Source organism: Candidatus Methylomirabilis limnetica (assembly GCF_003044035.1).
In the GTDB taxonomy this organism is placed as follows: Bacteria; Methylomirabilota; Methylomirabilia; order Methylomirabilales; family Methylomirabilaceae; genus Methylomirabilis; species Methylomirabilis limnetica.
Genome location: NZ_NVQC01000022.1, coordinates 281,484 through 339,154, shown reverse-complemented (window position 1 = coordinate 339,154; position 57,671 = coordinate 281,484). Strand labels below are relative to the sequence as shown.

Sequence of the window (57,671 nt, the reverse complement as noted above, 5' to 3'; positions counted from 1 at the left end):
ATCTTGTCCTGACGATCCTGCTATGCCCTCTGGCCTTCTTCACCAAAGAGAGCGGAATCATCCTGCCGCTGCTGTGCCTCGGCTATGATGTCGTAAGCCGCATCAAGCGGTCGGGGCCGGATGGCGAGGTCTCAGGAATTCGAGCCATCTGGTCGGCGGCGTCTACTGCGGTCCGGGAGGGACGATGGTTTTACCTTCCGGCCGGCGTCCTGACCGGCGCCCTGGCCTTCTACGTCCTGTTCCTTGTGCGGGGGACCTCGCAGCGGGCGTGGCATGGCGGCAGTCTCGAGATGACACTGTTGACGATGGCGCGCGTCTTCCTGCGCTACCTCGCCCTTCTGCTGTTCCCCATGACGCTGAATGCCGACTACTCGTATAACGCCTTTTCCATAACCACCTCCTGGGCCGACCCGACCGCCTGGTTGGCGGTGGCGATCTGGGGAGGGCTGGGGGTAGCCTGGTACCGCTTGCTGCTCCAACGGCCGCCGGTGGCATTCGGCGGCCTCTGGTTTCTGATCGCCTTACTACCCGTCTCCCAGATTATCCCCCACCATGACCTGATGGCCGAGCACTTCCTGTATGTCCCTTCCGTAGGCTTCGCGTTGCTGGTCGCGGGGTTGCTCGAGCCGGTACTAAGCCGGCCCAGGCCATCCGCGGCTATTGCGACCGCCTGCATCCTGGTGCTCAGCCTCCTTGCTGTCCGTACGGTGGTTCGCAACGCCGACTGGAAAGACGAACTGACCCTGTGGAGCAAGACGGTGCAGACGGCCCCTGAGTCGGCCAGGGCGCGGAACAACCTGGGGGCGGCCTACCTACGCCGAGGTCAGTTCAATCAAGCGGAGGAGCAGCTTGCGGCGGCCGTGGCGATCCAGCCGGACCTTACGGTGGCTCGTGGTAACCTGGGCAAACTGCTCATGGATCGGGGCGATCTGGTCCGAGCCGAGGAGGAGCTGGAGAAAGCGCTTGCGGGGCGATCGCGGGAGACTATTCCGCGTCTGTGGCTGGGAGCCGTCTACCTGAAGCAGGGCAAGGCAACTGAGGCCGAGGCGCAGTTTCAGCAGGCGCTGACCCATCCGCGGTCGGCCGCCTACGCCCACAACAATCTCGGCGTCCTGTTGGCCAACCGCGACCAACCGGCCGAGGCCGAGGCGGCGTTTCGAGAGGCGTTGCGCCTCATGCCGGACCTTCTGGAGGCGAAAGACAACCTCCGCCGCCTGTCGACCCGTCAGGAGATCTCCGTGCTCAAAAACAGAGATAGAAAATGACTACCCGCTATCATACTGATCCAAAATAAGATGTAACTACAAGGCGTTTAGACTGAAGGCTGAAGACTGAAGGTTCTAAATTATCTCGCAAGGCACGAATCGAGCCATTCAAGATCTTTTCGGAGTTTTGTATAATCACGCATGACTTACCCCTAAAAGCCTTCAGCCTTCAGCCTAGCTACCTGAGTAGTTACAATAATATTTGTGAAAGACTGGATGTGGACAGCATGTTTAAAATCTCCCCCCGGCTTAATACATGCCGGGGCAGGCTCTCGCCCCTCTTTTCCAAAGAGGGGTATTCACTATAGTTCCCCCTTTGAAAAAGGGGGATTGAGGGGGATTTCACCATGGGCTGAGCCATGTTGAGGTATCATCCGCACCTCAAAGACAAAGCCCGTCAATTACGGAAGAATCTGACAGACAGTGAGTTGGCGCTTTGGTCACGCTTGCGGAACAAACAGCTTCTCGACATCCAGTTCTATCGGCAGAAACCTATTGGTGAGCACATTGTGGATTTCTTCGCGCCACGGATAAAACTGGTCGTGGAAGTGGACGGCTCACAGCACATGGAAGCCGATCACGCGCTGAAAGACAGACATCGTGATGGGTACCTGCGCTCCCTTGGTCTGCGGGTACTTCGCTTGAACAGTAGAGAGGTGCTGGAAGAAAGCGATGCGGTGATGGAGGTGATCTATCGGACCATTGTTGAACAGTTGAGTGGAAAAATCCCCCCTGGCCCCCCTTTTCCCAAAGGGGGAGGAGAGATAGCAGACCTGTAAGTGAGCGCTTACGCCCATCAAGAGGAGAGGGAACTACGGGAGGCTTCTATCGCTGTGCTTGGGCCGTGAGTAATCCTTGACAAGTTGCGCATGATCCAGTACAAAGAGCCGAGCAGTGCAATGGCCGAGGCTGGCGAGAGGAGAGGGCACCGATGTGTATGTGCATGACGAGGCGCGAGTTCCTGCAGGCCGCATCGATCGTGGCCGGAGGGCTTGCGCTGACCGGGGCCCTGCCGAGGGCGGCGGCCGGTGCACAGCCGTTGGTGTCTGTTCCGAAGGTTCTGGATGGGACACAGGCGATCCTCGCCCCACTTATCACCCGGCACGCGCGGCTTCTGGATGATCCCTGGGTGCTGATGCACGGGGTCCGGGCCATGGGACCGGATTTTACCGTCAATAGCGAGCGCGCCGTCGATCTACTCTGCTCGCGCTTTCTCAAGACACAGCGGGTGGCCGGCAAGGACTATCTGTACATGCCGGTGGAGCATGAGGGACATCCCAACGCCTGTCTCAAGACGCTCCTGGAGGTCGGCGTCCCGCTGAGTCACCCCTTTACGCTGGACGGCCGCCGTTACACGGTCGGCGACCTGGCGAACAGCGCCAAGGCGTTGTTCGTGTTTGACCCCAAGACCGCCGACCGTGACAATCTGGCCTGGACGCTGATCGCCTTCTCGCTGCAAACCGTTCCATCCCGGGATACCTGGACGAACGCCTGGGGGCAGCAGATCCGGTTCACTGATGTGGTTCGGTTCGGCCTGGACACGCTGGACGAGACGACGCGACAGTTCCGGCAGGCGAAGGCGCAGGGGGTCATGCCGACCGAGAAAGATACCATCATGGGATTGACCTGCGGTGGCACGCACCTGGCCTACGCCCTGGCCTCGTGTGTGGCGAATGGGCATGGCGGCGACCAGGCGCGGGCGCGCCTGCGGGACTACCTGGATCTGCACATCTGGCGGTTACAGGCCGATGGGTACCTGATGGACCGGTTTTATCGCCAGGCGGCACCCCCCAAGGATGCCGATCCGGCTTTGCAGAGGCTCGCCGCGATTTACTATCACGACGCCAGACTCAAGTTCTACGGCCACAGTTTCGAGATCATCAGCTATGCCAGGGGGCATGGTCTCCTGACTCCTACCCCGGCACAGACGGGTACCATCGAACAGGGGGCGAGGACGCTGCACGAGTCGGTCAAGGCGATCGAGGGGACCGATTTCTTCGAGTTCAGGAAGACCAATCCGCGGCTGTTCCACCACCTGGTCGGCGACTCGTGCCACGCCTATCATGGCATTCGCATGACGCCAGGCGTGAACCAGGCGTAGGGGCGCGATACGCCGTGCATGGGGCGTAGGGGCGCTGCTTGCTGCGCCCAGCCTGCAGTGTGTGAAATCCCCCCTCCCCCCCTTTGTAAAAGGGGGGTCCAGGGGTTTTTGTGCGCGTGGCGCGAAGCGCGAGGTCATTCATGTCCCCTCTCCCCTGGCGGGAGAGGGTGAGGGTGAGGGGTGCAAGAACAACTATGAGACGACGAACGATGACCGTTGGGCTGCCGGGCCTGCTCCTGGCGCTGCTGCTGGTTGGATGCGCCGGGCCGCAGCGGCTGGCCGCTCCCGCGCCTGGTGGCGATCCTGGGCATCCGGCCGCTCCCGCGCTTAATGAGCCGTTGCGAGAGCGGGTGATCCAATACTGGGAAGCAAGGATGCGGGGTGACCTCCTGGCGACCTATCAGTTGCACGAGCCGGCCTTCCGGCGGGCTGTAACGTTTGCGGCCTTCAGTCAGGGCCGGGGCGCGACGCCGACCCTGGCCTACGAGATTCTGGATGAACGGGTCGAGGGCGACATGGCGTTTGTGTTGGTGACGAAACAGAGCACCGTCAAGCACCAACAGTTGATCAAACCCGTGCAGCCTCGATGGACCGAGTCCGAGGAGCAGTGGATTCGAGTTGAAGGGGCCTGGTATCGGAGGTTCCGCTTCCCGATGGGCAATCCGTATCCACCGATCGACTGGGATGCCATGACGGCCGAGCGCCAACGCGCCACCGATGGTGAGGCCCGCCCATAGGGGACTGCATTGTATGCACCCAAAAATAGACATGGACTGTCCAACCCATCCATTTGTCTGTCATTGCGAGCGCCCGTTGGGTGCGCGGCAATCCGACACGCAGTGTCGTTGCGAGCTGTAGGCGAAGCAATCCCGTGGTGACACAGGCAAGAACTGCGAGATTGCTTCGCTGCGCTACTCAGAAACTGGCTAAGTTTCTGCCACCTGCGGGTCCGCCCCCGCTGGATGGGGTACTCGCAATGACGCATCCCAATGTCAATTTGGTGGGTATGCATTTTATGCTTGACACGATAGCAGTGGCGGAGTATATACAGTCAACGTTTTTTCAACCGCTGCTCGAGAGATGGATGGCGAGGACGCGAAGAATAGGTGATAACTTGGGGGGGAAGATAAGAAGGAGGTGAAACGACGCGCATTGGTATTCTGGAAGCGGCGAGTGTTTTTAAATCTGTAGTGGATCACTCACAGATCACGATCAACCAGAACAGGAGGCAGAAGAGTATGACGTCATTTCGAAAGACAGTGATCGCGACAATGTTGACGGTCGCCCCAGTGCTGGCGGTGGGCACGGCGTGGGCGAACACCGAGTTGATCCCGGGCTCCCGCCTGGTCGCCCCGTACTGGGACATCTCTGGCGACCGGAGCACGTTGTTGTTTCTCACGAATGTGTCGCGGAGGGCCAATCTTCAGAAGACGGCCGACATCGGCCAGCTAAGCGGGACGTGTAACCTTGGTCCAACAGGCACGCTGCCAGGGATACCTGGGACGAGCTGCGCCGTCCATCTTGAGTTTTATGACAAGACCTGCGATAACATTAACCTCACGATCGATCTGAGCAAGCAGGACATCGATCAGATTGACATCCTGACTGATTCTGATATGGGAGGCGTCAGGGGGCTGGCGTCCAAGCTGGGATGGGTGGATATTGATGTTCGACGGGCTATCACCGGATCAGGTCACACGAACACGAGTGTGCGGGCGAACGTCCTGGTGGGGACGGTGCTCATCTCCGACAGTGGGTCGGACTTTGCCGTTGCTTACCCGATGGCAGCCAGCCAAGGGAGCAGCGATGCCGGGTCGGGCGCGTCCGCATTTGACATTGTTAGCCGCGATGGGCAAGGCGACGCGAATGTGTGGACCGGTGCCTTTGAGTCGTTCCCGGCCCGCGTCTACGTACCGATGTTCTTCGCTGAGGGCAGCAATAATGGCCTAACCTTCACCAGCACCTTGGCGGTTGCCGGTCCTGCCCAATCATTCCGGAATGGGGAGGCCCCCGGACAGGATCTCGAGGACGACGCCAGCACGGGCAATGTGAACGAGGGTATCCTTATTGACGCTGAAGTAGATGTTGTTGACGCTTGCGAAAACGCACAGTCTGACGACTTGGTCAGCCACTACATCTTCGGGACGTTGGACGAGCTCTTCACCAACCAGGTGACAGCTCCGTACAACGGCACTGGTACCATCGGCTCCTGCGTCTACCCATCCGGTGACGTCGATCGGAAGGCGTCGGGCTTCTTCCAGGGTGGTTTCATCGACATCGCGAACAATGCGATTGCCCACTCATGGATCGGTGGTGTCGACGTTGGTTCCGTTGGTGGGAATGAGATTGAGCGCGGGCTGGTAGGCGTCCTGGTGCAAAACACTGCAACCAGGGGTGACGCAGTACGGCTGTGGGGCGACTGCGCCTATGGCACCGACGGAGCTGGTGGCAACGCCGGGACCGGTTGTCGCCGATCCTTTAGCTTGGTGGAAGACGTGTCACACGGTGACATTCTGCCGTAGCCACACCTAATTAGTAGTGGCGTTTACCAACGGGCCAGGGGCATCCCCCCTGGCCCGTTTTTTTCTCTTCCCCTTCTGTCATTGTTCCGAAAGGCCTCCTTCCGCGTCATTGCGAGGGACCCAGAGCGAAGCGAAGGGGACCGAAGCAATCTCGCCCCGCTCTTGACGGTGCTACTACGAGATTGCTTCGCCTACGGCTCGCAACGACACTGCGTGTCGGATTGCCACCGCTCCCGTTGGTCCGCTCGCAATGACCTCTCGCTTGTCATTGCGAGTATCCCATCCGGCTGGGCCTGACCCGCAGGTGGGAGAAACTTAGAGGCGCAAGTGGTGTAAAATGATGGTGCGCCCGACAAGCTAAGACCGTGTGTGCACTGGTGCGAATGAGCCCGCTTGCGAGTGTGGTTCTGGTCACAAATGGCTCAAGGTATGGCGGCTGGCGAGTAAATTGGTCAGACCCCGATGAGTAGCTTATCGTGAGAAAAGGTGACCGGGTCTGGGCGCAGACAGGAGAACGATCATGATCCAGAAAAAGAAATCGATTGAAGGCCGCCCCTTGCCCGTCATTCAGCCCGATGCGGCTGGACTGGATATTGGGGCGGAGAAAATTTGGGCGAGTGTGCCTACTGACCGAGCCACCCCCGCCGTACGAAGTTTTGGTACCTTCACCCCCGACCTGCACAGGCTGGTGGCGTGGTTGAAGACCTGTGGCATCAAGACCGTTGCCATGGAGAGTACCGGCGTGTATTGGATTCCGATCTTTGAAATCCTGGAAGCCGCTGGTCTTGAAGTGTATCTGGTCAATGCCCGACATATTAAGAATGTGCCGGGGCGTAAGAGCGATGTGCAAGACTGTCAATGGATTCAACGCTTGCACAGCTATGGCTTGCTCTCGGCGTCGTTTCGACCCGAAGCCGACATGCGCGCCTTGCGCGCCTACCTGCGTCATCGAGGCATGCTGTTGGAGTATCGCGCCGCGCATATTCAACATATGCAGAAAGCCTTGCAACAGATGAATGTGCAATTGACCCAGGTGTTGAGCGACATTACGGGCGTGACCGGATTGGACATCATTCGCGCGGTGGTAGCCGGTGACCGTGACCCGGTGCGCTTGGCGCGCCTTCGCAACCCGCGTTGCAAAAGTAGTTCGGACGAGATTGCCAAAGCCTTGACCGGCAACTACCGCGCCGAGCACGTCTTTGCGCTTCAGCAAGCCTTGGCTCTGTATGACTTCTACACTCAACAATTGCACATCTGTGACCACCAACTCGAACAACAATACAGCGCCCTCACACCCCGGTTTGATGACGACTTGCCGCCCTTGCCACCTGACCCCAAAGTGAACTCGCACAGCAAGAACGCGCCGACCTTTGATGTGCGAGGCCACCTGTATCGGTTGACGGGCGTTGACCTGACGGTGGTGGATGGACTGGATGACAGCACGGTTCAAGGTGTGCTGTCCGAAATCGGGACAGACATGAGCAAGTGGCGAACGGAAAAGCATTTCTGTTCCTGGCTGGGCCTGGCACCGCACAATGATATTACCGGCGGCAAGGTGATTCGCAGTCGCACCCTGAAGGTTCACAATCGGGCGGGCCAGGCTTTGCGCCTGGCGGCTCAATCGCTCAGTCGCAGTCAGAGCGCCCTGGGCGCATTCTATCGGCGGATGCGGGCACGTTTGGGCGGCGCACAAGCTATTGTCGCTACCGCTCATAAATTGGCGCGCATTATTTATCATCTCTTGACGCATCGTCAGCCTTATCGACATGCCTCTGCCAAGGCGTATGACCAACAACAACATGACCGACATACCAAATCACTACAACGTCAAGCCGCTCAGTTGGGCTATTGCTTAACACCACTCCCAATACCGGCTTAAGTTTCTGAGTAGGCACAGGCGAAGCAATCTCACCGTATTTGATAGGTAAATGAGCGGAGATGCAAAGGCCCGGTTACATCTACATTATGACAATTAAGGCGCACACCACGCTGTATGTCGGCGTCACAAGTGACGTGATCAAACGCGTCTACGAGCATCGCGCTAAACTGGTGGAGGGCTTTACCAAGCGGTATAATCTCACCGAGCTGGTGTACTACGAGGTGTATGACGATATCGAGGCTGCGATAGTTCGGGAGAAGCAGCTCAAAGCGGGTTCACGAGCGAGGAAGCTTCAGTTGATCAATGGAATGAATCCGACGCGGGATGATTTATTTGAAGGGCTGTGAGATTGCCGCGCTCGCGTTGGTCGCTCGCAATGACCCCCCTTCTGTCATTGTGCGAGGCAAAGCCGAAGCAATCTGACTGTTCTTGGCGGTGTCGCCACGGGATTGCTTCGCCTACGGCTCGCAATGACGACCGCGTTGCCCCCCTATTGAATCAGGCCTTCGATAACTGTCTGGTCGTTCAGCGATTGCTTGGTGGCAGCCCCGGCGGTGACGGTGACCGGGACGATCCAGACCGCCAGCGACGGTGGAGAGGGCAGCTCGGCCAGTAGTAGCCACCGCCCTTCCGGGACCGCGCTGAATTCAAACTTGGGATCGTCTGCAGTGTCGGTACGCGTTTGCCGGATCAGGTCACCGCGCCCCGCGTCCTTCAGTTGCGTGCGGTAGCTGTCCAGCGCCTGCTTGAGCTGGTCAAGCGTCTGAAACGGCAGGATGGCATAACCGCCGTCCCGGTAGGTCTGTCGCACCCGGTGAATCGTGGTCTCCAACCCCGGAGTCAGCGGTAGCAGCGTGACCGCCCGATCTTTCAGCGGTGTCGGCACTCCTGGCTCACGCAGGTACAAGAAGCCCCAGACCGAGCCGGTCCGGCCCTGCTCACGGTGTGCCTGCAGCCGCGCGAGTGTGGCCTGCAGATCCGATTCCGTCCGGCCGGTCTGTGACACGGTTGCGCAGGCCGACAGCAACATGGCCACCCCGATGGCGCTCCAGATATGTTTTCTCATGTTCGCTCCTTTCATGTCTGTATGGTAAACGGTTGTCGCAGTCTCATCCTCCGCGTGAGTATAGCGAGTCCGCGAAACCTGTCAACCCGGAACTCATCCGGTGGCGCGTCGCCGATGGCCGCCCCAAGCACAGCGATAGAAAGTTGTCATTGCGAACGAAGTGAAGCAATCACGCATTATTGCACTGAGATTGCCACGCTCCCGTGAGTCGCTCGCAATGACGGGAAGAATCGAATGATTGCGCAGTCTATCGCTATTCTAGGGGCCGCCGGAACACTTGACGCGCCAGGTCATACCCGCTACAATTTAAGTTCTTACGGAAATTGTGTGGGTAACACCCATGGTTCAAAGGCCTAAAAGCCCCCTCTCCCCCCAGTGGGTGCGAAGAGCAGCAAAAAAGTCCCCTCTCCCCACACGGGGGAGAGGGCCAGGGTGAGGGGGTCATGAACCGTGGGCTCGCCAGAGGACTCCGAAGGAGGCAGACCGACTGTGAACGGGTGCTGTGGTGGCAGTTGCGCGACCGACAGATTCATCGCGCCAAGTTTCGTCGTGAGCATCCCATCGGTTCGTACATTGTAGATTTCTGTTGTCCGGCACACTGGCTCGTGGTGGAGGTCGATGGTGGCCACCATGGCACTCAAATCCCAGCCGATGAGCGACGTACGGAATTCCTCATTCACCGAGGCTATCGGGTACTCCGGTTCTGGGATCACGAAGTGTTAGGTAATCTTGAGCCGGTGTTGCAGGCGATTGAGAACGCCCTGTCCCACCCTCACCCCAACCCTCCCCCTCCAAGAGGGAGAGGGAAGGACAAGGCAACCGCAAGCGTGTAAAATGTCAGATACGGGTGTATCTCTCCTTCCAAGAGGGAGAGGGAAGGACAAGCAATCCACGCGAGTTCCGGAAGAGTCATAATTTATCCGAATTGTGTAAGCGTCGGCGTCACGAGGCAGCGGCGAGGAGGTGTGAGTGAGTCGGTCGGAGGCGGTCGATCTGACCGTGATCATTGTTAACTACAACGTGGCCCCCTTGGCGCTACAGACTGTGGCGTCCCTGGAATCGCAGCGCTTCGCGGCGGCGGATGGGCGCGACGGGCGCCTGGAAATCCTGGTGGTGGACAACGCTTCTTCGCCGGCCGACCGCGCCGCCTTACAGCAACTGCCTGCCCACGTCGTGCAGATATTGAACGCACAGAATCTTGGGTTCGGCCAGGCCAATAACCTGGCGATTCAGCGGGCCACAGGTCGGTACCTTTGCTTCCTCAATCCGGACACCGTGGTGCTGGACGGCGCCCTTGATGCGCTGCTTCAGCATCTGTATCAGCATCCGGAGGTGGGCGCGGTGGGACCACGAATCTGGATCGATGCGGACAGGCAGTGGCAGTTACCGCCAGGGGATCCACCGACCCTATCTTTTTTTATCCAGCGGATTCTTGCCGAATGCTCTTACCGCGTAGGAGCGCGGATGAGTCGGGCCTGGCACCGGCGAGCGCTACAGTGCTGGTCGAGCGGGACGCCGATACCGGTGTCGATGCTCTCCGGCGCCTGCCTGATGACATCCCGACGGATTCTGGACACAGTCGGCGGGTTCGATCCGGGGTACTTTCTGTACTATGAAGATACGGACTGGTGCCGGAGGGTGAGCCAGGCCGGGTATCAGCTCCATCATGTACCGGGTGCGGAGATCGTGCATTACTACAATCAGAGCGCCAAGTCCTCATCGGGCGTAGCGCAGGGGTACGCGCGACAGTCGCAGGCGCGCTTTGTCAGGTCATACTATGGCCGCGTCGGAACGGCGATCTACGCGCTGGCGCAGGCTGCAGCGGGGCGGCTCGCCCCACGCGGGCGACGAGCAACAAGCGAAACGGATGTGATAGACCTGGGGCGATGCCAGACGCCGCCGTGCTTTTCGGTGCCGGACGGACGAGCGTCTTCTCTGCTCCTCACCCAGATCGGGTACGACCCGCTCTTTGTTCCCTCCGCCGCCGGCTTTCTTCATGGCCGCGAGTTTCACCTGTCGTCCGGCTTTTGGGATCGGTTGCAGGCGGGACGCTACTACACCAGAGTGATCGAGCCCGACACCTTCACGCCGCTGGGCATCTGGACGTGGGAGAAGGCGTAAGCATCGCCGCCGGGCAAGCGCTCGGGGACTTCTGGCGAGCCGTCCTGGATCATCCGGGACCGAGGCTGGTGTTTGGCGCCGGCGCGCTGGTCGGGTATCCCGGTCAGGCGGGGAAAGTCTGGCCAACGCTCGTAGTGGACCTCAGTGCTACCGCTCTTGCGACTGTACTTAGCCGCGCACCCGCGATCCAGGGTGATCTGGATGCCGGTTGCCTGCGGCTGGCGTCGCCCCATAGCGAATGCGACCTGATCGAGGAGGTCAAGCCGCTTCTCGCCTGCGGCCAGGGCGCAAGCCTGCATGTGGCGCTCGCGCCCGGCCTGCCGCCGGAGGACGCTCGAACGTATCGAGGGTGGGACGAGGCCATCCAGCGGTTCGTCGAGCTCAGTCGCGATCTTACCGTCATGAACCTGGAGATGTATGCCAGATTCAAGTTGGTGGCCGATCGCATCGCCGCTTTGGGGGACGATCCGTTTCGCATTCTGGACGTAGGCGGGCGCGAGTGGTTCTTTTCCGCCTTCCTGCCGAGGAATCGGGTGACCGTGGCCGATCTGGAAACTACGGGGCTGGACGGTCGGGCCTTACCGTTTCCGCCTCGCTCGTTTGATATCGTGACCTGCCATCACGTGCTGGAGCATGTCCCCGAAAGTGACCGGCCGGCGCTGCTGGCGGAACTGGTCCGCGTGGCAAGGCGGCGAGTCTATCTGACCGGCCCATTTCGCGAAACCCCGTTCGCTGCCGAGATCGACCATTTTCTGAGCCAACTGGCGCCGGATAATCCGTACCTGCAAGAGCACCTCCAGATGGGTCTTCCCAGTTTGGTCGAGGTTGAAACCTGGCTGCGCGATCGGGGCCTGTCGTACACGGTGGAGCCGATCACCCGGTGCAACACCTGGCTGCTGGCGCTTGTGCTCAGCGCCCTGCAACAGACCAGACCGGACGACTGCCGCGAGGTGAACCGGTACTACAACCGCCGGTTACAGGAGCTCGATCGCGGGGAGCCGGCCTATCAGAGCCTGATCGAGATCCGGGTGAACTGATGGGACTATTGCAACAGATCGCTGGCGTGCTTACGCGAGCCAAAGGCCTGCGTGCGCCGCAGTTCCCTCAGGGCATGGTTATGGAGCCGACGAATGCCTGTAACCTTCGGTGCCGGATGTGTTCGGTCTGGGGCGAGGGCGTCCAGCGGGATCGGGCGATCGGATATATCAGTAAAGAGGTCTGGGGCAGCGCGATAGAGGAGTTGGGCTCATGGCCCGTGTGCATCGATCTCCACATCTATGGCGCAGGGGAACCCCTCCTACATCCCCAGTTCTTTGATATCGTCAGTGATGCCAAGCGCAAGGCCAATATCTCAGTTGGCTTCCTGTGCAATGCCACTCTCTTCGATCGAGACCGGGCACGGGCGGCAGTCGAACTTGGGGTAGATTCACTCTCCTTTTCCGTGGATGGCGCGCAAAAGGACGTGTTCGAGCATTACAGAAAGGGCGCGGTGCTTGAACGTGTGGAAGAGAACATCAGGTTTCTGCTGGACATACGAACTGGCGGGAAACCGTCTGTATCCTTGCGCATGGTCAATCATGAAGAGGCGGACGTGCAGATGTTTCTTGAGAAATGGGCGGGTCATGTCGAATCGATTACCGTTTCCAGGAAAAGACCGGTGCGAAGAGAGGAAAGCCTTCCCGTCAAGTTGCGTCAACCATGCCCGTTGATCTATCGGCAGATGATTATGGGGTGGGATGGTACGGCAGTCCTCTGCTGCGAGGACAACTGGGGCGATGCCGTGATCGGCCGGTTCCCCGATGAAAGCCTGTACGAGATCTGGAACGGGCGACTGCTGCAACGCGCACGACGGCTTCACGAAATGGGGAGATACGAGGAGATCGCGTTGTGCAGAACGTGCGATGCCAGCCACTTTCACCTCTTTGACGAGCGCACGGTCGAGAGGGATGGAAAGACCACGCTGGTGCAACAAGAGCTGCCCGACATCAACCCTGACTTCGGCTGTAGATAGGGAGCTGGCGTGGGACGTATCTTTGGGTTGTACCGGCATCGAACCCTCATCTGGAGCTTCGTCAAACGAGACCTGCTGGCTCGTTATAAGGGGTCTACAGTCGGGCTGTTATGGTCGGTCATCCACCCGCTCATTATGCTGGGGCTCTACACCTTTGTCTTTTCAACCATCATGAAGGTCCGGGTGGGCGCCAGCGAAGGGACGGAGGAGTTCGCGCTGTATCTGTTCTGCGGTCTGTTGCCGTGGAACGCATTTGCTGAGGGGTTGAATCGTTCTACTGGTGTGATTTTTGAAAATGCGAATCTGATTAAGCGGAACGTGTTTCCCTCAGAGATCCTGCCGGTCTATCCGGTGATCGCCGGGGTCGTGACTGAGCTGATCGGATTCGCAATTCTGGTGGTCGCACTGCTCCTGACGGGCCATCCAATGAGGCCTGTCATGCTTCTGTTGCCGGTGATCCTTCTGTTGCAGGTCGTGCTGACCGTTGGGCTGGCCTGGATCATTGCGGGTACGACGGTGTTCATTCGAGACCTGGGTCAGATATTGGGGGTGATGTTGACCCTCGGCATCTTTCTGACGCCGATCTTTTATCCGCCATCGGTCGTTCCCCAGGGCATGCGAATCTTCTTGGCCATGAACCCCATGTACGCCCTGGTGGAGGCCTACCGGAGCCTGATCCTCAAGGGGCAGTTCCCGGAATGGGGGGGCGTCGCCCTCCTGGCATCGATCGGTGTGATCGTCTTTCTCGTGGGCTATCGTGTCTTTACCCGGATGCAACCTGCCTTTGCCGACGTGCTCTGATGTTCGCCATTGAGGCCCAGCAGCTATCCAAGGTCTACCGGATCTACGCTAACCCCAAAGACCGTCTCAAAGAGTTTCTCAGCCGCGGTCGCCGCAGGTATCACCAGGAGTTCTGGGCTCTTCACGATGCGAGCTTTCATGTTGGTGGTGGGTCGACGCTCGGTCTCATTGGCGATAACGGAGCCGGCAAGAGCACGCTGTTGCAGCTTGTCGCCGGCGTTCTGCGACCCAGCTCCGGACAGATCAGGACACAAGGGCGGATCTCAACCATCCTTGAGCTGGGCACCGGTTTCAACCCTGAGTTTACGGGTCGCGAAAACGCCCTGATGAGCGGGACCATCATGGGGATCCCGCCGAAGGAAATGGCGCGGCGGCTTCCGGAGATTGCGGCGTTCGCCGAGATCGGGGACTTTATCGATCGGCCGGTGAAGCTCTACTCCAGCGGCATGTACGTCCGCCTGGCGTTCGCGGTCGTCACCAGCGTTGACCCAGACGTGCTCATCATCGACGAGGCGCTCTCGGTTGGGGACCAGTACTTCCAGAAGCGCTGCATCGACCGCATCGAGGCGTTTAGAAAGGCCGGGAAGACGATCCTCTTCTGCTCCCATAACCTTTATCAGATTCGATTAATTGCTGATGAAGCCCTGTGGCTGAAAGACGGTCGAATTGCCGAGGCCGGCGAGGCGTCGCGAGTGGTCGGCTGCTATGAGAGCTATCTGCGTGAACGGGAGATTCCGAGGGAGTCGACTCCCGCCCAGGATCGAGGACCAACGGCATTCCCCTGGATCTGCCGCGTGCAGCTCAGTCGAGACGGAGATGACGCGCCGCGGGATCAATTCGTGACGGGAGAGGATCTGACCGTCACCGTTGAGTACGAGGTGCCGCAGTCGCCAACCGTCGTCCACGTGGCGGTGCTCATCCATCGAAACGACGATGTGATGGTTTTTGCGACGGGCACCCATGTTGCCGATGTGGCCCCCTCTACCTGCTCGGGCAGCGTCCAGCTACGGTTTCCCCGTCTTGCGCTGCTGGCGGGGAGCTATGACGTCTCGGTCTCCCTCCTGGACGAGCATGGCCTTCACATCTACGATCGCCGGCCGCGGGAGTTCAAGTTTGAGGTAATTCACAACATCAAGGCCCTGGGGCTCTGCTATCTGGAACATCACTGGGAGGTAGAGGCTGTGGCCGTCAATGGGGCGCCAGCAGTCGTGCGTCCAGGACAGTTACGTGCGTGAGCAACCGATTGCAGCCCTCGACGGCGATATCTGTCAGGATCCGGCCGGCCGGTGGACGATCCGCCCCTACCAGTCAGGAGATGAAGTCCGGATCTTTGATCTTTTTCAGCGCGTCTTCGGCGTGGCTCGATCCCTCGATCATTGGCGCTGGAAATTTCAGGCTAACCCGGTCGGCCGCTACTTTATGCGGCTGGCGGAAACGCCGGCCGGGGAGGTCGTGGGGCAGTACGTGGGCTTGCCGGCAAGGGCGACCTACGGAGGGCAGACCCGGATCTTTACCCAGATCATCGACGTCGCGGTAGACCCCCGCTTTCGACGTGGTCTCAAGCGGCCCGGTCTATTCGGGACGCTGGCCGATGCCTATATCAACGAGTATCTGGTATCGGGACAGGTGCCGATCGGCTATGGGTTTCCGACGCCGGAGGCGCTTCGGATCGGCCAGCGGGTGGCAGGGTATGTTCCGCTGCACCCGGTCATGTGCCTAGTCCTGGATCTCAATGGTCAGGATGGCACACGACCCTCCTGGCGTACTCGACGCTTGAGGGTTGACGCGATCGATCGCTTCGGGGATGAGGCCGATCGATTATGGGCTCAGATCGGTCCAGGATTGGGCGTGGCGACGGTTCGGGATTCCCGATATCTCAATTGGCGATATGCCGATTGCCCTGACGTTCGGTACACGTTGCTCGCGGCGCGCCGATGGTTCGACGCTGATCTCGCCGGCGTGGCAATTTTGCGCCTCGGTGTGAGGGATCAGCCGATCGCCTGTCTGGTAGATTGGCTCGTGCCGCCTGGGGATGCGACGACGGCGGATCTGCTGCTCCACCACTGTGAGCGACGCAGTCGTGAGGCGGGGATGACCCAGTTGCAGGCGTGGTTTCCGGCCACTGCCTGGCCCCATCGTCTACTGTCAGAGCGAGGCTACCGGCTTGAGCCCACCCTGTATCATCTCGTCGCTTTGACCAAGGTCCCCGATGTCTCGCTTGAGTGGGTCAATCGGCACTGGTACTACACAATGGGCGATTCGGATATCTATTGAAGACCGTGCGAGTCGCAGAGCGCGAGGTGCGAAATCCCCCCACCCCCCCTTTTGTAAAGGGGGGCACGGGGGGATTTGACGTGTGGGGTGCGGAGGGGTTTGATGGGACCGCCTGCGCGTCCTAGCATTATGGCGGCGCCGCCTCCAGGGTCGGTGCTAGTCCTGGTCCCCCACGCCGATGACGAGAGCCTTGGGTGCGGCGGGGCGATTGCGCTTCACCGCCAGCAAGGCGACCGGGTTAAGGTCGTCATCGTGACCGATGGGGCCGCTGGAGACCCGAAGGGGTACTATGTGGGGTGCGACTACCCTGCCTTGCGGCGCGAGGAGAGCAGGCGAGCGAGCGCCATCCTCGGGGTGAGCGATCTGGAACATTGGGACTACCCGGACGGCACACTCACCCCCACCCCTGAGCTGGTGGAGCGAATCGGGGTGCTGCTTGCGATCGAACGACCGGATATCCTCTATCGGCCATCGATCAACGAAATCCACCCGGATCATTGGGCGCTCGGGGTGGCCGTTGAAGAGGCGCTTCGCCGATACATCATCCCCGTAAGAGACTGGTGTTATGAGATTTGGGCCACAGTCCACCCGTCGCATATCCTCGACATCACGCCGGTCTGGGACCTGAAATGCAAGGCGATCACCCAATACCAGAGCCAGCTTCGGTATAACGATTACCTCTACATGGTGGCGGGCCTGAATGCCTACAGGACGATCCATCTGCCATCAGCCCGTTACGTAGAGGCATTTGAGGCGCGGTAGCCAATCATGAGAATCCTCCAGATCGTTCACGGCTTTCCACCAGAGTCGATCGCAGGCACGGAGCGCTACTGCGAGGCTGTCTGTGCGCAGTTGCGATCTCGCGGTCATACGGTGGCGGTGTTCGCCGGGACGGGACAGTCGACCGCGAAGGCGACGACCGTCACGACAGAGCAGGACGGTCTCGATGTGACGCGGTATTACCGTGCGGAAGGACGAGATTATGGATGGATGGACGGATACGATCCGGAGGTGGAGCAAGCGTTGCGAAGTGCCCTGGCTTCGTGTCGGCCGGATATCGTTCATGTGCATCACTGGCACCAATTAACCAATAACCTGGTGGCGATCTGCGCGGACCTAAGTATTCCGGTGGTGGTGACGCTGCACGATGTGTGGACCTCCTGCCCACGAATCCATCGGATCCACCGAGAGGGGTCGTTTTGCAAAGAACCCCTCTTGACCGCACCATGTCTGCACTGTGTCGAGCGAACTCAATGGCAGACGGATCTGGAGGTCGCTGCTGCGCTGACATTACGTCAACAGATGATAGGGGAGGAACTTGCGCTGGCCTCGGCCCTCATCGTACCGTCAGAGGCTCACCGTTCATTGCTGCTTAAGCTGCTTGAGCTTCCGGAGAACCGTTTGACTGTTCTCCCGCATGGAAGTCTCCAGACCCTCATGGCGCAGGAGAGGCGAACGGGGCTGTCGGCGTTCCCAAATCGGCCGCTGCAGATCGGGCATTGGGGTTATTTCCTGTACCATAAAGGTACGCACCTGCTCCTGGAGGCGCTGCATCGTCTGGACGATCCATCTGCCGTTCAGGTCCATCTGATCGGAACAGCCCTGGAACAGGCATACGGGGAACGACTTCGCGATCTCGCGCGCGGCCTCTCAGTTCAATTCCATGGCGCCTATCAGTCGGCCGACCTGCAGGCGTTCGACCTTGACCTCGCTGTCTTCCCTTCCATTACCAGTGAATCCTATTCGTTTACCATTGACGAGGCGTTACAGTTGGGGCTGCCGACCCTCGTCTCGGACCGTGGCGCCCTCTCGGAGCGAATCGGGAAGGCCGGCCTGACCTTTCGGGCTGGGGATGCAGAGAATCTGGCCCAACGGCTCCAGGAAATCTTGGATAAGCCGGAGCTGTTGGACATGATGCGCAGGAACATCCGGCCAGATACGCTCTATTCAATGGAGGCCCATGTTGCCACGCTTGAGAAGATCTACGAAGATGCCACCCACACTCATAAGCCGAAGAGAGAGTCTGCTACGCCCTATCTGAAGCTGATCGCGCACGCCCAACAGCAGGCGCGGGAGCGCGAGAAGACTCTGGTGCTCCCCCAATCGCCTCTTGCGCAGGCCGAGCAACAAGAGTCTCGCGCCGTCTCGGCCGAAACCGCGGCGGCCCTCGCCCAGGAGCGGGAGGCCAAGGTGCAGGCGCGTCTGCTTGTCCAACATCGGCAGATTCAAGAGCTAGAGCAGGCGATTGGCGCACTGATGGCCGATCGTGACGGGCAGATCACCGACCTCACCCAGGCGGTGGCCGATCGTGACGGGCAGATCACCGACCTCACCCAGGCGGTGGCCGATCGTGACGGGCAGATCACCGACCTCACCCAGGCGGTGGCCGATCGCGACGGGCAGATCCTGTTCCTGAAACAGGAACTGGCTCAAGTGTACGGGTCTAGATCATGGACTTTCACGAGGCCTCTTCGAGCCTTCCGCTATTATTGGAACCTGGCTGCTCGAAAGGTTGTGGGCGCTGTCGCATTTCTCTCAAGAGTTTTGCAACGCCGTGAGCAACCACTCTTTAAGGTTGAGAATGAAATAGTCGAGGTTTTCGCTGAGGCAGAGAGTTCGTCGTCTTTAAAATATCCTGAAACGACCTCAACGAGGGGACGAAGCTGCTTTCCGGATAACTTTAATCCGAGCGAGCGCTTCGAAAATTCCCACGCCTCGTTCCGCCCCAAGGTAACGGTGATCGTGCCTAATTATAACCATGCCGGATTTCTTAAACAGCGGCTCGAGTCCATCTATAATCAAACCTACAGGAATTTCGATGTCATATTACTCGATGACAGCTCCTCGGACTGGAGCCGCGAGATACTAAGGGATTACGCGATTACCTACGGTGACAACACCACATTGTGCTTTAACGATAAAAATAGCGGCCGCGTATTTGACCAATGGGAAAAAGGCTTCGAAATGGCCGACGGGGATCTCGTTTGGATCGCCGAAAGTGACGATTTTTGCGAGACGACGTTCTTGGAAAAACTTGTACCGTTGTTCGCAGACGAGACTGTTCAACTCGCTTATGCTCGGTCGGTATTTGTGGATGGTTACGGAAATGCCACTGCTTTTACTTTTCATAATTATGTGTGCGATGTCGACAAAGATAAATGGCAATCCGACTATATTGTGACTTCCCACAGCGAAGTGGCAACCGCTCTTGGGCTCAAGAACACCATTCCAAATGTTAGTAGCGCCGTATTTCGCCGCCCGGTCAGTTGCGCCTTACTGGACGACGAGAACTGGCGAAACCTGAAGATTTGCGGCGACTGGATATTTTATCTTCATATCATACGAGGCGGGAAAATCGCATTTACCAATTCTACTGTGAATTACTATAGATTTCATAACGCTAACTCCTCAGCCGGCACCTATCGGAACGAAACTTACTATAAAGAGCATGAAGCCGTAGCGAGAACAATTGTTGAACTTTACAATGTCTCTAATGATGTCATTCGACGTCACCACGCATTTGTAGAGAGATTTTGGCAAGACACCTTTAGCCGGCCGGGACAACCGTTACCGATCGAGCTTTATGACAAGGAACGTGTACTCGCGTGCAAGTCAGCGCGCCGGCCCAATATCTTGATGGCTTGTTATTCGTTCTCTACCGGCGGGGGTGAAATTGTCCCAATTAGGCTGGCGAACGGACTAAAAAAGAGAGGATATGCGGTTACGTTCTTCAACTATAATCGTGAGTCTCTTAACCTCAAGATCCGACAATTGCTATATTCGGATATTCCTGTTTTCGAGTGTAATTCGAGGATCGGATCGATCGATCAATTGATCAGAGCTTTTGGCATCGAACTGATACATTCTCATCACGCATCGGCGGAGCACTTTTTCGCGACAAATATCGTACACATGAAATACCGGACAGGACATATAGCGACTATGCATGGAATGTATGAGATTCTCAGCGATAGTGAGATCGAGCACACTTTGGGGGCGATCGTCAACAGCGTGGATCTGTGGTGCTACATCGCTGACAAGAACCTTACAGTATTTAAGAAAAAAGGATATTACCGCCCCGAAAGATTCGTCAAAATTGGCAACGGCCTGGAGCCGACGGCCATCCGCGTCATCGATCGATCGACATTGGGCATTTCCAGCGACGCTTTTGTGCTCTGCTTGGCGAGTCGCGCAATTTCTGAAAAAGGATGGTATGAGGCGATAAAGATCGTTTGTGCTGCTCGGGAACTCTCTGGAAAGGCAATACATTTGTTGTTGCTTGGCGACGGACCCGTAGCTTCCGCCTTGCGATCAGAGGGGGTACCTGATTTTGTTCATCTTCTAGGCTTTGCGGACAACCCTGTGGACTACTTTGCGATGTCGGACTTAGGCTTTCTTCCGTCTCAGTTTCGTGGCGAGTGCGTCCCACTATCCATTATCGAGTGCTTGTGTGCCGGTAAGCCTGTCGTTGCCAGTGATATCGGTGAGATTCGCGCCATGCTTACCACCCGCAATGGCGTCGCCGGCGCGTTGATTACCTTGCAGGACTGGAAAGTACCTATTTCCGAAAGCGCTTCAATCATTGCTGACTTCGCGTCTGACCATTTGCGATATCAATATGCGAGGAGTGCCGTAAAAGAGGCAGCGGAACGTTTTCGCATGGACAGCGTTTTATCGGATCATGAAAACGCCTATCGTTTAGTTATGAATCATATAGAGCGGGAAGCTGTATTCGAGTAAAATATGCGCCTTGCAAATGCAGACGTGAAACATACGAGTGCCGATGGGGCCAGCAATTTTTGTGGACGGTGCATAAAATGGTATATCGCTCCCAACGAGCGAACCTTGTGACTCACGACACTGGGACGTGCTGCCCATGACCACGCTTCTGATCGGGCCCATTGGTGTGTCAATGGCAGTAAACGGGTTGGAATGGAGATGAAGAGGGTTGAGCAATTCATAGCGGAATCTATGTCGAGTTCGGAACGGGGGATGCTCTCAGGTCTTGTACTGGATGATCATTATTGCGGGCGCAGTATTGTTGCGCTTTCATAACGGTTAAAAAGGAGTACGATATTATCCTGGATTTGCTGATGGGCAATCTCCCCCGTTGACAGATCTCTCCGGACGATCATATTTACGAATATCTCCCCCACGCAAAGATATGACGAGCAGGCTCACAACACAGATCTAGTGTAGTGTTTCACGCTGATGCTGACTTATCCAAGACAGCTCTGGCGCGGGCGACTTTCGCGAGGATGGTCTCGGCCTTGGCCGTCCAGGCAAATGATTTGGGGTGCTGATTATGTTCGGTCATGTAATCCATGATCGCTTGAATCAGGTGCTGCTCGCTGTGGAAGGTGCCACGGCGAATACGCTTATCCGTGAGCTCCCGAAACCATCGCTCGATCAAATTCAACCAGGAACTGGCCGTCGGAGTAAAATGCATATGGAAGCGCGGGTGTCGTTGCAGCCACCGCTGCACAGCCGGGTGTTTGTGGGTCGCATAATTGTCAATGATCAGATGCAGATCGAGGTCCGCCGGGGTCTGCGTATCGATGCGTGTGAGGAAGGTGATCCACTCCTGATGGCGATGCCGGGGCATGCAGGATCCGATCAGTCGCCCCTCCGCCAGTTCCAGGGCGGCGAACAGGGTGGTTGTCCCGTTCCGCTTGTAGTCGTGGGTGTACGTCCCGCACCGCCCCTTCTTCAGCGGCAGACCCGGCTGGGTGCGATCGAGCGCTTGGATCTGACTCTTCTCATCGGCACACAGCACCAAGGCGTGCTCTGGCGGATTCAGATACAGCCCGACGATATCGAGAAGTTTCTCCACGAAGCTCGGATCATTGCTGAGCTTGAACGTCCGGCTCAGATGGGGTTTGAGCCCGTGGGCCTTCCAGACACGATGTACCATCGTGGGCGAGATTCCCAATGCCGTCCCCAGGGTGCGTACGCTCCAGTGGGTGGCGTTGCACGGCACCGTCTGGGTGGTCCGCTCCAGAATCAGCCGAGCCACCTGATCCCGACGGGTCGGCCGGCGCCCTCCCCGAGGCGCATCCTGCTCGATGCCCGCCAGTCGCTGCGCGGCAAATCGCGACCGCCACAGCCCGACACTCTGGCGCGACGTTCCCACGGCGGTGGCGATGTCTTTGTTCATCAGACCCTGTGCCGCCAACAGCACCAGGCGCGATCGGAGCACCACTCGGATCGGGGTACTACGACCACGCGACCAGCGTTGCAACGTGCTTCGTTCCGTGTCCGTCAGTACAATGTCACACGCGGTCCGCATCGGTCTCACCTCCTTAGCCACCCTAACCGATGCGGAGATATAAGTCAAGCTAATTATGCAACACTACACTAGCTGACAAGGAATATGAACACATTAGTTACCGTAGTGATTCCGTCGTATAACCACGAGAAGTACGTGGCGGCTGCGGTTGACAGTTGTCTGTCCCAGACGTACAGGGATCTGGAGGTTATTGTCGTCGATGACGGCAGCCAGGACAATAGTGTAGATCTGCTGCAGACACGCTACGCGGGAGATCCGCGCGTCAAGATTGTGACCCAACAAAATAACGGTGCTCATGCGGCAATCAATGTGGGTATCCATCAGGCATCCGGCGAATACATCGCCATCCTCAATTCCGATGATCTGTTCCACGGTCGACGGATTGAGGTGCTGATTCAAGAAGCGCAACAGGTTCATGGAATCGGCGCATTGGTATTTTCGGATCTGGAATTCATCAATGATGAAGGACACCCGGCGCCGGAACACGAGAGGGCCGATGAATATAGGATACTTCAGCAACGTTGCCAAAAGACACCATTAGAGAGCCTGTTTTTCGCGGGCAACGTGGCGATGACCAGCTCCAACCTCTTTTTTTCAAAAGCGTTATACGATTCCGTGGGTGAGTTCGCCGCGCTGAGATACACCCACGACTGGGACTGGGTTCTCAGGGCAACGGTGCATTGTCCGCCAATCTGGGTACGTGAAAACCTGCTCAGTTATAGGGTTCACGGCTCGAATACCATCTCGGAAAGCGACATCTGGTGTCACATCCGCGAGAATGCCTTTGTGCATGCCAAGGCGATCTGGACGCTTACACAGCGACTTACTCCAACAGACAATCCGAGTAGAGCTGGACGCAATGCGTATGCCGCGCTGCTTCACAATAAGAGTTTTCTGCCGCTTCCGACGCTGTATTGTCTGGTGCAACGGATGGCGGGTGTATCTGGGGCGCAACTTCTGGACTTGGCGACCACCAGCGATACAGAGTGGGATCTGCAGCGCTTGGCCGGCGAACTGGGTTTGCCCACAGGTCTGTTTTTATCTTTGCAACACATCCTGGGCAGAGAGCACACTATCACTGCTCAAACGGTCCTGATCGAAGAACGCTGGACGGCCATGCAGCGCATGGAGGCTATGATCCGCGAGCGGGACGAGACCATTGCGGCGCAAGCGCAGATGGTGGAGGAACGCTGGACGGCCATGCAGCAGATGGAGAAGGCAATCGAGAACCGCGATCAGCGGATCGCGGAGCTTCAAGAACGCCTTGACGAGACTAGGCGAGAACTCTCGGGGCTAAAGGAGATCCCCTGATTCGCCTGTGGTTACTTCTCAAACGCAAACTGCCATCTGGCGTGTTGAGTGGGGCAAAAGGCAACTGACTGATAGATCGCTCTGCTTCTGCTGTGATCGTTCGAGGGGCCGCTATTGGTGGCATCGTATGAAGGGGCAAGCGCAAGGACCTCCGTTACAGCTAAGTGCAAGCACCTCCATTACAGTAAGATGGTAGAAAACACTTCATGGAGGTGATCAACATGAGTAAAAAAACAAGATTGAGCAAGAGCGGCGCGAAATGGTCATAGGGGTACGTGCTGGACAATCGCTGCGTGAGGTCGCAGCCCACCCAATACGGAGTGTCTGCGCCGACCGTGCAGCGATGGGCGGAGCGCGCCAAAGGCAAGCGCTTGGATCGTGCTGATTTTACTTACTGCGCCGTAGAGAGCCACAGCAACAACCTTTACTTCAAGAGGTGGTTTATTCTCTGCCGCCTCGTTATGTGGCAGATTGGAAATGCTGTAACGGAGGTCCTTGCACTTGCCATCGATTCAGGATTTCTCTGTAACGGAGGTCCTTGCACTTGCCCTATGAAGGGTAAGACAAGCATTCGGAGGTGTGGCGTGAGGGCACACATGAAGACATTGCTCTATCTCGGCCTTTTGTTGGCACAATGCGCGATCTTTTCCAAGGTTGCTTGGGCCCAAGAAGCACTACAACGGTCAGGGCTCCCCGGGTTTACAACTTTTCAGCTAACTAAAGAGAACTGGGATAAGGCAGCCTCGATTATTTCCAAGGCCGAACTGAGCAATAATCCGCTGATCGTCATCGGGCAGGATGCTCCGCGTGGCCCTTTTCCTGTCAGAATTCCTCAGCATGTCCGGACTCTCGATTTCAGGTATGGAGGTGGTATTAACCTGGTGCGTGGTCACCATCCACGGCTGGAAGGCATCTGGGGCCAGTACGCTCATCTTGGCACGGGCCTGCGGCAGAATATCACAATTTCTGACGTCATCACTCCTGACGCCAGGGTTACCGATTGGAAGTCTAACCCGAAGGAATATAGCTCAACGAAGTTTAGCTCGCCCACCGAATATCATAGCAGGCACAATCACTACCAGAACCTCATGAGTGAGGTGTGGAACTTTAATCCCAATGTTAACGGCGTGGCGATCTGGGGAGACTCGGGCGCTTTTGTGCCTGGCAGCAAAGTGTGGGGCGGGTTCCTTTCGGCGCGGTCTTGGCCCCTATACTGGCAGGAGTACGTGCCGAAGGACCGGCCACATTTCAATGCCAACGATTTTGATGCCCAACTTGTCGGTCTCGAGATAGACGTTCTAAACGCCGGCAAGGATTGGAAAGGCTGGGGGCGCGAGAATGCCGGCGTATTGGCCAAGACGGGTGTTCAGGTGGTTGGTTTCGGAAAGCAGAATACTCAGGCGATCGAGATTCGTAGTGAGGATTCCGATTCGCCTGATTCCGCCAACCGCAAGGGCCAGTGGAAGGCTGCCATGGTGGTGTATAACAGCCTTGCTAAGGACGGCCGGGTTATTTACGGTTTGTTCGAGGAGGCTGGGATCGGCATTGACTTTGACCAGCCGGTATTCGAACACGGTGCCATGCGTCTCCACACGAAGCGAGAAGGGCAGGGCTTAGTCTTTAATGGCGGCAAAGGTGGGCAGATTTATGCTGATGAATCAGGTACGCTCACGTTGTCGAGCGGCGCACAAGGATTTCGCGTGATGGGTCCAAGTGGAAGCGAGGCAATCCGGATCAGCTCCGACGATAAGGTGATTCTGAGCTCGATAACTTTGGATACTCATCAATTGGTGAGCGCCCTTATACGCGACCCAGTTGCGATATTAGTCATAGTTGGGATTGCTATGGTCCTGTTCCTTCCCGTGCAACTGTTCGTAACCTACCTTATAGTGCGGCGATGCCGGCCGTCTGCTCAACCGGGCACATAAGGAAGTATGCGGAATAATCGAGTCTATGCTTCGATTACCTTGGCGGACCTGTATACGTGAGAGCGCTGGGGTACAACTCCCCCACGCTACTCGACGGGGTGTAATTCAGAAGATCCTCAACACAACGATGGGTAAGTAGAAAATGGCCACTATCGCATGGCTCGTTCCGAACCTCCTTGAGGGATCTGGGGGGCACCGCACCATTCTCCAGCATGCGGCCTTCTTGCAACAACAGGGGCACCGTTGTGTGCTGTATCTTGAGGACCATCAATATTTATTCGAAAGATCATTAAAAAAAGATATTGCAAGAATGTTCGGTCTTGAGTTTGACGATGTGCGACTCGGTTGGTCAAACGTGCATCCGGCTGACCTCGTTTTCGCAACAATCTGGTACTCCGCGAAGATCGTGAGAGATCTGCCATTCCCATGCATTAAGGCGTATTTCGTTCAGGATTACGAGGCCTGGTTTAATCCCATGGGCGATGGATTTCTGATGGCGGAAAACTCATTTCGATACGGGTTGTATCCGATTACTATCGGACGATGGCTTCCTGCGAGGCTGAAAAGGCGCTTCGATATACAGGCGGCCTTCTTTGATTTCTGTGCCGATCTCGGCATCTATCGACAGTTGCCGAACATCCGGCGAGAACGGGCGATATGCTTCGTGTTTCAGCCGGAAAAAACCAGGCGTTGTACCCAGATTGGCCTGGAAGCCCTGGGCATCGTTAAACAGTTGATGCCTGATGTGACGATATATCTTTACGGCTCAAAAGATCCCGGTGGGCCGTGGTTCGAGCATAAGCACCTTGGCCTACTAGGACTGGAAGAATGCAATCGTTTGTATAACAAGTGTACTGTGGGGTTATGCCTCAGCTCCTCCAATCCTTCTCGAATTCCCTTTGAGATGATGGCGTCAGGTCTTCCTGTCGTGGAAATGTTCCGGGAAAGTACCCTGTATGATTTCCCACAAGACGCGGTGTTGCTTTGCGATCCGACACCGGAGTCATTAGCTGAGGGGCTTTTGAGGATCCTCGGAGAACCCTCATTGGCTGCAAGAATGAGTCGGGCGGGTCTGGAATACATGGCAGAGCGTCCGCTGGAGAAAGGATTGGGCCAGTTCCTGGAGCTTGTTGAACGTTTGCTGCAGGGAAAAGATCTTCCAGAGGTGAAGCTGGAGCCGATGTACGAAATCCCTCCTGTTGTCTCTCACTCATATAGGAATCACAATGGGAATTACGGAGGGTTCTCTTCCTCTATTCCGGATAGAGGTCGGTTGGCCTTTCTGCCGCCTGGCGTTCGAGTGGTTGTGCGGAGCTGCTATCGGACCCTTCGCCGGCTGATGAGTCAGTCCCATGCCTCTTGAAATACACAATGCGGCAGAGGCGGGTGGGACCTCTGAGTACCATTTGATGACCGTGGATGTGTGGGACACGCTTCTTCGTCGGCGTTGCCATCCGGATGCGGTGAAGTTGCACGTGTGCCGCTGGCTGTTGCACTGTCACGGTCGACGTCTCCCCCCAGAGCACAGAGATCACTGGGTATTGCTCCGGTTGCGTCAGCAGGCAGAGAGAGAGCTTGGAGAGGAGAGCCGGCGAGAAGGAGGCGATGACGAGTATCGTCATCTTGAGGTGTATGAGCGATGGCTCTATCTGGCCGGCATCAAGACGACTTTCAGCCCTGAAGAGATCTCACGCCTTTGCATCGCGCTGGGGCAAGTCGAGTTGGAGCAGGAGCGATATATTTCATATGCCGACCCATCGATTGCCGATGTGCTTGCCGATATTCGCGCCCGCAAGACCCTTTTTCTCAGCGATTTCTACCTGCCGGTCGAGATGGTAAGGGAGCTTCTCTCATTCCATCACATGGATGGAATAGCTCCGGATGGCGTTGTCTCATGTGATGTCAAACTCAACAAGAAATCCGGCAGGCTGTTTCGTTACCTCCATGAGAGCCTCGGGATTACCCCGGACAGACACATCCACGTGGGGGATCATCTCTGGGCGGATGTCGAATCGCCGAAACAAATCGGTATTGCTGTTGCGCACTACATGCCGGAGAACGAGCATCGACAGCGCCGGATGCGCGAGGACAGTTTCCGTGCCAGAGGCGACTTTCTGCAACGAGCCGTTCATTTGTTGTGCGATTCTCGCGATTCTCGATACGACCAGGACGGTTCTCTGTCGGCCCGATTCTACGAGCTTGGTCGCGAATCCTCCCTGTGGTTTTTTGGCTTTGTCCTGTATCTGATGGAATGTGCGGTTGCCGAGAAAGTGGACAGGCTCTTCTTTCTGACTCGTGAAGGGGAATTCTTCCTCGAACTCTATAGGCGTGCGGCTGAGTGTCGTATCCTTGGATGTTCTGTGCCCGAAGGCACGCTACTTGAGGTCAGCAGGATCTCAACATTTGCAGGATCGCTTCGTTCGTTTACCTCAACTGAGCTGATGCGAATCTGGAATCAGTACAGCGTACAATCGATGAATGCCCTCCTGACATCCCTGGGCATCGATCCTTCGCGGTTTGTAGATAAGGCTGCATCGTACGGCATAGATATTGATCAGGATATCACCTATCCTTGGCAAGATTCGCGAGTTCAAGCATGGTTCAACGACGATTGGGTGCGACAGGAAATTGAGCGCGAGCTTTCCAGAAAGCAATCTGACCTATCGTCATATCTCGCTTCAGTTGGACTTCCTGGACAGAGTACCAAAGTCGGTATTGTTGATATAGGGTGGCGCGGGACCATCCAGGATAACCTGGCCTATGCAATGCCGACGGTTCAACTGCACGGGTATTATCTTGGATTGATTCGATATTTGAATGACCAACCATCCAACGCCGTGAAGAGCGCTTTTGGGCCGAATTTGAACGAAGCGCAATCGGATTATGCCGATTTGTTGGATTTTGTTGCTCCTGTCGAGATGCTGTGTAATTCCCCTCACGGGGGCGTAGAGCGCTATGAGGTCTCCGGGAACGGAGTGAGGGTTGCGCGTCTCACTGACCCTGCGGAGAATCAGGTGTATGATTCGTATATTCGGCATTTTCAGGCCGGCGTCATTGATTCTATCGCGTACTGGTCAGACTTTGTTCGGACGCATGCCTATACGTCCGCCGAGATCCGACCGCTCGCCATGGAAATATGGGGAACACTCATTCAAAAACCTCCATCATTCCTATCTAAGGCCTACTTTGAGCTGAACCATAATGAGACATTCGGCGTAGGGCGTTTTTCCGATAAACGCCGGTCGCCGCGCACGCAAGGTCTCCTGTTCGCCTTCTTGTCAAAACGCCATCGGCAGCAATTGGATAGCTTCCTGACGGAAGTTGGGTGGGTTCCAGGGCTTATGGTTCACCCGGAGACCGCTCCCATTTTTAAATGGTTTCTACGCACATTCCTTCAGGCACGCAGAATCAAACGGTTTGCATGCAACTTCTTGCGAGCACGATTCGTGTGAGGGCGTATTCCCTATCATCGGCCATACAATATTCCGGTCACGTTCTACCGGGGAGATCAAGCCTGATTTGCGACAAGGGGAGACTTTCGAGCTATGACCAAAAAGTGATGCGTACCCTCCTGATCGGTGCTGACGGGCAGTTGGGGAGCGAACTGCGGCAGGCCTTTGGTAATCATGACCTCATCCCATTGACGCATGCTGACCTGGAGTTGACCAACCCGGTACAGGTACGGGAAACTCTTATCAAGCACCGACCAAATCTGATCTTGAACACTGCCGCCTACCATCGGGTCGATGAGTGCGAAGATTACGCCGAGCGGGCATTCGCCGTGAACGCGACTGCGGTGAGGGATCTTGCGATCGTCGCCAAGGAGATCGGGGCGCCGCTCGTCCACTTCAGCACCGATTATGTCTTTGACGGCAGGCAGCTCAGCCCGTACCGGGAAGTTGATCGACCTGGGCCGCTGAGCGCATACGCCACCTCGAAATTAGCCGGCGAATACTTTGTTCAAGCCGCCCTGGAGAGGTATTACCTCATCCGGACCTGCGGGCTGTATGGAATGGCTGGCAGTCGCGGCAAGGCGGGAAATTTCGTCGAAACGATACTCCGACTGGCAGCGGATGGGCGCGAAATCCGTGTGGTGGGCGACCAGATCGTGACCCCTACAAGCGCCAAGGAGCTGGCCTGCAAGGTCAGACAATTGGTCGAGACTGGCGCCTACGGGCTGTATCACATCACTAACAACGGCGAATGCTCCTGGTACCAATTCGCCCAAGCGATCTTAGAGCTATCGGGTGTGCGCCCCCACCTCATCGAGACGACCAGTGCCGCCTATGCCGCCCGCGCCGCTCGACCGGCCTATTCCGTCCTGGATAACGCGAACCTGCGATCGCTTGATCTCGATGACCTCAGCGACTGGCGAGATGCGCTAGAAGCCTATCTGAAAGATCGGGCATCGGGGAGAAGCTCATCGTGACAGATCCGCGCGTGGCGGTTGGGATTATCAATTACGGTGACTACCGCCATCTGCCGGACTGCCTGGATAGCATAAAGCGCCAGACCATGCGGGCCGATCGGGTGATTGTACTCGATAACCACAGTCGCGCCGATGAGATTGGACCTATCGGCAACGCCTATCCCGAGGTGCAGATCCTGGCGATGCAGGACAATCTTGGATACAGCGGTGGAGCGAACCGTATCGTTCGGGAAGCGGATGGGTATGATCACGTCATGCTCCTAAATCCTGATGTTGTATTGGGACCTCGGCACCTGGAGGAATTGGTGGGGGTCATGGTCTCGGCGCCTGGCGTGGGTTCTGTGGGCGGCAAGCTCCTCCTGGGCGACTCCCAAACCGACAGCGGGCCGAGTGGTGACGCACCACGGATACTTGACAGTACTGGCCACCTGATCTTTCGAAGTCGACGAGTCATCGACAGAGGACACGGGGAGCTTGATGTGGGCCAGTATGACAAGCCCGAGGAGGTCTTCAGTATCTGCGGGGCGGCGGTCCTCTACCGACGGTCAATGCTTGATGATATTCAGATTGATGGGGAGTATTTCGACGAGGATTTTTTCGCCTACAAGGAGGACGTAGACACCTGCTGGCGGGCCCAATTGCTTGGTTGGGGCTCGCGGTATAACCCCGCAGCAATCGCCTATCACCTGCGGGGGTGGAAGCGTAGAGATGATCGCCGGCGCGTCCCGTGGCTCCGGAAGTATCACTCCTTCAAGAATCATTCCTTAATGATGATCAAAAATGAACTCCCAGCTCTACTGCGACGGGATTGCTTACCGATCCTGTGGTTGGGGGTACGCGCGATGGTCTACGTCGCCCTCATAGAACCTGCTCTCTTAAAGGCCGTATTGGACCTGAAGAAATACTTGCCCAGGGCTCGCTACAAGCGTGGGATTATTATGAAGCGCTGCCGCGCCTCTACGGAACAGATGGGCCGGTGGTTCGTCTAGGTCCATGAGCCCGGCGATTTCCACCGGTTGAGGCGGCGATGTTGGATGAGGCAAAGGTTGCGCTGATTCACGATTGGCTGACCGGGATGCGGGGGGGAGAGCGATGCCTGGAGGCGCTCTGTGAGCTCTTTCCGGGAGCGGATATTTTCACCCTGCTGCATGTGAAGGGAAGCGCATCGAAGACCATCGAAGAACGGCGAATCCGGACGTCGGCTATCCAGGCGTTGCCGTTTGCCGCCAGCCGCTATCGCTACTATCTGCCCCTATTTCCGTGGGCCATCGAGCAGCTCAAACTCGATGGGTACGATCTGATCCTGTCGAGCAGCCACTGCGTGGCCAAGGGGGTCAGACCCCCGCCAGAGGCTCTTCACATTGCGTATGTGTACACCCCCATGCGCTACATCTGGGACATGCAGGATGCCTATGTGGGCTCTGGCCGAATGGGTCCGGTGTCTAGACTTATGTTACGCGCTATCGCCGGACGCTTGCGACGGTGGGATATCGCGGTCAACATCAGGATCGATCACTTCGTCGCCATCTCCCATCATGTAGCGGATCGGATCCGACGCCATTACAGGCGTGAGGCTGAGGTGATCTATCCTCCGGTCGAGACCGCGCGCTTTCATATCGCCGAGCGGACGGACGACTACTACCTGGTGGCCGGAGCCATGGCTCCGTATAAGCGGATCGATCTCGCCATTGAGGCTTTCAACCATCTGCGACGACACCTGGTGATCGTGGGTGAAGGTCAGGAGAGCCAACGACTGCGGCGCATGGCCGGTCCCACCATCGAATTTCTGGGGTGGCGTCCGGACAGCGAGGTTGCCGACCTTCTGAGCCGCTGTCGCGCGCTGATATTTCCAGGTGAGGAGGATTTTGGTATCCTGCCGGTTGAGGCCATGGCCAGCGGCCGGCCGGTAATCGCGTATGGCAAGGGTGGGGTGACGGAAACCGTTGTCCCGTTAAACAGTTTCGAGTTTCGAGTTTCGAGTTTGGAGTCAAGAACGTCTGCGAACCCGAAACCCGAAACCCGAAACCCGAAACCCGAGGCCCCCACCGGCATTTTCTTCTACGAGCAGACCATTGAGGCGGTGATCCAGGCTATCGACCTGTTCGAGCGATCAGCCGATCGGTTCGATCCAGAGGCGCTTCGCACGCATGCCCTTACATTCGATCGCTCGATTTTCGAAAAACGGATCGCGACGTATATTGCTGAACGCTTCGAGGAATGGAAGCGTGGGGGACGCCGTCGATCATGCTGAAGCGCCACAGTCAGTTCCTCGAAAGTCTCATGCTTTTCGCAGACCTGCTGGCGATCAGCGCCAGTTGGCTCGGTACGTACTATTTCCGCTTTTATTTAGGCCTGGTTCCCGTCTACCGTGGTATCCCTGACGCTCGCCCGTACCTCTTGCTGCTGGGCCTCATCGTTATCGTCTGGGGTGTCGCCTTTAAGGCTTTTGGGTTGTATCGCCCGAGGCGAATCTCATCGCGCCTTGCCGAAGTCAGGGATATCGCCAAGGCCTGTACCGTCGCGGTCTTGATTCTCGTCGCGGCGACCTTCTTTCTCAAGCCGTTCGAGGTCTCGCGGTTGGTGATTCTCTACTTCTGGATCTTCAGCATCCTGTCAGTCAGCTTGATCAGGAGCGTTTTCCGCGAGGGGCTTCGTTTGATGAGGCGCAGGGGGTATAACCTCCGCCATATCCTGATTGTCGGAGAGGGGGCGTTGGCGCGGAAGGTCATCGAGAGGATCCATGCGCGCCCGGAGTTGGGTCTTCACATCATGGGGTTGCTGGTCGGCGATCCGAGGATGGTGGGGGAACAGGTGGCGGGGTTGACGGCCCTTGGCACCTACGAGCAGGCAGGGGAGATAGTGGGCGAGCTGTCGATCGATAGGATTTTTATCGCCATTCCGCTGGAGACCTACGGACGGATGGAAGGAATCCTTAGAAGCCTGGAGGATGGGATCGCGGACATCAACGTTGTTCCGGACCTCTACCAGTACATGACCTTACGGGGAGGGGTGGAGGATTTCGACGGTCTTCCCCTGATCAGCCTGCAGGACTCGCCCACTTTTGGCTGGAGCCTAGTCGGCAAGAGGATGATAGATATCGTACTGGCGAGCGTGGCCCTCCTGATCACCGGGCCGTTACTGCTTCTTGTCGCGGCTATCATCAAGCTGACCTCTCCTGGTCCGGTTCTCTACCGCCAGGAACGGATGGGCCTGGACGGTAGGACCTTCCAGATGCTGAAGTTCCGATCGATGCAGACCGATGCAGAAGATGACACCGGTCCGGTCTGGGCCGCACGCGGTGATGGGCGTCGGACGGTGATCGGCGCATTGCTCCGAAGAACTTCGCTGGATGAGCTGCCGCAATTGTTCAATGTGCTGAAAGGGGAGATGAGCCTCGTTGGTCCCCGACCGGAGCGGCCGGTCTTTATAGAGGAGTTTCGAAAGCAGATCCCTCGCTATATGCTCCGACATAAGGTGAAAGCCGGCCTCACTGGGTGGGCTCAGGTCAACGGGTGGAGGGGTGATACCTCAGTCGAGAAACGAATCGAGTGTGACCTGTTCTATATTGAGAACTGGTCATTGTTCTTCGATCTGAGAATCCTCTGCCTAAGCTTGTGGAAGGGCTTCATCCACAAAAATGCTATGTGAACACGTCTGGGGTAGGGGCGCTGCTTGCTGCGCCCCGGATATTGGGCAGGGCAAGCCCTGCCCCTACCTCGAGCTTCCGAGAAGGGGAGACACGTGAAAATTCTCGTCACGGGTGGGGCCGGATTTATCGGGTCGCATATTGTAGATGCTTTGGTAAAAGGGGGACATGAGGTCGCTGTGGTAGATGACCTCTCGATGGGGAAACGAGAGCAGGTCCATCCTTCGGCGCGCTTTTACCGGGTGGACATCCGTGACCGTCAGGCACTGGAGGAGGTGTTTCGCACTGAGCGCCCTGAAGTGGTCAATCATCACGCGGCCCAGGCCGACCTGCGCCGGTCGATGAGTGAGCCATCGTTTGATGCGTCCGTGAATATCGTTGGCTCGCTCAATCTGCTCGAGTTCTCCCTTACCCACAAGGTGAGGAAGTTCATTAACATCTCGTCCGGAGGAGCCGTCTATGGCGAACCCCAGCGGCTGCCTGTTGACGAGCTCCATCCGATCCATCCGGTGTCCGTCTACGGGGTGAGTAAGTACGCCGTAGAGCAGTACCTGCGCCTCTTCGATGGGTTCGGGCTGGATTACACGATTTTGCGGTATGCCAATGTCTATGGTCCCCGACAGAATCCTGCTGGAGAGGCCGGCGTCGTAGCGATTTTTAGCCGGCAGATGCTCGCCGGCGAGTGCCCGACGATTTTCGGCGACGGCACCAAGACCCGGGATTACGTCTACGTCGATGACATCGTCGCGGCGAACCTCTTGGCAATGACAGAGAAGCGGGCCTCAGGCCGGAGCTATAATGTGGGCCTGGGGCGCGAGGTAAGCGACCGACAGATCTTTGAGTTGGTACGTAGGGCGGCGGGGGCTACGGTAGAGCCGATTGCCGCATCGAAACGACCCGGAGAGATCGACAGGATCTGCCTGGACGCCTCGTTAGCCAAGGCAGAGTTAGGCTGGGAGCCAACCATTTTCCTTGAGGAGGGAATCTCCCAGACCGTAGCGTTTTATCAGGCGGAGGTGACCCATCGCGCAAGAGAAAGCCGTTGAATTTTCCCACAACTTCGGCTAGTCTGACGAGTATACGCATTGGCTAGAAAGTCTCCCGCCCTCAGCGTAGGGGCGACCCTTGTGGTCGCCCAATCCGGGCAGGCACAAGGCCTGCCCCTACTTTCATGCCCATGGGCGCGCCACCGGCGCATGGGGTATTGGTTAGAAAGACTCTGTCAGTGGAGGTAGCTATTCGATATCAACAGATTCTGGCCCGTTTTCCTAAGAAGCAGCTCCTCGTCCTCGGGGATATCATGGTGGACGAGTATATCTGGGGGAGCGTGTCGAGGCTCTCCCCGGAGGCCCCGGTTCCAGTGGTGGAGGTGAAGGACGAAAGTTTCCGCCTGGGGGGAGCGGGCAATGTCGCCGCCAACATCCACTCCTTGGGCGGAATGGCGACCTTGGTAGGGGTCGTCGGTAACGATCCGCCAGGAGAACGCCTGATCCAACAGATTGAAGCTGCCGGGATGAAAAGCGACGGTGTGGTGGTAGACCGGACTCGCCCTACCACCATCAAGACCCGAGTGGTCGCGGGGAGCCAACAGATCGTCCGGTTCGACCGGGAGAGCACGGCGGATCTCTCGAAGGAAGCGGCGGATCAGGTACTTGAGCTCGCAACGGAGCGGCTTGCCGATGCCGATGCCGTGCTCATCTCGGATTACGCCAAGGGAGTGATCGGCAAGCGGGTCGCCCGACAGATCCTCTCCCTCGCGCGACGTAGCCAGAAAATCGTTGTTGTCGACCCGAAAGTACATCACTTCCCCCTCTACAAAGGGGCCACAGTCATCACCCCCAACCATCACGAGGCCTTGGCCTTCGCCCATCTTCCCGCATGGGGGCAACAGGATCTCCTTGCCGTTGCGGGGAGAGAGCTACTTGTGAAACTCGAGGTCAAGGCCATATTGGTGACTCGAGGAGAGGCGGGGATGTCGCTCTTTGAGGACGGGCGGGTAACGCACATCCCGGCGGTCGCTAAGGAGGTCTATGATGTCACGGGGGCGGGGGATACTGTCTTAGCAGTCCTTGCCCTGGCTATGGCATCGGGGGCTTCCATGCGAGAGGCGGCTGTCATTGCCAACCATGCGGCGGGTGTCGTGGTGGGGAGGGCTGGAACGGCAACCATCAGCCGGGAAGAACTGCTGGACGCGCTTAAAGAAAGGGTCTAGGGTGAGAGCAATAGTGTCATTGCCCAGAAGGTCCCCCGGGCGTCATTGCGAGGGAGCGTGGCGACCGAAGCAATCTCGCACTGCAAGGACGATGAGATTGCCGCGCTCCCGTTGGTCGCTCGCAATGACGACGTAACCCTACACCCTACCCATGACATCCTAACACCTTGCTTTTGAGAGGAATTCGATGGCGACAAAGTTCATCTTTGTGACTGGTGGAGTGCTCTCATCGCTCGGCAAGGGGTTAGCCTCCGCCTCCATCGGCTGTTTGCTGGAAAGCCGCGGCTTCAAGGTGACCATACTGAAATGCGATCCCTATATCAATGTAGATCCCGGGACCATGAACCCCTTCCAGCATGGGGAGGTGTTTGTCACCGATGACGGTGCTGAAACCGATCTTGACCTGGGCCATTACGAGCGGTTCATCGACCATGTGTTGACCAGGGCCAACAATGTGACTACGGGGCAAATCTACCATTCGGTCATCACTAAGGAGCGGCGTGGGGACTACCTGGGCGCCACGGTTCAGGTCATCCCCCATATCACTGACGAAATAAAGCGCGCGATCCACCGGGTGGCGGCGGACGTGGATGTGGTGATCGTTGAGGTCGGCGGGACGGTCGGCGACATCGAGAGTCTCCCGTTCCTCGAGGCGATCCGGCAGTTCAGGGGCGATGTCGGGCGAGAGAACGTACTGTATATCCACCTGACGTTGGTTCCATATCTTGCGTCGGCCGGCGAACTGAAGTCGAAGCCGACCCAGCACAGCGTTAAGGAGCTGCTCCAGATCGGGATTCAGCCGGATATCCTGCTATGCCGGACGGACCGGCTCCTCCCTAAAGAGCTGAAAGCCAAGATTGCGCTTTTCTGCAACGTCTCCGAAAAGGCGGTCATCACCGCGAAGGATGTGGGTAGCATCTACGAGGTGCCGCTGGTCCTGCGCAGTGAGGGGCTCGATGCGATCATTGTCCAGATGCTCGGCATGCCACAGACCGAGGCCGATCTGAGCGCCTGGGAGGCCATCGTTCGGAAGGAGAAGGAATCTACGGCCAGCGTGACGATCGCGGTCGTCGGAAAATACCTTGAGCTCAAAGACTCATACAAAAGCCTGACTGAGGCCATCATACACGGCGGCATTGCTAACGACTGTCAGGTCCACATCAAGGCGGTGGATGGGGAGGCGGTGGCACGCGACGGCCCAAAGGAGCATCTGCGCGATGTCGCAGGCATCTTGGTTCCGGGGGGCTTTGGGAGTCGGGGGGTCGAGGGGAAGATTGCGGCCATAGCCTTTGCTCGCGAAGAGCGAATCCCGTTCTTCGGGATCTGCCTGGGGATGCAGTGCGCTGTCGTCGAATTTGCCAGGCACGTGTGCGGCCTGCAGGGCGCTAATAGCCGCGAGTTCGATCTGAACTCCCCCCACCCGGTCGTTGATCTCATGTCTGAGCAGCGTGGGATCACCAGCTTGGGGGGGACGATGCGGCTGGGGGCGTATCCGTGCCGTATTGTGGTGCCGTCTGTCGCCTACCAGGCCTACGGGACCACGGAGATCAGCGAACGTCACCGCCATCGCTACGAGGTCAACAACGACTACCGGGACATCCTGGAGCGCCACGGAATGCGGCTGTGTGGGTTTTCGCCAGACGATATGCTGGTGGAGATGATCGAGATCCCGGATCACCCGTGGTTCGTTGGCGGCCAATTCCACCCCGAGTTCAAGTCGCGTCCCAAGCGACCTCACCCGCTATTTCGTGAGTTCATCAAGGCTTCGCTGGTACGACAGGAGAGCAGGGTCTAGGGTAAAGGGTAGAGGGTAAAGGGTCTAGAAGGATCTCCCTAAACCCTAAACCCTAAACCCTAAACCCTAAACCCTAAACCCTAAACCCTAAACCCAATGGCACTCACAAAACAGGTACGGATCGGCGAACTTACGCTTGGTGGCGGAGCGCCGCTTCTCCTAGTGGCTGGTCCATGCGTCATCGAGAGCGAGGATCACCTGCTCAGGATTGGCGAGGCGATCAAGGTAGTATGTGAAGCGTGCCGGGTTCCCTTCATCCTCAAGGCCTCCTACGATAAGGCCAATCGGTCGTCAGGCCGTTCATTTCGCGGCCCGGGCTTGGAGGAGGGGCTTCGCATTCTGGAGCGTGTGAAGGCGAGGCTGGGCGTCCCTGTCATCTCCGATGTCCACGACGTGAATCAGGTATCTGCTGCGGCGGAGGTGCTGGATATTCTTCAGATCCCGGCCTTCTTGTGTCGTCAGACTGACCTCCTCCTGGCTGCTGCGAGGTCCGGTAAGCCGGTCAATGTCAAGAAGGGACAATTCCTGTCACCATGGGATGCAGGTAATATCGTCGAGAAGCTCAAATCGGCCGGCTCGGAGGCGATCGTGCTGACAGAACGGGGAAGCAGCTTCGGCTATAACAACCTGGTGGTAGACATCCGTTCGCTCCCGGTCATGCGCAGCTTCGGCTACCCCGTCCTGTTCGATGTCACCCACAGCTTGCAACTACCTGGCGGTGCGGGCGATGCCTCTTCAGGGCAGTCTCAATTTATTCCCTACATTGCGCGAGCCGCTGTAGCGGCAGGGGTCGACGGGCTCTTCATGGAGGTCCATCCCGACCCTGCCAATGCGCCCAGCGACGGCCCCAACATGCTCCAACTTGACGCACTTCCGGAACTTCTAACCCAGTTGCTAGAGGTTCAGCAGGTAGTAGCGCCGTATATAAACCAGCCATCAGTTCAGAAGCTAAAAGCTGACCGCTGATAGCTGAAGGCTGTTCTCCAGATGCAAACACCCCTACAACAATTCCTTCGCGTGCTCCGGTACGCCTACCCCTACCGGGCACGGGTCATCCTTGCTATCGCCTCCCTTGTCCTCATCGCCATACTCAATGCGGTCTCCATCGGTTCACTCCAGCCGATCTTCGACGGTCTTTTCGCCGCAGAGGGCGGTGTGGCAGGGATTAGCCTTCCGGATCCGATCAGGGCCGTGCTTGGACAGCGGCTGGTCCAGCTTCAGACGCTCCTGCAGGCTCATCGAATCAATATCCTCACCTTTATCGGAGGGGCCCTCTTCCTCGTCTTTTTGGCCAAAGGCGTACTTCTCTACATCCAGCAACTGCAACTGCGATACGTGGCCGAAGGGATCCAGCGAGACATTCGAAACAGTCTGTATGCGCATCTGCACGTGCTGTCCCTTGGCTTTTTCACTCGTCGCTCAACAGGCGAGATTATGTCCCGCCTCAACTCTGACGTAGAAAGCCTTGGGGACGCGTCGACCGAGCTCTTCCGTAACGCTCTCAGGGAGCCGTTCAACATTATCGGGCTCATCGTGCTGCTGTTTCTGATCAAGTGGCAGCTCGCTCTCCTTTCGTTGCTCGTCTTACCGGTGGCGATCCTGCCGATTGTAAAGTTTGGTTCCAAGATCCGTCGCAGAGGCACACTGGTCCAAGAGGGGCGCGCCGAGCTGAATACGATCCTGCAGGAAACTATTTCCGGGGTTCGGATCGTCAAGGCCTTTGGCATGGAAGAGTATGAGCGGCGACGGTATCGGCACGCCAGCGAGCGAGTCTTCAAGGCCGTCATACGCATCGTCAAGGTTGACGCGCTTACCTCGCCGGTTCTTGAGGTCCTCGGATCCGTGGGCATTGTTGTTGCGATCTGGGTCGGCGGCTATCTCGTGCTCTCCAAAAGCTTGACCCCTGGAGCGTTCATGGCTTTCCTTGGGGCACTGACCTCCCTCTATCAACCCGTCAAGCGAATCAGCCAGATCAATAACAACATTCAGCGCGGAATGGCAGGCGCCGTACGGGTCTTCGAGCTCATGGACCTCCGTTCTGATCTGGTGGAGCGATCCGATGCTGTGACGCTTCCACGGATGCAGGAAGGGGTTCGATTCCATAACGTCTCCTTCGCCTATGACCCCGACCGGACTGTACTGCACGGCATCAGTTTCGGGGCCAAGCTTGGTGAGATCGTGGCGGTCGTCGGCAGCAGCGGGACCGGTAAGAGCACCATGGTCAACCTCATCCCGCGCTTCTACGATCCGACAGAGGGGCTCATCGCCATCGATGGGGTCGATATCACACTGGCGACCCTTTCGTCGTTGCGCGCGCAGATGGGGATCGTAACCCAGGAGACGATCTTATTCGATGACACGATTTTTAATAATATCGCCTATGGGCAGCGTGACGTGGATCCAGGTCTAGTCGTGGAGGCAGCCAGGATCGCCAACGCTGAGGAGTTCATTCAGGCGCTCCCGGCGCAGTACGAGACCAGGATTGGCGAACGGGGGGTGCGTCTATCAGGTGGAGAGAAACAACGGATCGCCATCGCGAGGGCCATCCTGAAGAACCCGCCCATCCTGATCTTGGATGAAGCCACGTCGGCCCTTGATGCGGAGTCGGAGCGCCTGGTCCAGGAGGCGCTGGATCGGCTGATGCAGAATCGGACCACCTTTGTGATTGCGCACCGGCTTTCTACCGTGATTCGAGCCGACAAGATTCTGGTACTGGACGGTGGGTGCTGTGTCGAGCAAGGGACGCACGCGGAGCTGATGGCGCAGGGTGGGGTCTATTGTCGATTGGTAACTACTCAGGTGTTTAGGCTGAAGACTGAAGACTGAAGGTTCTAAATTATCTCGCAAGGCACGAATCGAGCCAATGAACTACCCCGCGGCAATCCGCGGGGAATGAACCCCCAGTAGATTCAAGATCTTCTCGGAGTTTTGTATGATCACGCATGACTTACCCCTAAAAGCCTTCAGCCTTCAGCCTATCTACCTGAGTAGTTACGTCGATTGTACAACACTCAGCTTGCTCGGGCCTGAGGTAACGATGGCGGATCTTATATGAGCAAGGAAGAGATGTGGGAGGTATCGGGAGGAAAACATTTCGAGTGGAGGGATCGGTATCTGGCGTACTCAGCGATCGCACTTCGATACGGCCTCGTGTTACTGATCTTCCTGATGCCGTCGGCCTTACTGCGGCCCTTGAAGGGCGCCCTCCTCGCCGGTCTGGCTGTTGCCTGGGTCTTACACATGCTCGTTGCAAGGGATTTTAGCCTGCGGAGGACCTCACTGGATGTGCCGCTCGCGGCCTACATCGCCTGGATCGCTTTTACCCTCATCACGGCCGCTCATCTGTTGTATAGCCTGGGAGAGTTGCTGAAGCTCATAGTGAGCGTACTCATTTTCTATCTCGTCGTAAATCAGGTGCGGGATAGGCAATCGGTGCGAAGGCTGCTCTCTGCCATCGTGCTCACCACGTTCGTGGTCAGCAGCTACGGTATCCTCAAGTTTTTCCTGATTCAGCAGGGGAGTGTAGCCCACAGGGCAGTGAGAGCCAACTCGTTGACCCCGGATTTCCATTGGCTGAGCACCTATCTGATTTTGACCATTCCGATTCTGCTGTGCCTTACAATGGTGCAGCAAGATCGGTGGGCCAGGCTGTTCCTTCGCATGACGTGTGTGCTTTCATGTGTTGCGCTTTTTCTCACGTACACGAGGGGAGCATGGGTGGCCCTCCTGGCCGAGCTGTTTGTATATGGGTGGGCTGGGCGAAGGCGGCTATACCTGATCCTGGTTGGGGGGACCATCCTCGTGGGGTTGGTAGGCCTGCTGCTCCTCGCATCAAGAAGTAGCACTCTTTCGTTGAGCCCGAGCGCTGATACGCTGAATCCTTACACTTTGGTGGCTCGACTCAAGACCTCTGGACTGGCCGTCCAGGAGCTTTCGAAGCATCCGCTGATGGGGATAGGATACGGCGGAAAGGCTATGGCCATGGTCTATGAGGATGCGCCGGAATTAAAAGAAGCCAACCACCCTCATAATCTGTATATTGAGGCTGCTCTTGGGACCGGGTTCCCGGGTCTGATTCTGCTATTGTGGATCTTTTCCGCCGCGCTCAGGGCAACAATGGGGAGAATGGCCAAGGCTTCCGATGGATTCGGACAGGCGGTTCTACTCGGCCTGGGGATGGTCGTTGTAGGGGTAATCGTCAGCAACCTGTTTGATCACATCTTCGCAGGAGGCATGGCCCACCTTTTCTGGGTGCTGATGGCCTTAGCGGTGAGCGTCGATGCGGAACAAGAGAGGCAGAAGGCTGGGAATGGTGGCTGGATCTCGTGGATATCCGGATGACACCGGACGGGGAGCGGTGGCGGCTGCCTTGGGGATTGGGGAGCCGAGGAGGATCCTTGTGAGCACAATACAGTTGATCGGGCTTGACGAGGTGATCCCTGTCGTGGATCGGATGCTCGGACCTCTGTTAGAGCGGACCGAAATTCCATGATTGCCGATCGAGGGCGACAAGTGCTGCAGATTGAGGCCGAGGCGATCCTGGCCTTGATCCCGAAGCTAGATGAGCGGTTCGACCGGGCTGTCGAGATCCTCCGGGACTGCCGGGGCCGGGTCGTACTAACCGGCATGGGTAAGTCCGGATCGATTGCTCAGAAGATTGCCTCCACCATGGCCAGCACCGGAACCCCCGCGTTCTTCCTCCATCCCGCTGAGGGGGGGCATGGCGACTTGGGGATGCTGGTCCGTGGCGATGTTGTCATCGCGATCTCGAACAGCGGCGAGACGGATGAAATCGTAGGTTTGCTCCCCGCGATCAAACGGCTAGGCCTCATGCTGATCGCGCTGGTTGGCGATTCCACCTCCACCCTTGCCGGACAGTGCGACGTTGCGATCGATGTGAGCGTGGCGAAAGAAGCCTGCCCGCTGGCCTTGGCTCCAACCGCTAGCACCACCGCAGCCCTGGCGATGGGCGATGCTCTTGCCGTAGTTCTGCTCGAGCAGCGCGGTTTCACCGAGGCAGACTTTGTGCTCTTGCATCCGGCCGGTAGCTTGGGACGGCGGCTGTTATGGCGGGTGCAGGACCTCATGCACGTTGGTGAGCAGCTTCCTGTCATCGCGCAGGGTACGCTCATGCGTGACGCGCTTACCGAGATTTCGCGAAAGCAGTTCGGAATGACCGCTGTGGTGGACGAGGCCGGGATCCTCACCGGAATCATCACCGATGGCGACCTAAGACGGATGCTCCAGGAAGGTATCGATCTGTTGCAGCGGCAGGTCAGAGACTGCATGACGTCTCACCCCAAGACCATCGACAAGGATGCCCTCGCGGCCAGGGCGCTGGAGGTCATGGAGCGGCACGCGATCACCTCCCTGCTGATCGTAGATCCCGAAGGGAGACCAGAGGGGGTCATCCACCTGCACGACCTCCTGAGGGCCGGGGTGGTATAGAAGCGATGTAACTACTCAGGTAGATAGACTGTAGGCTTTTAGACTGTAGGAACGCGCCATGCGAGATCATGCCAAGCTCAGAGCGTTTGAACTGGCCGATGAAGTGCGCCTTGATTCAGTCCGTGCGCAACGACTAACAGCCTTCAGCCTACAGCCTAAACACCTGAGTAGTTACGAAGCGATCGGCAATCGGCGCTCAGCCGAGCGTTGTCGGGTTACGCTACGCTAACCCGACCTACGGCTACGGCTCAGAACCCAGAGACGCAATAGATGCGATGACGCTTAGACAAAACAGGGGACGTACCAGAAGAGCCGATAGCTGACCGCTGAAAGCTGAACGCTATTTTCTAAGGAATGCCCATGTCTATTGATCTGAGGCTCCAGGAAAAGGCAAAGGCGATTCGTCTGCTTATCATGGATGTCGATGGCGTGCTTACCGACGGACAGGTCTTCTACAACGCGGCAGGGGTGGAGACCGAGGCTTTCTTCGTGAGAGACGGCCTGGGTCTTCGCATGGCCCAACGAGCGGGGTTGCTGACTGCGATCCTGACGGGACGTGTGTCTGGGGCGGTTACCCACCGCGCGAAGGAGTTGGGCATTCCTGAGATCCACCAGGGTATCCTGAACAAGCTCGAAGTCTACGAGATGCTCCTTCAGCGGTACGGTCTGACCGATGAGGCGGCGGCATACGTCGGTGACGATCTGAACGACCTCCTCGTGCTCGGTCGGGTCGGCCTCTCTGCGGCGCCGGCTGATGCCGCCCTGGAGGTGAGAGCAAGGGTCGCCTATGTGACCACGCAGGCCGGTGGCCGTGGCGCGGTCCGGGAGGTGATCGATCTGATCCTGAAGGCCCAGGGCCGATGGGAGGAGTTCATCGAAAGGCGAGGGTCGACTCCGAAGTAGGGGCGGCATGGCAGAGGCTTTTTCTTGACAAGCAGGAGAGGCGTGTTACAGTGACCGATCTGAACACCTATGCTTCGAGTTCTCCGTAGAATGTGACTCAAAACCCGAAACTCAAAACTCAAAACTTGGAAGGGGAGGAGGGTCGATTTATGCCCAAGCACTATCTGTTCACGTCGGAATCGGTGACTGAGGGTCACCCTGATAAAATTGCCGACCAGATCTCTGATGCCGTGCTTGACGCCATCTTCGCGCAGGACCCCTATGGCCGCGTGGCCTGCGAAACGCTGGTCACGACTGGCTTGGCCTTTGTGGCCGGGGAGATTTCCACCAAGTGTTATGTGGACATCCCAAAGGTAGTCCGCGAGACGATCCGGGACATTGGCTATACGAGGGCTAAATACGGCTTTGATTACGAGACCTGCGGCGTCATCAGCGCAATTCAGGAGCAGTCTCCCGATATCGCGCTGGGAGTTGACGTCCAGGGGGCGGGCGATCAGGGATTGATGTTCGGGTATGCCAGCGATGAGACCCCTGAGTTGATGCCGATTCCGATTATGATGGCCCACAAGCTCTGCAGGCGCCTGGCAGAGGTCCGTCGTACGGGGATCTTGGATTACCTTCGACCGGATGGCAAATCGCAGGTGACGGTCGAATACGTCGATGGGAAGCCGCATCGCATCGATACTGTGGTTATCTCCACTCAGCATAGCGCGGAGGTCCAGTTAAAGCAGATCCGAGAAGACGTCATTGAGCAGGTGATCCTCCCGGTCCTCCCCAGGGAGTTGGTGGACTTGGACCTGATTACCTACCACATCAATCCAACCGGCCGCTTTGTGATCGGCGGGCCCCACGGCGATACTGGGCTGACCGGCCGGAAGCTGATCGCGGACACCTATGGCGGAGTCGGGAGTCACGGAGGCGGCGCCTTCTCTGGTAAGGACCCGACGAAGGTGGATCGATCTGCGTCGTACAATGCCAGGTATATCGCGAAGAATTTCGTAGCGGCCGGCTTGGCCCAAAAGTGCGAGATTCAACTGGCCTACGCGATCGGCATCGCCGACCCAGTGTCGGTGTTGGTGGACACCAAGGGGACAGGGATGATCCCGGATGAAGAGTTGATGAAAATGGTCCGTCCCCACTTTGAGTTGACCCCGGCCGGGATGATCAAGGCTCTTGATCTTCGACGCCCAATTTATAAGCAGACTGCGGCCTATGGCCATTTCGGTCGCACAGAACCTGATTTCACGTGGGAGCGGACCGATAAGGCTGAGGATCTAAAAAAAGAGGCCGGCAGACTGGGAGCATAATTCCCTCATGCATCGAATCGTCGCGTGCATCGTCGCCCTCCTGATGACCGTCGGCGCGGCCGGCGTCGTCAGGGGCCAGGAGCTGAAGACTGAGGAGCAGAAGACATTTTACGCCCTAGGGCTCGCGCTCAGCCAGAGTCTCGGCTCGTTCAATCTCAGCGAGGCCGAGCTGGAGTTGGTGAAGTCAGGTCTCGCCGACGGGGTCCTGAATCGGACGCGGAAGGTCGAGCTGCTCGCGTACACTAGCAAGGTCCAGGAGTTGCAGGCGTCGCGTCAGGCCGCCACCGCTGCCGTCGAGAAGAAGCAGGGCCAGTCGTTCCTCGACAAGGCCGCCGCCGAGAAGGGGGTGACCAAGACGGCCTCGGGCGTGATCGTCACCACGCTCAAGCCTGGCACCGGACCCTCGCCCGCGGCCAGCGACACGGTGAAGGTGCACTACACTGGCACCCTGATCGACGGCACCGTCTTCGACAGCTCCGTGCAGCGTGGGCAACCGGCCACCTTCCCGCTCAACGGCGTGATCAAGTGCTGGACCGAAGGCGTTGCCACCATGAAGGTCGGCGGTAAGGCCAAGCTGGTCTGCCCTGCCGACGCGGCCTACGGCGTCCGGGGGTCGCCCCCGAAAATCAAGCCGGGCGCCACGCTGGTCTTCGAGGTGGAACTGCTGGAGATCGTGAAGTAACGCACCTGAGAGCTGCGCTGACTCCGCCCGCCAGGCCGTGCATGGCAAACTCCCCAAGGTCGCGCTCGGCGTCGAGGTCGAGGATGCGTGCCTGCACTGTTCCAAGGCTTTCCTCCGTTCGAGCCTGTGAGCCGCGTCAATCTAGTCGCTTCACCCCGCCTTCCGAGCCAGACATCCGCGCCCGCACGCGCTACCATACGTGCAAGCATCTCCTGTTCTGGCCATGTAGTTCGTACGGCTCGTCAACCTCTGCCTCGACAAGATGCGTACGCCCACTGCGCCACCCATTCCGGTCGTAAACCGGCCACCTCTTCCGATTGAGCTCGGCCAGGCGTTCCGATCGTGGTGTAGGTTTGTGGTTGTAACCTGCACTGCCAACTCCGCGGGTTGGCCCCCAAGACGGCTCATGCTTCCTTTGACACCCAAGTAAGCTACATGCTACAGTTGGCTACTTGGTTCTACCCTCTTTTGTCAAGGGTGAGGAGACAGACATGGCAAGTGGTGGGAACCTGCGCCTAGCCGGAACCGGCATCACGCCGAAGGCGAAGACCGCTATGGCCCTCTGGGGCATCATGACTCCTGAAGGGCCATACTGTTTTCAGAAGACGTCCGCCAATTCTCTGGACCGCGTGGCGAACAGGTTACGGGGGCTCTTCCGGCGGGATGCGAGCCAGATTATATTGCAATCTGGTCAAGTCTTGCGCCGGATTAGGTAGTTCTAACTAGGAGGAACTCATGGCGCAACAAAGCGGCATAACGCCTAAAGGGGAGGCTACCGATCCGGAGATAGCAACATTACGGCAAGACGGGGATAGCGATGTAACGCTGATATTGAAAAAAGGGAAGTTCGCGGAGTTTCTTTTTGGGTTTCTTGGTGCCAGAGAAACCTTGAGTAAGACATTCGATAATGATTTCATTGTACGAATCGAGGACTTGCTGCAGTTTCACCATCTGCTGGAACAAAAAATAGCTAAAGAACAGTTCATAATGACGTCGTTAGTAACAGCTGTCATACGTTATGATGACAACACCAACAGAACAATCAATACATTTGAAGCGATTGAAAAATATAGCGAGCACAGGGACATAGGGGTGCAATCGTTCGACATGTGCTGGAATTTTGTGTTTAAGACGCCAGACATGAACACTGTTCAACAACAAAAAGTATCGGTCTTTTTTGAAACGGCTAGATTGTTTTCGCGCGTGGGTTCTATTACGGTGAGAGTTGAACATACAAACCAGGTCTGGGCCGCAGAAGTATTGCGACTGTTTGAAGAGCACATAGGCAAAATAGTAATTCGCTACTCACTCGCGTACAAGACCCTACGATCTTTGAAGAGTTTTGGCATCTTGGATACTATTGCCGTTGCCTGCATCCTATTTATTATTGTTGGAGGCATTTACATGCTTATCCAAAAAAAGGACATGCTCAATCCGCTAAAAGTGCGAGATGAGTTTATTTTTGATGTTGCAGAAGTATTGATAGACAACAGGAGTGACCGAGATCCAAGTCTCCTTCTTCAGTTCTTTCTGCTTCGCGATTTGAAGTATGAGCCGAGAGCCATTATCTCGGGGCTCCAGGAAGCAGGACGCTTTAATTCAAAGTACCATGGAGTCATTGACAAGTGGGTGTCTGGCTACTATGACCGAGACGAAAAATCAGAAAAGCTCACCTACAATACGAAGGCGATGATTCAACAGATACAGGCAATGCAGAATATACATTGGGCGTACTCATACTTTAGGTTCGTACTTCTCTATCTGGTTGCCTATATGTTGACCGCACTGTACCTAAGAGTGTTTCGAATGCAAAGCATTCTCGCGTTGACAGCGAAAGGGAATAGGCAGATGGAGAAACAAGAGAAAGAGAAATCGATCATGATGCAATTCATATTCGGCATCTGTGCCTCTATCGTTGCGGCAATTATTTATGAATACACCATTAAACTGTTTCTCATCAACTAACCATTTGTATTGCAACGGTGCAGACGTCAGCGGTCTCTGGGAACGAATAGGATGAGACCAAGAATTACAGCCCAACAACTTGGCGCGCTAGCTCGTTACACTCGCGGCAGATCACGCCGTTAGGCGCCAGAGCGTAGGTGAACGGCGCTTGCGGGAATCCCCCGCGCCTGCCACCGTGTAGGGTGTAGATTACACCCCCGTAATCTTGAGTCTCCTGCATTGGTCACAGTGCCCTGTCTCCCCCCACGCTTGGTTCACTACCCTAAATCGAGGCGTCTTGGACCGGCATCCTGCTCGCGAGGCAACCGGCGATCATCGATCGGAATGGGTGGTGGATTTGATCGGAACGCATCCTCAAAAGAAGCACTGCTGAACCATGTATGGACCGAGCATGGACAGAGTTTGGACGCCGGCGACGGGTCGAGGGGAGCCAGACGGCTCACTTTTGAATAGCTTCGATCTGTAATCCCTCACGAGGGCTTGATCTAAAACCAACAAAAAATCCTATCCCCGAAAAGAGATAGGATTCAAAGGGCTAGAAGCCTAGCGGCAATCCAATTGCCGCTTAATAACGATAATGATCTGGCTTATAGGGACCATCCGGAGAGATTCCGATATATTTAGCCTGCTTGGGACTCAACCGGGTTAGTTTGATTCCCAGTTTTTCCAAATGCAGTCGAGCGACTTCCTCATCCAGCTTTTTAGGTAAGGTGTAAACACCTATGGGCCGCGGGTTGCTCCAAAGGTCGATTTGGGCCAAGGTTTGGTTAGTAAATGAATTCGACATGACGAAACTGGGATGACCCGTGGCACAACCCAGATTGACAAGACGTCCTTCTGCTAAAAGATAGAGGTTATTCCCATTTGGAAGGACATATTTATCCACCTGGGGCTTGATGTTGACGTGTTGCACACCCGGAAGGGATTTCAACCCGGCCACATCGATTTCGCTGTCGAAATGCCCGATGTTGCAAATGATACTTTCCCCTTTCATCGTCACCATGTGAGCCGCGGTAATGACATCCACGTTACCGGTAGCGGTTACAAAAATATTCCCCATCTTGGCGGCGTCTTCCATAACGGTGACTTCAAAGCCCTCCATCGCCGCTTGTAGGGCGTTGATGGGATCAATCTCAGTGACGATAACGCGGGCCCCGTAACTGCGCATACTATGCGCGCAACCCTTGCCCACATCTCCGTAGCCGGCCACGACCACCACTTTACCTGCGATCATCACATCGGTGGCGCGTTTGATGCCATCGGCCAATGATTCTCGGCATCCGTACAAATTATCGAACTTGCTCTTGGTGACACTGTCGTTCACATTAATGGCCGGCACCAAAAGTTCCCCTTTTTCCATCATCTGGTATAAACGATGGACGCCGGTGGTGGTTTCCTCCGAAACCCCTTTCCAGTCTTTGCTTATGCGGGTCCAAATACCCGGATAGGACTTCAAAGTGTTTTTCAACAAGTTGAGAATACAGCCTTCCTCTTCGTTCTCCGGTTTTCGATCCAGGAAAGACGCGTCTTTTTCGGCCTTGACTCCCCAATGAATGAGTAAGGTGGCATCGCCACCATCATCTACAATGAGCTGGGGTCCCAGGACCTCACCGTTTTTGCCAGGGTGAACCAGAGCTTTAAAAGTACAGTCCCAATATTCTTCCAAGGTTTCACCTTTCCAGGCGAATACGGGAACTCCAGCCACGGCAATGGCTGCCGCTGCATGGTCTTGGGTTGAAAAGATATTGCAAGAGGCCCAGCGAACATCCGCACCCAGGTCGACCAGGGTTTCGATCAACACGGCTGTTTGAATGGTCATATGCAGCGAACCGGTTACACGGACGCCTTTGAGAGATTTCAATTTCCCGTACTTCTCACGCACCGCCATCAGGCCGGGCATTTCTTTTTCAGCAATGTCAATTTCTTTGCGACCAAAATCGGCCAAGGACAAATCCGCCACCTTGAAATCAGGCGAAGAGGATAGATTTTTTTCTGCTAACGTCGGCATGTTCATTTCCTTTTTATAAAGAGTGCGAGGCGCCCCTTTTTTAGCCCTCACCGGCCGCGCGGAACGCGGTGAGGGGAATTTCATTTGCTTGATAAGGTATTGCTTCTGACGGGGAAGTATAAGCAGCAAAGGACTTGCAGGTCAAGGCAATATTGGCCACATAAAGGGCAGCGTTCAGCTGTTAGCGATCAGCTTTCAGCAGCTGAGAGCTGATCGCTATTAGCTCTTGATCGTGAGTACGGAGCTGAGACCGGCAGCGGTGAAGAGGGCGTTGGGAAGCCACGCCGCAACTATCGGGGGCAGGACGCCGCCTCGCCCGAGAGAAATACTGAGGGAGTTGAGGATCGAGTAACATACGGCTACCACCACGCAGGCGCCCGACCAGGCCATCACGCCTCGCTTGCCGGTACGGAGGGCGAATGCGATCCCGATGAGGGCCATCACGACACTCACGAATGCTGTAGAGCTCTTTGCAGCCAGGTCTACCTGATACCGCACAGAGTTCACCCCACTTTTGGCGAGCCGCTCGATATACTCCCGAAGCTCCGCAGAGCTCATCTCTTCAGGCTCCCGCACGACCTGGGCAAGATCCATGGGCGTTTCTTCGAGATCAATCGTAATGTTCGTAAACGGATCGACTTGATATCTCCCATCAGGCCTGGTCCAGGAGATTTCGCCATCCCGAAGCCACCACCGCCCGTCTTGCCATCGGGCCTCCTTTGCATCGACCCTTCTCAGTAGCCTGAAATCCGGTGAGAGTTCAAAGATGGTCAGCCCATGGATGTTACCCGATGCCACCTCCAGTAGCGAGATGTGCAAAAACCGGTTACCCTTGGCCCGGTACCAGATATCGTTGTCCCTGGTCCGCTGAAAGGGGGAGACCTTCTGCACCTTGACTCGATACGTGTTCAGCGCGCGTTCGTTCATTTGAGGGATTATCGACTCACCTAGGACCAGTGCCGCAAGGCTCACCACGAGGCCGAGGACCAAAAGCGGAGCTATGATGCGCAAGGAACCTAGATGACCCATCTTCATGGCGAGTAATTCGTTGTGCCGAACCATTCTCCCAAGGCTGAATAGGGCGGCGAGAAGCACCGCCACCGGCATGACCTGGAATCCGAACCATGGCAGCCTATGGACGTAGTACTGGAGAACCACCATACCGGAAACGTCGAGGAAGCGGGACAGGCGGTCGAACAGGTCAACGATAGCGGAGAGCGCGAGGAGGACTACCAGCGAGAAGACGAACGTCCCCAGAAACTCTCTCACAAGGTAACGATCCAGAATTCGCATGGCAGTATTCAGCGGCAATGTAGGGGCGCTGCTTGCTGCGCCCTTCTGGGCAGGGCAAGTCCTGCCCCTACGTTAGATACCTATCCGGTTTCGCGGTCTTCTGCTGTGAGATGGCCCGCGAAAGGAATACCATCAGAGTTCTAATAGCCGTTCGAAGCCTGGCGGGTAGAAAGGCCTCGCGGCCCTCCGCAAGAACCAAGCTGATTGCGATGATGCCTATGGTGAGGTTCGGGAACCATACGCCGAGGGCGGGCTCGATCTGCCCCCGGGATCCAAGGCTCTCGCCGGTTGCCAGCAAGATATAGTAGAACACGGCAATAGCCACGCTTAGGGCAAGGCTGACGCCGCGGCTCGCCTTCTTGATGCGAATCGCGAGCGGGGCGCCTATCGCGCTTAGGATGAGGCAGGCAATCGGGAGAGAGAATTTCTTGTGTAGCTCTACCTGCAGCGGCCAAGCAGCCTTGTCTCCGTCCTTTTCGAGCCGTGCAATCTGCGCTCGCAGCTCCCCGAGATTCATCTCTTTGCCTTGCTTTACTCGCCCCGCCGCCTCAGCGAGGGTGTCGCTAGCCGGGACCTGAAGATCGTAGGTTTCGAAATCGAGATTTCGATACCGGCCTGGATCGTCGCGGGAGCTGATATGGAGATTTCCATTCGACACTTGGAGCCCGATCAGTGTGTCTGCCTCACCATTCCTCGTGAGCAGTTTGCCTTCCTGAGCGATAATGAGATGCTGGTCGGTCTGGCTCCTGCGATCGATGACCAGGATGCCTTGAAACGTCCCGTCCTGTTTCTTCAAGTGATCTACGTAGATCGCAAGCCCCTGGTACTCGGTGTTGAATACCCCTTCCTCAAGTGACGTGAGCGCCTTCGTCTGGTAGAGTTGATGAATCAACGTCTTGGAGGCCCTTGTACTGTCGGGCTGAACAAGGGCACTGATCCAAAGGGTGGCGAGCGTGGCAACGATGCCGAAGAGAACCGCTGGCGCCATAAGGCGGTACAAACTGAGGCCGCTTGTTTTAAGTACTATCGCCTCCCCCTCGGACGAGACGCGGCCATACGTGGCCAGGACGGCTAACAACACGGACATTGGGATCGTCACCGTGAGAGAAAAGGGGAGGACGTAGAAGATGAGACGAAGTACGACCCAAACGGGAGCCCCCTTATTGATGATCAGATCCATTAAGCGCATCATCTGGTCCATCAGCAGCACGAAGGTAAAGGTCGCAAGTCCGAGTGCGAAGGAGGCTGCCATCTCTCTCAGCAGGTATCGATCGATCAGGGAGAAGGGGCGCAGCCGTCTGGTGAGAGCGATCGCCACATCGGCGCGACGTGGAGGTGAGGTCTTGGAGTCATCGAGGTCTTTAGTCAAGACCTGTCCTGAGCCTGGTCGAAGGGCCTGTCCTGAGTGGAGTCGAAGAGGCGGTAGCGACCGTAAATGCTTCAGGATCTCCTCCGGTCGATCGCCGTGCGATGCCAACTCGATAAGCTGGCGAAATGGCGAGAAAACAGCGCGACAACTAGAGCAGCGTACTACGTACAGCGTGATCGAAACCGCTCCGGAGTCGGTACGAAGAAGTTGATGGCGCCCCCCCCTCCGGGCGAAGCCCGTTCGGGCTCCGCAGCGGCAGGCCCATGGCGCTTCAGACGATCGTGGGTGCCCTCGAGGCCCTAGCGCATCATCCAGAACCCGCTCCTGGAGTTCCGCAATCTGCTCAGCCATCGCGATAGCTGCCGGTGATGTGTCGTGAGTCATGGGGAGTTCTTCCTGCATTAGAAACTACTCAGGTGGATAGGCTGAAGGCTGAAGGCTTTTAGGGGTAAGTCATGCGTGATCAAAGAAAACTCCGAAAAGATCTTGAATGGCTCGACTCGTGCCTTGCGAGATAATTTAGAACCTTCAGCCTTCAGCCTTCAGCCTAAACACCTTGAGTAGTTACCTGCATTAGAAGAATTGTAGTGAAGGGGCCTGGCCAAGTAAACAGAATTCGCTTGAAAGAGCCTCGGCGAGGCTGTTATAAAGGCGCGTATGTAGAGAGCGCTGAGACTATGGGAGGTTCCTGAATGGGGATCGCAGTGGTCATCATCGGCATCGTCATGCTGGCAGTGACGCTCATCGCGATGATGAAAAAATCAACTCGAGGAGGCCTAGGCGCTTGGCTTGCGGAAAAGCCTCTTCGCATCTGGTGGCTCCCATTTCTCATGCTGGCGTACTACAGCATAGTGAGCATAGCGGTCGATCAGTGGGGCTTCAATCAATTCGCACTGTTGGCGGCATATTTTGGAGTGCCGACATTGCTGCTCTACCTGACCGGACCAAAATCCGACGAGACATTCACCGGAAGAGACCTGGTGATTAATTTTGCCGTAGCGCTGTGGATCTGGTTGCTAATTGAGTTGAAGATTGTGGACACGAATTGGCTTCGGGTGCAAATCGGTAGCACCCGGCCCACCGCTCTGCCGTTAGGCGTGTACGCGGCTGTCATTTATACACTCATTGCCCTGTCGGGGTGGAGAAGATTTGATCTGAAGTGCGATCTATCTTTTAAAAAGTCCGATCTGCTCCCGACGGCAGCAACCTTCGGAGTTCTCAGCGTCACGCTGTTGTTGATTACGCTCTCTACCGGGCTGACCACATGGGGGATCGCCAAGGTGGTGAGCCCCAATCCTCTTGGTTTACCTATGGCCATGGCCATTCCAGTCGCGATATTAGTAGCTGTTCCGATGATCTTTGTCAGCATCGGAGTGGTCGAAGAAATACTGTTTCGCGGTGCGATTCAGAATCTTCTCCGGCATCGCCTTCATCCAATTGGGGCACTGGTTATTGCGTCTGTAGTGTTTGGACTGGCGCATGTGAATAAAAGGGCGTTAGGGTTTGACGTCCCGAACTGGCCGTACGCCGGGGTAGCCACTATTGCCGGATTAGGATATGGGTTTGTGTTTTGGAAGACGAACTCCATCATGGCATCTGCAACGCTCCACGCAATGGTAGACACGATGTGGGTCCTCTTTCTCAGGGGTGGTAAATGAGCAACCGGTGCTTGCAGGAAGCGAGGCGGTTGCCGTGGAGCGGGTGATTCGCGAGAGAATAAAAGGCGAGTGATCGATGGTTCCCAATATTGTTCAGTGGTAGATCTGAACATCGAAGAGGGAAAGGAGTCTGACGTGATGCATCGACGAGGGATGGGGATCATCGTTTTGGTGGGCAGTCTCGTTATCCTGAGCGAGAAGGTTACATGGGCCCAGGTTGGCCCGGAACGGTCGGCAGCCATGAAGCAGACGGTGGAACGAGTTAAGGCCTTCGCAGAACGCATGCCAGAATCTGCGCGAAGCATGCTCTCGAGTGGCGCTCTCAACCTGATTAATCTGGCGGAGCGGTGGGACCGGATCGAACCGTACCTGCGGCAAATGCGGCCAGCGTCCCGTCCCTCGGATCGACCGACCGTACCGCCTGACGTGGAAGAGGCTCTGGCTGGTCGGATCCTGTCACCCAAGCAGGTCTCGAACCCGGCTATTGATGTATTATCCTCCCGCTTCGCAGGGTTTACCCAGAGTGAGACCTCGACCGCATGGTGCGGGAACAATGTGGTGATCGGCTTTAATGACTCGGGGAGTTATCTGGAGACATACTTTTCACTCGCAGGATTGAGCTTCAATGGGGTCGCCCGCTCGACCAACAAAGGAAGATCGTTCACCGACTTGGGCTTCCTGAACCCCGGGCCGGTGGTCACCGACTTTCTAGCGGGAGACCCTGTTGTTGCGTGTAGCGATCCGAACACATTTTACTATGCATCGCTCTTCGACAGGGGGGCAACAAGTGACATCTCGGTCTCGAAGTCGATTGACGGTGGGGCGATCTTCGGTAACCCGATTTCAGCGGTCAGTAAAAGTATTGCCACACATTTTCTGGACAAAGAGTGGATAGCTGTAGACCCCACAAGCCCAAACCGACTCTTCGTCACCTATACAGACTTTGACCTCTCGGGCGCGGTGTGCGGATTTAACGCCGGTGACCCCATCTTGAGAACCGCCATCGAACTGGTCCGCTCTGTGGATGGAGGGGTAAGCTGGGGCCCTCCTGTGGTAATCAGTGAGGTCTGCGATCTTGCTGGCGTTCAGGGCTCACAGGTAGCGGTCGGGCCCGGCGGCGAGGTCTATGTTGCCTGGGAAGCGTTCGCGGCTTCAGGCGCGAGCGAGATCGACATCCGGAAGTCCACGGATAATGGTTCGACGTTCGGACCTTTGGTGAAGGTGAACGATATGATCTGTGCGGGAAGCTGCGCGCGTCTCCAGGGTAACTTTCGCTCATCTGAATTCCCCACACTGGCTGTAGACCGATCGGGTACCTCGACGAACGGCTATGTCTATATCGCCTGGAATGATGGTCGAAATCTAACGGTGCCAGATTTTTGGGTAGGGGCTTACGGGTATACCGACATCCTGTTCAGCCGCTCAACGGACGGCGGCGCTACATGGTTGCCTCCTGTTCGGGTCAATGACAACCCTGAACCATTGTCGTCCGGTCTGGGAACCGACCAGTATCAGCCGGGGATCGCCGTGGATAAAGCGGGGAAGATCGGTGTCTGTTTCTATGATCGACGTCGGGACCCCAGTAATTTTCTGATCGACTGGGAATGCGCCTCATCCAAGAATGCTGGGATCAGTTGGAAAAATAAGAAGATTACAAAGACCAATTTCCCGGCAGTTCCGAGCCAGGATCTGTTGCTGAATTCCAGATACATGGGGGACTACGACGGCCTGGCCAGTGATTTTACTAAAACGAACAGCGGTTTTATCGGTGCCTGGGGGGATAACTCCCTCGGTAACCCCGATATTAAGGCTGGGAAGTTTTAGGAGTTCGCTCGACAGGAGGCGATGACGGCCGCGAGGATACCAGCTTCAAGGTGGCCGGTTGAGGCAAGCGGCCACCATGGTGAAGGCCGCATAAGTCGCAGATCGCTCTCGTCGTATCCAAGGATTCTGGCTGCAGCTCGAACCCGGGTTCCTCCTTGCTCGCCTGGGGAAAGAGTAATGGTGAGCTGGTAAATGCCCTTCGTCCACCGGATTACCGCTCCCGCACGGTCGGTGACGGCAATCCGGTGGAGTATTTCCAGATCGACCGGCCGTAACCGTGTCATAATCACGCCCTGTTCTTCGTCAACACGGATGATCGACTCCCCTTGAGCGGTGACGACCGCCTGAATGCAACGAAAAGCAGACGGGAGGGGACGATCCAGATCGATCGTTAACTCGGTCGAGGCTAACGTTACAAGAAGAAGAAGTCCTATCATTTTACATGACCCTTCGACGTCGCGGTTGTGCAAGCCCTCTTTCTTTTCCTAAGGTTAATGCGTTCGGATTTTGAAGTCAAATCCGCCGGGTCCGGACTTCCCTGTTACTTGATAGCCATGTCGTGCGCTAAGATACTGTTTCTCTCGCTCATTTCTGTCGTTGTCTGAAGGAAAGACCAGGCTGAGGGGGAGCGTGGGTGAAACGGGACCGAGCACCGCATTAAGGGCGCAAGACGCCGAATGGCGACAGGAGATTGACGGCGTACGCCGTCCGCTTGTACCGCTGATCCTTGCGTTCCTCCTGGGGATCGTGGCGGCGCGCCTTCTGCAGCTTCCGACGCTCGTCTGGTTTCTCGCCGGACTCGTAGCCGCCGGCCTTACCCTGCTGAGTGCCGCGTATCACCGCCTTCGCGTTGCCGGCATCTTGCTTCTACTCTTGTTCTTCTCCCTTGGCGCGGGTCGCCTCGGGGTCGAGTCCCACCTTCTCCCTCCGCATCACATCGACCATCTGCCCGAAGAAGTTCTGGAGCAACCGCTTCTGATAGAGGGGGTTGTGGCCTCACCAAACGATCCCCTGGCCGGCGGCGACAGGGAGATCGAGAGCGAAGCGGGGCGAGTTCGGGTCCTTCTCGATCTGCGGACCATCTGGTTGGCGGGGCGGGAGATCGAGGTTACCGGACGCGTGCGCCTGACCCTGCTTCATCCCGAGTTCGTTCCTGCCTACGGGGAACGCATTCGCGGGCAGTTTAAGCTTCGCCAACCGCGAGGATACGGCAATCCCGGCGGGTTCGACTACCCGCTCTATCTCAGAAGTCAGGGTGTGACGCTTGAAGGGTGGGCGGGCAAAGGCGACACCATCGAGCGACGAGGAACAGGCGAGGGAAACCCGCTGCTCACCTGGGCCTATACCCTCCGCAACCGGATGATTCGTGCGGTGAACGGCCTGTTGCCGCCGGATCAGGCGTCCCTGCTCGTGGCCCTGACCCTCGGCGCACGTTCCGACATCCCGCGCCAGACCACCGAGGCGTTCCAAGCATCCGGCACGTATCACATCCTGGCCATCTCTGGCCTCAACGTGAGTATCCTCGCCGGCGCGCTGTTTTTTCTTTTGAAAGCCGTCCGTGTCC

At 57.0% G+C, this 57,671-nt stretch carries 46 protein-coding genes (2 of these 46 cut by a window edge); 40 read left to right on the top strand and 6 right to left on the bottom strand.

Features of this window, described 5'->3' with window-relative positions:
• The 7 genes from CLG94_RS08995 to CLG94_RS08965 all read left to right on the top strand — a co-directional run.
• Positions 1-1,265: the 3' portion of a tetratricopeptide repeat protein gene (locus CLG94_RS08995; RefSeq protein WP_161954110.1), read on the top strand. It extends 523 nt beyond the left edge of the window; only the last 1,265 of its 1,788 coding nucleotides appear in the window; its start codon lies beyond the left edge, outside the window; its stop codon occupies positions 1,263-1,265.
• A 359-nt stretch (positions 1,266-1,624) separates the two neighbouring features.
• Complete coding sequence (locus tag CLG94_RS08990) at positions 1,625-2,044, top strand: endonuclease domain-containing protein (protein ID WP_107562752.1); 420 nt, start codon at positions 1,625-1,627, stop codon at positions 2,042-2,044.
• A 158-nt stretch (positions 2,045-2,202) separates the two neighbouring features.
• Positions 2,203-3,366 carry a hypothetical protein gene (locus tag CLG94_RS08985; protein ID WP_133174681.1) on the top strand — a complete coding sequence of 388 codons (1,164 nt, stop codon included), beginning with the start codon at positions 2,203-2,205 and terminating at the stop codon, positions 3,364-3,366.
• Positions 3,367-3,560: 194 nt separating this feature from the next.
• On the top strand, positions 3,561-4,103 hold the full coding sequence (locus CLG94_RS08980) for a hypothetical protein (protein ID WP_133174680.1): 543 nt from the start codon (positions 3,561-3,563) through the stop codon (positions 4,101-4,103).
• Positions 4,104-4,604: 501 nt separating this feature from the next.
• Complete coding sequence (locus CLG94_RS08975; RefSeq protein WP_107562747.1) at positions 4,605-5,888, top strand: hypothetical protein; 1,284 nt, start codon at positions 4,605-4,607, stop codon at positions 5,886-5,888.
• 520 nt (positions 5,889-6,408) lie between these two features.
• Positions 6,409-7,767: an IS110 family RNA-guided transposase gene (locus CLG94_RS08970; RefSeq protein ID WP_107562745.1), complete on the top strand. Its 1,359-nt coding sequence runs from the start codon at positions 6,409-6,411 to the stop codon at positions 7,765-7,767.
• Positions 7,768-7,826: 59 nt separating this feature from the next.
• Positions 7,827-8,114 (top strand): GIY-YIG nuclease family protein, encoded by a 288-nt coding sequence (locus CLG94_RS08965; protein ID WP_193450646.1) that lies wholly within the window; start codon positions 7,827-7,829, stop codon positions 8,112-8,114.
• Between the two features lie 143 nt (positions 8,115-8,257).
• Here CLG94_RS08965 and CLG94_RS08960 read toward each other — a convergent pair whose 3' ends face one another.
• Positions 8,258-8,833, bottom strand: a complete 576-nt coding sequence (locus CLG94_RS08960; RefSeq protein WP_107562743.1) for a hypothetical protein — start codon at positions 8,831-8,833, stop codon at positions 8,258-8,260.
• A 443-nt stretch (positions 8,834-9,276) separates the two neighbouring features.
• Between CLG94_RS08960 and CLG94_RS08955 the strand changes: the two genes are divergently transcribed.
• The 9 genes from CLG94_RS08955 (at position 9,277) to CLG94_RS08915 (ending at position 20,780) form a co-directional block, all read left to right on the top strand.
• Entirely contained in the window at positions 9,277-9,666 is a 390-nt protein-coding gene (locus CLG94_RS08955; RefSeq protein WP_107562741.1) for an endonuclease domain-containing protein, read from the top strand.
• A gap of 136 nt (positions 9,667-9,802) precedes the next feature.
• Entirely contained in the window at positions 9,803-10,954 is a 1,152-nt protein-coding gene (locus tag CLG94_RS08950; protein WP_107562739.1) for a glycosyltransferase family 2 protein, read from the top strand.
• Positions 10,939-11,991: a class I SAM-dependent methyltransferase gene (locus CLG94_RS08945; protein WP_161954109.1), complete on the top strand. Its 1,053-nt coding sequence runs from the start codon at positions 10,939-10,941 to the stop codon at positions 11,989-11,991. Before CLG94_RS08950 ends, CLG94_RS08945 begins: the two co-directional genes overlap by 16 nt.
• Complete coding sequence (locus CLG94_RS08940) at positions 11,991-12,965, top strand: radical SAM/SPASM domain-containing protein (RefSeq protein WP_107562735.1); 975 nt, start codon at positions 11,991-11,993, stop codon at positions 12,963-12,965. Before CLG94_RS08945 ends, CLG94_RS08940 begins: the two co-directional genes overlap by 1 nt.
• 9 nt (positions 12,966-12,974) lie before the next feature.
• The gene (locus CLG94_RS08935) at positions 12,975-13,766 is read left to right on the top strand and encodes an ABC transporter permease (protein WP_107562733.1); all 792 of its coding nucleotides are present in this window, start codon (positions 12,975-12,977) and stop codon (positions 13,764-13,766) included.
• Positions 13,766-15,001: an ABC transporter ATP-binding protein gene (locus CLG94_RS08930; protein ID WP_161954108.1), complete on the top strand. Its 1,236-nt coding sequence runs from the start codon at positions 13,766-13,768 to the stop codon at positions 14,999-15,001. The genes CLG94_RS08935 and CLG94_RS08930 overlap by 1 nt, the downstream gene beginning before the upstream one ends.
• The gene (locus tag CLG94_RS08925) at positions 14,994-16,040 is read left to right on the top strand and encodes a GNAT family N-acetyltransferase (protein ID WP_161954107.1); all 1,047 of its coding nucleotides are present in this window, start codon (positions 14,994-14,996) and stop codon (positions 16,038-16,040) included. Before CLG94_RS08930 ends, CLG94_RS08925 begins: the two co-directional genes overlap by 8 nt.
• A gap of 102 nt (positions 16,041-16,142) precedes the next feature.
• Entirely contained in the window at positions 16,143-16,802 is a 660-nt protein-coding gene (locus CLG94_RS08920; RefSeq protein WP_107562727.1) for a PIG-L deacetylase family protein, read from the top strand.
• A gap of 6 nt (positions 16,803-16,808) precedes the next feature.
• Positions 16,809-20,780, top strand: coding sequence for a glycosyltransferase (locus CLG94_RS08915; protein ID WP_107562726.1), 3,972 nt, complete (start codon positions 16,809-16,811; stop codon positions 20,778-20,780).
• A gap of 463 nt (positions 20,781-21,243) precedes the next feature.
• On the opposite strand, the gene CLG94_RS08910 is transcribed toward CLG94_RS08915, so the two are convergent.
• The gene (locus tag CLG94_RS08910) at positions 21,244-22,329 is read right to left on the bottom strand and encodes an IS630 family transposase (protein ID WP_107562724.1); all 1,086 of its coding nucleotides are present in this window, start codon (positions 22,327-22,329) and stop codon (positions 21,244-21,246) included.
• Positions 22,330-22,413: 84 nt separating this feature from the next.
• On the opposite strand from CLG94_RS08910, the gene CLG94_RS08905 reads away from it, so the two are divergent.
• The 21 genes from CLG94_RS08905 to CLG94_RS08810 all read left to right on the top strand — a co-directional run bounded on the left by CLG94_RS08905 (position 22,414) and on the right by CLG94_RS08810 (position 47,955).
• A complete protein-coding gene (locus tag CLG94_RS08905; RefSeq protein ID WP_107562722.1) occupies positions 22,414-23,640 on the top strand; it encodes a glycosyltransferase in 1,227 nt (408 codons plus the stop codon).
• A 596-nt stretch (positions 23,641-24,236) separates the two neighbouring features.
• Entirely contained in the window at positions 24,237-25,568 is a 1,332-nt protein-coding gene (locus CLG94_RS08900; protein ID WP_133174679.1) for a hypothetical protein, read from the top strand.
• A gap of 310 nt (positions 25,569-25,878) precedes the next feature.
• Positions 25,879-26,931, top strand: a complete 1,053-nt coding sequence (locus CLG94_RS08895; protein ID WP_239993187.1) for a rhamnosyltransferase WsaF family glycosyltransferase — start codon at positions 25,879-25,881, stop codon at positions 26,929-26,931.
• Positions 26,921-29,020 (top strand): HAD family hydrolase, encoded by a 2,100-nt coding sequence (locus CLG94_RS08890; RefSeq protein ID WP_107562717.1) that lies wholly within the window; start codon positions 26,921-26,923, stop codon positions 29,018-29,020. The genes CLG94_RS08895 and CLG94_RS08890 overlap by 11 nt, the downstream gene beginning before the upstream one ends.
• Positions 29,021-29,127: 107 nt before the next feature.
• Positions 29,128-29,997 (top strand): dTDP-4-dehydrorhamnose reductase, encoded by an 870-nt coding sequence (gene rfbD / locus CLG94_RS08885; RefSeq protein WP_161954106.1) that lies wholly within the window; start codon positions 29,128-29,130, stop codon positions 29,995-29,997.
• Positions 29,994-30,986 (top strand): glycosyltransferase family 2 protein, encoded by a 993-nt coding sequence (locus CLG94_RS08880; RefSeq protein WP_161954105.1) that lies wholly within the window; start codon positions 29,994-29,996, stop codon positions 30,984-30,986. Before rfbD ends, CLG94_RS08880 begins: the two co-directional genes overlap by 4 nt.
• A 38-nt stretch (positions 30,987-31,024) precedes the next feature.
• Positions 31,025-32,248, top strand: coding sequence for a glycosyltransferase (locus CLG94_RS08875; RefSeq protein WP_239993186.1), 1,224 nt, complete (start codon positions 31,025-31,027; stop codon positions 32,246-32,248).
• Positions 32,242-33,645: an undecaprenyl-phosphate glucose phosphotransferase gene (locus CLG94_RS08870; protein ID WP_107562713.1), complete on the top strand. Its 1,404-nt coding sequence runs from the start codon at positions 32,242-32,244 to the stop codon at positions 33,643-33,645. The genes CLG94_RS08875 and CLG94_RS08870 overlap by 7 nt, the downstream gene beginning before the upstream one ends.
• Before the next feature lie 93 nt (positions 33,646-33,738).
• Complete coding sequence (locus tag CLG94_RS08865) at positions 33,739-34,689, top strand: NAD-dependent epimerase/dehydratase family protein (protein WP_107562711.1); 951 nt, start codon at positions 33,739-33,741, stop codon at positions 34,687-34,689.
• 158 nt (positions 34,690-34,847) lie between these two features.
• A complete protein-coding gene (gene rfaE1, locus CLG94_RS08860) occupies positions 34,848-35,855 on the top strand; it encodes a D-glycero-beta-D-manno-heptose-7-phosphate kinase (protein WP_239993185.1) in 1,008 nt (335 codons plus the stop codon).
• A gap of 187 nt (positions 35,856-36,042) precedes the next feature.
• Entirely contained in the window at positions 36,043-37,650 is a 1,608-nt protein-coding gene (gene pyrG, locus CLG94_RS08855; RefSeq protein ID WP_107562707.1) for a CTP synthase, read from the top strand.
• Positions 37,651-37,746: 96 nt separating this feature from the next.
• Positions 37,747-38,616 carry a 3-deoxy-8-phosphooctulonate synthase gene (kdsA, locus tag CLG94_RS08850; protein WP_107562705.1) on the top strand — a complete coding sequence of 290 codons (870 nt, stop codon included), beginning with the start codon at positions 37,747-37,749 and terminating at the stop codon, positions 38,614-38,616.
• 21 nt (positions 38,617-38,637) lie between these two features.
• Entirely contained in the window at positions 38,638-40,476 is a 1,839-nt protein-coding gene (locus CLG94_RS08845) for an ABC transporter ATP-binding protein (RefSeq protein ID WP_107562703.1), read from the top strand.
• Positions 40,477-40,701: 225 nt separating this feature from the next.
• Positions 40,702-41,991, top strand: coding sequence for an O-antigen ligase family protein (locus CLG94_RS08840; RefSeq protein WP_107562701.1), 1,290 nt, complete (start codon positions 40,702-40,704; stop codon positions 41,989-41,991).
• 147 nt (positions 41,992-42,138) lie between these two features.
• Entirely contained in the window at positions 42,139-43,098 is a 960-nt protein-coding gene (locus CLG94_RS08835) for a KpsF/GutQ family sugar-phosphate isomerase (protein ID WP_107562699.1), read from the top strand.
• Positions 43,099-43,156: 58 nt separating this feature from the next.
• Positions 43,157-43,327: a hypothetical protein gene (locus CLG94_RS13315; RefSeq protein WP_161954104.1), complete on the top strand. Its 171-nt coding sequence runs from the start codon at positions 43,157-43,159 to the stop codon at positions 43,325-43,327.
• 131 nt (positions 43,328-43,458) lie between these two features.
• Positions 43,459-44,001 (top strand): KdsC family phosphatase, encoded by a 543-nt coding sequence (locus CLG94_RS08830; RefSeq protein WP_107562696.1) that lies wholly within the window; start codon positions 43,459-43,461, stop codon positions 43,999-44,001.
• A 149-nt stretch (positions 44,002-44,150) separates the two neighbouring features.
• On the top strand, positions 44,151-45,308 hold the full coding sequence (gene metK, locus CLG94_RS08825; protein WP_107562694.1) for a methionine adenosyltransferase: 1,158 nt from the start codon (positions 44,151-44,153) through the stop codon (positions 45,306-45,308).
• 7 nt (positions 45,309-45,315) lie between these two features.
• Positions 45,316-45,990 (top strand): FKBP-type peptidyl-prolyl cis-trans isomerase, encoded by a 675-nt coding sequence (locus tag CLG94_RS08820; protein ID WP_107562693.1) that lies wholly within the window; start codon positions 45,316-45,318, stop codon positions 45,988-45,990.
• A gap of 491 nt (positions 45,991-46,481) precedes the next feature.
• Positions 46,482-46,706 (top strand): hypothetical protein, encoded by a 225-nt coding sequence (locus tag CLG94_RS08815; protein WP_107562691.1) that lies wholly within the window; start codon positions 46,482-46,484, stop codon positions 46,704-46,706.
• A 19-nt stretch (positions 46,707-46,725) separates the two neighbouring features.
• On the top strand, positions 46,726-47,955 hold the full coding sequence (locus CLG94_RS08810) for a hypothetical protein (RefSeq protein ID WP_107562689.1): 1,230 nt from the start codon (positions 46,726-46,728) through the stop codon (positions 47,953-47,955).
• Positions 47,956-48,520: 565 nt separating this feature from the next.
• Here the strand turns inward: CLG94_RS08810 and ahcY are convergent.
• The 3 genes from ahcY to lptF form a co-directional block, all read right to left on the bottom strand.
• Positions 48,521-49,963 (bottom strand): adenosylhomocysteinase, encoded by a 1,443-nt coding sequence (ahcY, locus tag CLG94_RS08805; RefSeq protein ID WP_107562687.1) that lies wholly within the window; start codon positions 49,961-49,963, stop codon positions 48,521-48,523.
• Between the two features lie 219 nt (positions 49,964-50,182).
• Positions 50,183-51,256 (bottom strand): LPS export ABC transporter permease LptG, encoded by a 1,074-nt coding sequence (gene lptG / locus CLG94_RS08800; protein WP_107562685.1) that lies wholly within the window; start codon positions 51,254-51,256, stop codon positions 50,183-50,185.
• Positions 51,257-51,323: 67 nt separating this feature from the next.
• On the bottom strand, positions 51,324-53,009 hold the full coding sequence (gene lptF / locus CLG94_RS08795; protein ID WP_161954103.1) for an LPS export ABC transporter permease LptF: 1,686 nt from the start codon (positions 53,007-53,009) through the stop codon (positions 51,324-51,326).
• Positions 53,010-53,317: 308 nt separating this feature from the next.
• Between lptF and CLG94_RS08790 the strand changes: the two genes are divergently transcribed.
• Entirely contained in the window at positions 53,318-54,283 is a 966-nt protein-coding gene (locus tag CLG94_RS08790; protein WP_107562681.1) for a CPBP family intramembrane glutamic endopeptidase, read from the top strand.
• 135 nt (positions 54,284-54,418) lie between these two features.
• Positions 54,419-56,107, top strand: coding sequence for a sialidase family protein (locus CLG94_RS08785; RefSeq protein WP_133174677.1), 1,689 nt, complete (start codon positions 54,419-54,421; stop codon positions 56,105-56,107).
• On the opposite strand, the gene CLG94_RS08780 is transcribed toward CLG94_RS08785, so the two are convergent.
• Positions 56,104-56,544 (bottom strand): hypothetical protein, encoded by a 441-nt coding sequence (locus tag CLG94_RS08780; protein WP_107562677.1) that lies wholly within the window; start codon positions 56,542-56,544, stop codon positions 56,104-56,106. The genes CLG94_RS08785 and CLG94_RS08780 overlap by 4 nt on opposite strands.
• Before the next feature lie 193 nt (positions 56,545-56,737).
• On the opposite strand from CLG94_RS08780, the gene CLG94_RS08775 reads away from it, so the two are divergent.
• Positions 56,738-57,671 carry the start of a DNA internalization-related competence protein ComEC/Rec2 gene (locus CLG94_RS08775; protein WP_239993184.1) on the top strand. It continues 1,577 nt past the right edge of the window, so 934 of the gene's 2,511 nt are visible here — the first part of the coding sequence; its start codon is at positions 56,738-56,740; its stop codon lies off the right edge, out of view.

Bases quoted from the DNA above. Each gene is read 5' to 3' on its own strand.
- CLG94_RS08845 (WP_107562703.1), top strand. From the start codon at position 38,638: ATGCAAACACCCCTACAACAATTCCTTCGCGTGCTCCGGTACGCCTAC.
- lptF (WP_161954103.1), bottom strand. From the start codon at position 53,009: ATGACTCACGACACATCACCGGCAGCTATCGCGATGGCTGAGCAGATT.
- CLG94_RS08810 (WP_107562689.1), top strand. From the start codon at position 46,726: ATGGCGCAACAAAGCGGCATAACGCCTAAAGGGGAGGCTACCGATCCG.
- rfbD (WP_161954106.1), top strand. From the start codon at position 29,128: ATGCGTACCCTCCTGATCGGTGCTGACGGGCAGTTGGGGAGCGAACTG.
- CLG94_RS08890 (WP_107562717.1), top strand. From the start codon at position 26,921: ATGCCTCTTGAAATACACAATGCGGCAGAGGCGGGTGGGACCTCTGAG.
- CLG94_RS08905 (WP_107562722.1), top strand. From the start codon at position 22,414: ATGAACACATTAGTTACCGTAGTGATTCCGTCGTATAACCACGAGAAG.
- CLG94_RS08920 (WP_107562727.1), top strand. From the start codon at position 16,143: ATGGGACCGCCTGCGCGTCCTAGCATTATGGCGGCGCCGCCTCCAGGG.
- CLG94_RS08975 (WP_107562747.1), top strand. From the start codon at position 4,605: ATGACGTCATTTCGAAAGACAGTGATCGCGACAATGTTGACGGTCGCC.
- CLG94_RS08870 (WP_107562713.1), top strand. From the start codon at position 32,242: ATGCTGAAGCGCCACAGTCAGTTCCTCGAAAGTCTCATGCTTTTCGCA.
- CLG94_RS08940 (WP_107562735.1), top strand. From the start codon at position 11,991: ATGGGACTATTGCAACAGATCGCTGGCGTGCTTACGCGAGCCAAAGGC.
- CLG94_RS08990 (WP_107562752.1), top strand. From the start codon at position 1,625: ATGTTGAGGTATCATCCGCACCTCAAAGACAAAGCCCGTCAATTACGG.
- CLG94_RS08790 (WP_107562681.1), top strand. From the start codon at position 53,318: ATGGGGATCGCAGTGGTCATCATCGGCATCGTCATGCTGGCAGTGACG.
- CLG94_RS08960 (WP_107562743.1), bottom strand. From the start codon at position 8,833: ATGAGAAAACATATCTGGAGCGCCATCGGGGTGGCCATGTTGCTGTCG.
- CLG94_RS08915 (WP_107562726.1), top strand. From the start codon at position 16,809: ATGAGAATCCTCCAGATCGTTCACGGCTTTCCACCAGAGTCGATCGCA.
- lptG (WP_107562685.1), bottom strand. From the start codon at position 51,256: ATGCGAATTCTGGATCGTTACCTTGTGAGAGAGTTTCTGGGGACGTTC.
- pyrG (WP_107562707.1), top strand. From the start codon at position 36,043: ATGGCGACAAAGTTCATCTTTGTGACTGGTGGAGTGCTCTCATCGCTC.
- CLG94_RS08980 (WP_133174680.1), top strand. From the start codon at position 3,561: ATGAGACGACGAACGATGACCGTTGGGCTGCCGGGCCTGCTCCTGGCG.
- CLG94_RS08840 (WP_107562701.1), top strand. From the start codon at position 40,702: ATGAGCAAGGAAGAGATGTGGGAGGTATCGGGAGGAAAACATTTCGAG.
- CLG94_RS08970 (WP_107562745.1), top strand. From the start codon at position 6,409: ATGATCCAGAAAAAGAAATCGATTGAAGGCCGCCCCTTGCCCGTCATT.
- CLG94_RS08985 (WP_133174681.1), top strand. From the start codon at position 2,203: ATGTGCATGACGAGGCGCGAGTTCCTGCAGGCCGCATCGATCGTGGCC.
- CLG94_RS08830 (WP_107562696.1), top strand. From the start codon at position 43,459: ATGTCTATTGATCTGAGGCTCCAGGAAAAGGCAAAGGCGATTCGTCTG.
- CLG94_RS08895 (WP_239993187.1), top strand. From the start codon at position 25,879: ATGTTCGGTCTTGAGTTTGACGATGTGCGACTCGGTTGGTCAAACGTG.
- CLG94_RS08930 (WP_161954108.1), top strand. From the start codon at position 13,766: ATGTTCGCCATTGAGGCCCAGCAGCTATCCAAGGTCTACCGGATCTAC.
- CLG94_RS08900 (WP_133174679.1), top strand. From the start codon at position 24,237: ATGAAGACATTGCTCTATCTCGGCCTTTTGTTGGCACAATGCGCGATC.
- CLG94_RS08835 (WP_107562699.1), top strand. From the start codon at position 42,139: ATGATTGCCGATCGAGGGCGACAAGTGCTGCAGATTGAGGCCGAGGCG.
- ahcY (WP_107562687.1), bottom strand. From the start codon at position 49,963: ATGCCGACGTTAGCAGAAAAAAATCTATCCTCTTCGCCTGATTTCAAG.
- CLG94_RS13315 (WP_161954104.1), top strand. From the start codon at position 43,157: ATGCGAGATCATGCCAAGCTCAGAGCGTTTGAACTGGCCGATGAAGTG.
- CLG94_RS08815 (WP_107562691.1), top strand. From the start codon at position 46,482: ATGGCAAGTGGTGGGAACCTGCGCCTAGCCGGAACCGGCATCACGCCG.
- CLG94_RS08875 (WP_239993186.1), top strand. From the start codon at position 31,025: ATGTTGGATGAGGCAAAGGTTGCGCTGATTCACGATTGGCTGACCGGG.
- CLG94_RS08820 (WP_107562693.1), top strand. From the start codon at position 45,316: ATGCATCGAATCGTCGCGTGCATCGTCGCCCTCCTGATGACCGTCGGC.
- CLG94_RS08965 (WP_193450646.1), top strand. From the start codon at position 7,827: ATGCAAAGGCCCGGTTACATCTACATTATGACAATTAAGGCGCACACC.
- CLG94_RS08955 (WP_107562741.1), top strand. From the start codon at position 9,277: ATGAACCGTGGGCTCGCCAGAGGACTCCGAAGGAGGCAGACCGACTGT.
- kdsA (WP_107562705.1), top strand. From the start codon at position 37,747: ATGGCACTCACAAAACAGGTACGGATCGGCGAACTTACGCTTGGTGGC.
- CLG94_RS08780 (WP_107562677.1), bottom strand. From the start codon at position 56,544: ATGATAGGACTTCTTCTTCTTGTAACGTTAGCCTCGACCGAGTTAACG.
- metK (WP_107562694.1), top strand. From the start codon at position 44,151: ATGCCCAAGCACTATCTGTTCACGTCGGAATCGGTGACTGAGGGTCAC.
- CLG94_RS08910 (WP_107562724.1), bottom strand. From the start codon at position 22,329: ATGCGGACCGCGTGTGACATTGTACTGACGGACACGGAACGAAGCACG.